Source organism: Sphingomonas zeae, assembly GCF_014197135.1.
GTDB classification, from domain to species: domain Bacteria; phylum Pseudomonadota; class Alphaproteobacteria; order Sphingomonadales; family Sphingomonadaceae; genus Sphingomonas; species Sphingomonas zeae.
Genome location: NZ_JACIFA010000007.1, coordinates 112,325 through 168,506, shown reverse-complemented (window position 1 = coordinate 168,506; position 56,182 = coordinate 112,325). Strand labels below are relative to the sequence as shown.

The following is a 56,182-nucleotide window of genomic DNA, read 5'->3' as shown; positions in this document are numbered from 1 at the left end:
GGGCACCTTGCGGCTCGGGCCGAAGACCGTGCTGGCGGCGTTCGGCATGGTCCACCCCTCCGTGCTGAAGGCGTTCGACCTCGACGGCGCGGTGGCGGCGGTCGAGCTTTATCTCGATGCCATTCCGCCCAAGCGGGCGACGGGCTTCATGCGTCCGGCCTACACGCCGCCCGCACTACAGTCGGTCCGTCGTGACTTTGCCTTCCTGGTGCCCACCGATCTGGCGGCCGACTCCTTGATCCGCGCGGTACGCGGGGCGGACAAGGCCGCGATCACCGCCGCGCGCGTCTTCGACGTGTTCGCCGGGCAGGGTGTGCCCGAGGGGCACAAGTCGGTCGCGGTCGAGGTGCTGCTGCAACCGTCGCAGAAGAGCTTCACCGACGAGGAACTCAAGGCCATCGCCGATCGAATCGTCGCGGCGGCCGCCAAGCAGGGAGCGCAACTCCGTGGCTGATGAGCAGAACTGGGTCCGCATCGGCAACGACCATCTGTTGGCGGCGATCAATCCGTTCGGCGCCGAGCTGTCCTCGCTGAAGGACGCCGAAGGCCGCGAGTTGATGACGAACGCGGACCCGGCCTTCTGGACCGGCCGCGCGCCGCTGCTGTTCCCGGTGATCGGGGTGACCCGCGACGGCATCCGCCTGAACGGCCAGCATTATCCGATGGCCAAGCACGGCTTTGCCCGCCACTCGACCTTCGAGCTGGTGACGCACGACGCCACCCGCGCCGTCTTCTCGCTGGGCGACAGCGAGGCGACGCGCACCTCCTATCCCTTCGCCTTCCGGCTGGAGGCGGAGTTCCGGCTGGAGGGGGCGACGCTGTTGATGGAAGTCCGCGTCCTCAACCGGGGCGAGGTGCCGATGCCCGCCAGCTTCGGCTTCCACCCCGCCTTCGCCTGGCCGCTGCCCTACGGCAAGGCCCGCGCCGAGCATCGTATCGTCTTCGAAAAGGACGAGCCCGCCCGTCTGCGTGAGATCGCCCCCGACGGACTGATCGCCGAGGCGCGCCGCGACAGCCCGCTCGACGGCCGCGTGCTGCATCTGGCGGACGAGCTGTTCACCAACGATGCACTGGTCTGGGATCCGGTCGAAAGCCGCCACGTCACCTATGGCGCGGACGGCGCGCCGCAACTGCGCATCGCCTTTCCCGATACCGACAAGCTCGGCATCTGGACCAAGCCCGGCGCGGCCTATGTCTGTGTCGAACCCTGGCACGGCATCGCCGACCCGGAAGGGTTTGGCGGCGAATTTACCGACAAGCCGGGCGTGTTCGTCGTGCCGGTCGGCGGTGAGAAGGTCATGCAGATGACGGTGACGCTGGCGGGGTGACACCTCTGTAGCCCCTCCCCTTCAGGAGCATCAGGTAAACCGCGTCCCACGCGGTTTAGATCAGGCTGGGAGCCTGATCGACCTGATGCTGGTTTGGGGTGGGGCCTTGCCCCAAACCTCGCGCTTGCGGAAACGCCCCGCCCCCGGCCCCTCCCCTAAAGGGGAGGGGAGATTTGTGGGGGCCTGTCTTGTGCCACAATTTGCTGTAACAGGCGCATCATCTCGGGCGCTCGGACGCGCCATTTCCCTATTCGACAGAGCCGCCCATGACCTCCCCCCGCCGTACCTTCGCGATCATCTCGCACCCTGACGCCGGCAAGACCACGCTGACCGAAAAGCTGCTCTATTTCGGCGGCGCGATTCACTTGGCGGGCGAGGTAAAGGCACGCGGCCAGAACCGGCGCGCGCGGTCGGACTGGATGAAGATCGAGCAGCAGCGCGGCATTTCGGTCACCTCCTCGGTCATGACGTTCGAGAAGGACGGCGTGACCTTCAACCTGCTCGACACGCCGGGGCACGAGGATTTCTCCGAGGATACCTATCGCACCCTGACCGCGGTCGACTCGGCGGTCATGGTCATCGACGCGGCGCGCGGTATCGAGGCGCAGACGCGCAAATTGTTCGAGGTCTGCCGCCTGCGGTCGGTGCCGATCATCACCTTCGTCAACAAGGTCGACCGCGAAGGCCGCCCCGCGTTCGAACTGCTCGATGAGATCGCCGACATCCTGGCGCTCGACGTCGCGCCGATGAGCTGGCCGGTCGGTATGGGCGGGTTGTTCGAGGGGGTGCTGGACCTGACCACGGGCAAGGTCAGCCGCCCCGAGGGCGACAGCCGCGCCTTTCTGGGCAAGGTGGACGATGCGCCGACCCTGCCGCCCGAAGTGGCCGAAGAGGTCGAGCTGGCGCAGGCCGGCTATGCCCAGTTCGATGGCGAGGCCTATCGCAATGGCGATCTGACGCCGGTCTATTTCGGCTCCGCGCTCAAGGATTTCGGGGTCGCCGAACTGATCGACGCGCTCAGCCGCCACGCGCCGCCGCCGCGCCCCCAGCCCGCCGAACCCGCGCCCGTGTCGCCTGAGAACAAGGAAGTCACCGGCTTCGTCTTCAAGGTGCAGGCGAACATGGACCCGCAGCATCGCGACCGGATCGCGTTCATGCGGCTCTGCTCGGGCACCTTCAAGCGCGGCATGAAGCTGACGCCGACGGGCCATGGCAAGCCGATCGCGGTTCACTCGCCGATCCTGTTCTTCGCGCAGAACCGCGAAGTTGCGGACGAGGCGTTTCCGGGCGACATCATCGGCATTCCCAACCACGGCACGTTGCGCGTCGGGGACACGCTGTCGGAGCGGGCGGATGTCCGCTTCACCGGGCTGCCCAATTTCGCGCCCGAGATCCTGCGCCGCGTGGCGTTGAAGGACCCGACCAAGACCAAGCAGTTGCGGAAAGCCTTGGACGACATGGCCGAGGAGGGCGTGACCCAGGTCTTCTACCCTGAGATCGGTTCGAACTGGATCATCGGTGTGGTCGGGCAGTTGCAGCTCGACGTGCTGCTGTCGCGGCTCGATGCGGAATATAAGGTCGCCGCCGGGCTGGAACCCGCGCCGTTCGACACCGCGCGCTGGATCACGGCCGAGGACCCCGCCGACCTCAAGGCGTTCATGGACCTTAACCGGTCCGCCATGGCCAAGGATCGCGATGACAACCCCGTCTTCCTGGCCAAAAGCGCCTGGGAAGTGGGCTATGTTGCCGACCGCTATCCCAAAGTCCGCTTCCTCGCCACGCGCGAGCGTTGATGCGGAACCGAGGGGCCGTTTCGCGGCTTCAACGGCTTATGAACGAACAGGGACCCCTTATGGACCGCAGTGCGATCGAAGCGACCTTCGAGGCCAATGAGAAGCTGATCCGCCGCCGCGCGCTGAAGGCCGGGGCCAAGGCGCTGACCATCGGTACCGAGAGCCTGGCGGACACGATCGATGCGATCGCCGACGCCTATGGCCTGACGGGTTCGCAACGCCGCCAGCTGGAACCGGGCATGGCGATCGAGGCGCAGGAGGCAGTGGGCAAGCTCAAGGGCTTTGTCGGCCCCGCCGCGCTGCTGCGCGACCTGCGTGGCGGGTCGGGCCTGTTGTCGCAGGCCAAGGCCGCAGGGCGTCTGGCCGGAACCGCGCGCAAGATCGGCAAGGGCGGTCTGGCGGCGGGCCGAGTCGCGGCTCGTGGCGGGCGTGCGGCCCGTGGGCTGCCCTGGGTGGCGCTGGGCGTCGCGGCCTGGGGCGTCGGCAATGGCGGCTGGTTCTGGTGGAAGGCGCACGCCTATAACCGGGCGTGTCGGGATTTGCTGTTGGGTGAGCAGGGCGGAGTGGTTCAGCCTGCCTGATTGGGGATTGAGGCGTGGGCTTCGACGCGCCGAAGTCGAAGCCCGTGTCGCCCCTCTACCGCTCGGCCCGGTCGTCCCAGGCCAACCCTTCGGCCAGCGAGTCTCGAATGGCGCGCAGCATCGCCGCAGGATCGTCCTTCCCCCGCGACTCGGCCTCCAAGAGCTGCTGCACACCGCGCATCGTATAGCCCTGCCGGTTGAGCAACTGGTCGATCCGTCGGATCAGCGCTATGTCGTCAGGACGGTAATAGCGCCGATTCCCGGCGCGCTGCACCGGGCGAAGCTGTGGGAAGCGACCTTCCCAATAGCGCAGGACATGCGGTGCCACCCCCGTCTCGCGCGACACTTCCCCGATGGTGCGAAGGGCACCATCGGTTTTGCCGCCATCCGAGGGCCGCTCGGGTCTATCCCGCCGCGACAATGCGATCGCGCATCATCTGGCTGGCGCGGAAGGTCAGCACGCGGCGCGGTGCGATTGGCACCTCGACCCCGGTCTTGGGGTTGCGGCCGACCCGCTCGCCCTTGTCACGCAGCACAAAGGTTCCGAACCCCGAAATCTTGACATTCTCCCCCCGCGACAGGGCGTCGCACATCTCGACGAGAATCTGCTCGACCACGTCGGCCGAGTCGGAGCGGGACAAGCCCACTTCCTGATGAAGTGATTCCGCCAGATCGGCGCGGGTTAACGTTCCGGTGTTCGTCATGGCCATCCCCCAATGGTGTCTGGTGAAACGATTATCACACCGTTTGATGGGACCGAAAGGGATTTATCTCGGTTAATGTCAATCGATTGTTCAGAACCGGATCACTGCCGCGCCCCAGGTGAAGCCACCGCCCATGGCTTCCAGCACGATGATGTCGTTTTCGCGGATGCGGCCGTCGCGAACCGCGGTGTCGAGCGCCAGCGGGACCGATGCCGCCGAGGTGTTGGCATGGCGATCGACGGTGACGACGACCTTTTCGGGCGGCAGGTTCAGTTTGCGCGCGGTTGCGTCGAGAATGCGGGCATTGGCCTGATGCGGCACGACCCAGTCGACATCGGCCGACGTCAGGCCCGCCACGCCCAGCGACTCCTCCATCACCTGCGCCAGGTTGACGACGGCGTGACGGAAGACCTCGCGTCCCTTCATCCGCAGCTTGCCGACGGTGCCGGTGGTGGACGGGCCGCCATCGACATAGAGAAGGCCGTTGTGGCGGCCGTCGGCGTGGAGCCGGGTCGCCAGGATGCCGCGTCCGCCCTCATCGTCGCTCTCGCGCGCTTCCAGCACCATCGCACCCGCGCCGTCGCCGAACAGGACGCAGGTGGTGCGATCCTCCCAGTCGAGAATGCGGCTGAAGGTTTCGGCACCGATCACCAGCGCGCGGCGCTGCACGCCCGAGCGCAGCATCGCATCGGCGACCTGCACGGCATAGAGGAAACCCGAGCACACCGCCGCCACGTCGAACGCGACGCAGTCGTTGATGCCCAGCATCGCCTGAACCTTGGTGGCGGTCGCCGGAAAGGTTTGATCCGGCGTGGCGGTCGCCAGGACGATCAGGTCGATATCCTGCGCCGACAGCCCGGCGGCGGCGATCGCGGCCTTGGCGGCGTCGGCGGCCAATGTCGCGGTCGTCTCCTCCGGCCCTGCGATGTGGCGGAACCGGATGCCGGTACGCTCGACGATCCACTCGTCGGACGTGTCGACCTCCTGCGCCAGTTCTTCGTTCGACACCCGCCGGGTTGGAAGTGCCGAACCCGTACCCGTGACGATCGAACGAATCATGCGGCGTCCTCGAAATTCAGGAGATCCTCGGCAATACGCCGGGTCAGGTCGGCACGCACCATCTTGGCCGCATTGCCGATCGCGGTGGCGACGCCCAGTTCGTTGGCGCTGCCATGGCTCTTCACCACCACGCCGTTCAGGCCCAGAAAGACCGCGCCATTGTGGTTGTTGGGGTCGAGGTGATCGCGCAGCAGCTGCGTCGCCGGGCGCGAGATCAGGAAGCCGATCTTCGACCGGGTCGACGAACGGAAGGCGCGCTTTAACAGGTCGCCGACGAAACGCGCCGTGCCCTCGGCGGTCTTGAGCGCGATATTCCCGGCGAAACCGTCGCACACGATCACGTCAACCTCACCGCGGGCGAGCTGGTTGCCCTCGATAAAGCCGGTGAAGTTGAGCGGCAGGTGATTCTGGCCGCGCAGGACCGCGGCGGCGTCGCGAATCTCGTCGGTGCCCTTCTGATCCTCGGACCCGATGTTGAGCAGCGCGACGCGCGGATTGTCGAGCTCGAGCAGGATGCGGGCATAGGCTGCGCCCATCACCGCAAACTGGACGAGATTGCGCGCATCGCACTCGGTATTGGCGCCCAGGTCGAGCATGACGACATCATTGTCGCCCAGCGTCGGAAGGGGGGCGGCCAATGCCGGCCGGTCGATGCCGGGCAGGGTGCGCAGGCTCAGTTTGGCCATCGCCATCAGCGCGCCGGTATTGCCCGACGAGACGGCGGCGGCGGCGCGGCGCTGCTTCACCAGATCGATGGCGATACCCATCGATGTCGTGCGCGCGCGCCGAATCGCCTGGCTCGGCTTTTCATTCGAGCCGACGATCTCGGGCGCGTGAACGATTTCAGACGCGGCCGACAGATTGGGATGGGTCTTCAGCCCCTCCGCAATCTGCGCCTCGTCGCCGACCAGGAAGAACCGCATGCCCTCGAAACGGCGTCGCGCTCTGGCGACACCGGCGAGCATCACGGCCAGCCCGTCGTCGCCGCCCATCGCATCGACGGCGATCCAGGCGTTATCGGCCATGCGTGTCCTCTAACGGTCGTTCAGGTGAGGGTAGAGGGATCAGCCCTCGACCGACACGACCTCACGGCCGTTATAATGGCCGCAGGCGGTGCACAGATTGTGCGGGCGCTTCAGTTCGCCGCAGTTCGGGCATTCCTGGAATGCCGCGACCGTCAGCGAGTCGTGGCCACGGCGCATGCCGCGCTTGGAGGGCGAAGTCTTTCTCTTGGGGACGGCCATTGCGGCACCTTATCAATTCGAACAATGGGTGGAATACGCCACGATCAGCACCCATTGCGCGCCCGGATCAAGGACCCGGCCGCGTGAGCACCCAGCCGGACGCATCGCGAAGCCCCGCGCCTATAGCGAGTTTTGCCGATGTTGCAAGCATTGGCGCATGATGGCACCGCTCGGACAGGCTACGCAGAGGGGAAAAGAGAGGCTTATGATCCTGCCGGTTACGCTCAGCATCGCGGCGGCGGCCGCCATCGTCAATCTATGGCTCGCCATGCGAATCGTCTTGGGACGATTGCGGGGCAAGGTGATGATGGGCGACGGCGGCGATTCGCGCCTCGCGGCAGGAATGCGGGCGCATGCCAATTTCGTCGAATATGCACCGTTCGTCCTGATCCTGATGGGGCTTATTGAACTGGGCGGGGGCTCGTCCTTCTGGCTATGGGGGCTGGGGGCTGCGTTCATCCTGGTGCGGATCGGCCATGGTTGGGGCATGATGCGCCCTGCACCCAATATCGGTCGGGCGGTTGGCGCGATGGGCACCTGGGCGATCCTGGCGCTGCTGGCCGGATGGGGCATCGGGATCGTCTATACGGGGCGGGCCGTTCCTGCACAGACCACAACCCTTGTGAGGATCGATCGTTGAAGATTCGCTTGCCCCTGATCGGCCTTGCTGCCGTTGCGCTGACCGCTGCCGCGCCCGATCCTATTTCACCACAACGGCTGTCGGCCGATGTGAAGACGCTGGCCTCCGACTCCTTTGAGGGCCGCGCCCCGGGTACGCCCGGCGAGACGAAGACTATCGACTGGCTGGTCGCCCAGTTCCGGGCGATGGGGCTGCAACCCGGCGGACCAGACGGCCAGTGGACCCAAGCCGTGCCGTTGATCCGTACCCAGATCGGGCAGGGGACGATGCGCGCGGGTGCGATGCCGCTGGTCCAGGGGCAGGGCATCTATGTCTCGACCGTGCGTCCCGTCGACCGGGTGGCGATCCGGAACGCGCCGATGGTCTTTGTCGGCTACGGCGTCGATGCACCCGAGCGCGGCTGGGACGATTTCAAGGGCATCGACCTGAAGGGCAAGATCGCCGTCTTCCTGGTCAACGATCCCGATTTCGAGGCGGCCGAAGGTGACGCCGCCAAGGGCAAATTCGGCGACCGGCGCATGACCTATTATGGCCGCTGGACCTACAAGTTCGAGGAAGCCGCACGGCAAGGCGCGGTGGGCGCGCTGATCGTCCATGACACGCCGGGCGCGGGCTATGGCTGGGCGACAGTGACGGCACCGGCGGGCGAGAATTACGACATCGTCCGCAGCGATCCGGCATCGCGTGTCCTGCTCCAGGGCTGGCTATCGGGCGAGTCGGCGACCAAGCTGTTCGCCGCCGCCGGACTGAATCTGGCGGATCAGCGCAAGGCGGCGCGCCGGGCAGATTTCCGGCCGGTGGAATTGAAGGGGCAGCGTTTTTCTGCCGAGCTGCCGGTGACGACGGTGCGCGCCGAAAGCCGCAACGTGCTGGCCAAGCTGCCCGGCAAGACACACCCCGATGAGGTCGTGATGTTCGGCGCGCATTGGGACGCCTATGGCAAGGGGGCACCGGACGCCCAGGGCCGCACGATCCGGCCCGGCGCCAATGACGATGCGCTGGGCGTGGCGGGCGTGCTGGAGCTGGCACGCGCGTTCAAGGCCGCGCCGCAGACCGATCGCAGCCTCGTCTTCGCGCTGTGGACCGGCGAGGAGCGTGGGCTGCTGGGGTCGGAGACCTATGCGGTGAAGCCGGTCTATCCCCTGTCGAAGACGGTCGCGAACCTGACGCTCGACATTCTCCAGACGGCGGGACCGGCGCGGGACGTGATGCTGGTCGGCGACGGGCAGAACGACCTGGAGGACCGGCTAAAGGCCGCCGCCGCCACGCAGGGCCGCACGGTGACGCCCGAGGCGCTGCCCGAGCGTGGGCTGTTCTATCGCGCCGATCATTTCTCGGTCGCGCGGCGCGGCGTGCCGACGCTCTTGCTGATGGCGATCAGCGGCGCGCCCGATCTGGTCGAGGGCGGGCGGCCTGCCGGGCAGACGTGGCTGGACGATTATATGCGCTGCTACCACCAGAGCTGTGACGCGTGGGACGCGAGATGGGACTTGCGCGGCGCGGCGGCGGATGTCGGATTGTTCTACCGAATCGGGCACGATCTGGCCGATGGGCGGGATTGGCCCGAGTGGCGCAGCGGGTCCGAGTTCAAGGCGATTCGCAACGAGAGTGCTGCGGAACGGCGCTGATTCCCTTGGCCTTCGACTGCGCTCAGGCTGAACGGACGGGTGGAATGGGGCTTACCCTCAAACCCCGTTCAGGCTGAGCGCAGTCGAAGCCCCCGCGCAACCCTCACCCCAATCCCAAGACCCGGTCCGCGACAAACGCATTGCTCTGCCGCTCATGCCCGAAGGTGCTGGGCTGGCCATGCCCCGGGATGAAGGCGGTCTCGTTCCCCAGCGGCCACAGCTTCTCGACGATCGAGCGGATCAGCGTGTCATGATCCCCGCCCGGCAGGTCCGAGCGCCCGACCGATCCCTGGAACAGCACGTCGCCGACCAGCGCGAATTTCGAGGGCGCGTGGTGGAAGATGACATGCCCGCGCGTATGCCCCGGCGTCTCATAGACATCGAGGGTCAGGTCGCCGATCGTTACCGTATCGCCCTCGGACAGCCAGCGGGTCGGCTCCAGCACCTGCGCGGGAATGCCATAGGCCTGGCCATCCTCGTCCAGCCGCGCGAGCCAGAAGCGATCCTCTTCCTGCGGTCCTTCGACGGGGACGGACAGCGCGTCGGACAGCGCCTTGGCCCCGCCCGCATGGTCGATATGGCCATGGGTCAGCAGAATCTTCTCCACCGTCACGCCGGTCTTGGCGATGGCGTCGTGGATACGCGGCAGGTCGCCGCCGGGATCGACCACCGCCGCCTTCATCGTCGCGGTGCACCACAGGATCGAGCAATTCTGCTGCAGCGGGGTGACGGGAATGATCGCGGCCCGCAGGGGCGGGTTCTGAGCAGCGTTAGTCATGATGCGGGGATAAGAGCTTGAACAGCTTAGGCCAATCGATACTTGCAACTGCCCCCAAGGGCTGTGCATGGATCGTCACTCATGCTGCGCCCCATCCCTCCTTTCGTCCTGCTAGACGATGCCCGTGACGGGGGAGCGGCGGCGCGTCTTTATACGCAGCCGGTCGAGATCATCACCGCGCACCGGATCGAGCAGGTTCCGGCGGCGCTGGACGCCTTGCGCGAGGCAAAGGCGCGCGGGCTCGATGCGGTGGGGTATCTGGCCTATGAGGCCGGGGCGGCGTTCGAGGCCGGCGTGCCGCCCCGCGCGATCGATGGCCCGCTTTTATGGTTCGGCCTGTTCGAGGGATATGAAACCGTCGAGCCGGAGGCCATGCTCCCCGATCCAGCGGGCGGCTGGATCGGCGAGATGGTGCCCGAACTGGACGCCACCCGTCATGCCGAGCAATTCGCCGCCGTCCAGGCGCTGATCGAGGCGGGCGACCTGTATCAGGTCAACCAGACGTTTCGCGCGACCGCGCCGGTGCTCGGCGATCCGCTGGCGCTTTACGCCGGGCTGCGCGCACGGTCGCGGGCGGGTTGGGGCGCGGTGGTCGCCACCGGCGAGGCGGTGATCCTGTCGCTGTCGCCCGAATTGTTCTTCGCATTTGAAGGCGGACGGCTGACCGCCCGACCGATGAAGGGCACCGCGCGGCGCGAGGATGATCCGGCGGCCGATGCGCGGGCGGCCCGCGCCTTGCGCGACGATCCCAAGCAATGCGCCGAGAATCTGATGATCGTCGACCTGATGCGCAACGACCTGTCACGGGTCGCGCGGGCGGGTAGCGTCGCGGTGCCCGAACTCTTTGCGGTCGAACCCTATCCGACGGTGCATCAGATGGTGTCGACCGTCACTGCCGATCTGGCCGAGGGGCGCGACGCGCTTGACGTGCTGGCGGCGCTTTTCCCCTGCGGCTCGATCACCGGCGCACCCAAGATCCGGGCGATGCAGGCGATCGCCGAGATCGAGGATTCGCCGCGCGGTCTCTATACCGGCGCGATCGGGCGGCTGGATGCGAATGGCGATGCGATGTTCAACGTCGCGATCCGCACCCTGACCTGGCCCGAGGGACACACCCATGCGACGCTGGGCATCGGATCGGGGGTGGTGGCCGACTCGGTCGCGGCGGACGAATGGGAAGAATGCCTGGCCAAGGCGGCGTTCCTGGCCGGGGGGCGTCCCGGTCTGGACCTGATCGAAACCATGGCCTTCGATCCTGTCGAGGGTATCCAGCATCTGGAAGCGCATCTGGCCCGGATGAAGGCTAGCGCGGGCGCACTGGGCTTCACCTTCGACCGGCATGATGCGCGTAATGAATTGCAGGCGGCGACCTTCCGCCTGCGCGACGCACGGCGAATCCGGTTGCTGCTAGCGCGCAGCGGGACTCTGGTGGTCGAGATCGGCCCCGCGCCGGCCCCATTTGACGGGGTGGTGCCGGTGCGGGTCGTGCCGTTGCCCGTCTCGCCGTTCGACCTGCGCTTGCGCCACAAGACCAGTGCGCGCGGCTTTTACGATGCGGCCCGTCAGGCGGCGGGGACGGCGGAGGTGGTGTTCGAGACGCCCGAGGGCCTGCTGACCGAGGGCAGCTATACCTCGTTGTTCGTGCCCCGCGGCGACCTTCTGGTTACGCCGCCGCTGGAGCAGGGCCTGCTGCCCGGCGTGCTGCGCGGCCATCTCCTCGAAACGGGCCGCGCGGTCGAAGGGGCGCTCACGCGTGCCGACCTGTGCGACGGATTCTTGCTTGGCAATGCGCTTCGCGGATTGTTTCGTGCGGAGGTGGTTGCAGATTGAGGGGCGAGGCGTCTAAAGCGCCCCCGCATTTCCTGTCGTAAAGGTTCCGTTCCATGCAGCCCTCCGCCGCGCTCGGCCGTATCAGCCCGTCCCCCACGCTCGCCATCACCAGCCGCGTGATGGAATTGAAGCGCGCCGGTGTCGACGTGATCGGGCTGGGCGCGGGCGAACCCGATTTCGACACGCCCGATTTCGTCAAAGAGGCTGCGATCCAGGCGATCCGCGACGGCAAGACCAAATATACGAACGTCGACGGCACGCCCGAACTGAAGGCGGCGATCGCGCAGAAGTTCGCGCGCGACAACGGCCTGACCTACAAGGCCGACCAGATCAGCGTGAATGTCGGCGGCAAGCACACCCTGTTCAACGCGATGGTCGCGACGATCGACGCGGGCGACGAGGTGGTGATTCCCGCGCCCTACTGGGTCAGCTACCCCGACGTCGTCCAGTTCGCGGGCGGCGTGCCGGTGATCGTGAAGGCGGGACCGGAACAGGGCTATAAGCTGACCCCCGAAGCGCTCGATGCCGCGATCACGCCCAAGACCAAGTGGGTCATCCTCAACTCCCCCTCCAACCCGACCGGTGCGGGCTATACCGCCGACGAGCTGAAGGCGCTGGGCGAGGTGATCCTTCGCCACCCGCATGTCTGGGTGTTCGCCGACGATATGTACGAGCATATCGTCTATGATGGCTTTCGCTTCGCCACCATCGCGCAGGTCTGCCCCGAACTGTACGAGCGCACGCTGACGGTGAACGGCTGTTCCAAGGCCTATGCGATGACCGGCTGGCGCATCGGCTATGCGGGCGGCGCGCCCTGGCTGATCAAGGCGATCGCCAAGCTGCAGTCGCAGTCGACCTCCAACCCCTGTTCGGTGGCACAGGCGGCGGCGACCGCCGCGCTGACCGGCGACCAGAGCTTCCTCGCCGAGCGGAACCAGGCGTTCCAGGCGCGGCGCGACATGGTGGTGGCGATGCTGAACGCAATCGACGGCATGACCTGCCCGACGCCCGAGGGCGCCTTCTATGTCTATCCGTCCTTCGCGCCGCTGATCGGCAAGTCGACGCCCTCGGGCCGGTTGATCGACAGCGACGAGGCGTTTGTCGGCTATCTGCTCGATGATGCGAAGGTCGCGGCGGTGCAGGGTGCGGCGTTCGGCCTCTCGCCCGCGATGCGAATCAGCTATGCGACCTCGGACGCACTGCTTCGCGAGGCCTGCACCCGCATCCAGACGGCCTGCGCCGCCCTGAAATAATTCCCGCTGCTGCGCTGCGAAAGCCAGTCGGTCCGGCCAAGACGCCGGATTGGCTGGCTTTTTCATGAGCCTATATGCGCTGCGGCAATGTGGCTTAACTGTGGCATGAACGACACGATCACGTGCCGTTAATGCTGTGTTTCTATAAACGCCATTGTCGGAACGGCGTCGATCGACCAGATGGCCCCGTAACGATCGCCGGCCCATCCGGGCGGTGACCCGCAACGACAGGTGAAGACAAATGCGTGCCCTCTTCAAGTCCAGCTTCGTGTGGCAGTTCGCCGGCGGATTTGCGCTTGGCGCCTTGGGTCTCGTGGTCCTGCACCCTGGGGAAGCGCCCAGCCGCTACAATTCGGCTCCGGTCGCGGCGGTTCGCTAAGGGTCGGCCTTCGACTTCGCTGAGGCGGAACGGGGGTGGGGAAATAGTCCCGTGAACGAACCACCGTTCAGGCTGAGCCCCTTGGCTGGCTGGCAAGCCAGTCGCTCAGGATAAATTCGGCGCATAGCGACGAAGCCCACGCGACCTCAGCCACTAGCCGAACCCCGAAAACGCCCCATATCCCAGCGATGCGCAATACCCTCTGCATCGCCATGGCCGCGACCGCATTCGGAGCGGTCGCCCTGTCCTCCCTCCCCGCCAGCGCCGAGCGCGCCGTGCCGCTGCCCAAGGCGGTGGTCGATGTGCCCGCGTCGCCGCGTCCGCAGGTGGCGGTCCTCGCGGGCGGCTGTTTCTGGGGCATGGAGGCGGTGTTTGAGCGGGTGAAGGGCGTGCGCTCGGTGACGGCGGGCTATGCGGGCGGACGCCGCGAGGATGCGAATTATTCCGCCGTCTCGACCGAGCGGACCGGCCATGCCGAGGCGATTCGCATCACCTATGACCCGGCGAAGGTGTCCTATGCGACGCTTCTACGCGTCTATTTCGCGATCGCGCATGATCCGACCCAGGTCGGCGGCCAGGGCCCCGATCGCGGCCCCAGCTATCGCTCGGCGATCTTTCCACAATCAGCCGAACAGGCGAAGGTGGCGCGCGACTATATCGCGCAGCTGACCCGCGCCCATGCCTTCCCCAAGCCGATCACGACCCGGATCGAGCAGGGCAATTTCTTCCCGGCCGAGGCCGAGCATCAGAATTTCTACGACCGCAATCCGACCTATCCGTACATCGTCCGCTGGGACAAACCCAAGGTCGCGGGCTTCAGGGCGGGTTTTCCGGAACTTGCGCGGGCGGGGTGAGCCTCAAATTCCTCCCCGGCACGGGGAGGGGGACCATCCGCAGGATGGTGGAGGGGGATCGCCTCAAGGGGTGTCCGTTGTGGAGGCCCCCCTCCGTCAGCGCTTCGCGCTGCCACCTCCCCGTACCGGGGAGGAGTAATCCTCAGACGCCCACACTCCGCGTCAGCGACAGAAACACGTCTTCCAGATCGGCTTCCTTGGTCGAGACATCGACGATCCCGTAGCCGTCCGCCTGCACCGCCGCGAGCACCTGTCCGGCATTCACCTTGTCCTTGGCATAGGTGATTTCCAGCGTGCGGCTGCCCTTGAGGACGATCTTGCCGAAGCTGGCATGGTCCGGCACCGCCGCGACGTCGCGGTCGACCGTTACCGCGACGATCTTTTCCTGCGCCTTGCCGACCAGCTCGCGGGTCGGCTCGTTGGCGACCAGGCGGCCATGGTTGATGATCGCGATCCGGTCGCACAGCTCCTCGGCTTCCTCGAGGTAATGGGTGGTCAGCACCACCGTCACGCCTTGCTCGTTCAACTGCCGGACATAGGCCCAGAGCTGCTGGCGGAGTTCGATGTCGACGCCCGCTGTCGGCTCGTCGAGCACCAGCACGGGCGGCGAGTGGACCATCGCCTTGGCGACCATCAGGCGGCGCTTCATGCCGCCCGACAAGGTGCGCGAATAGGCGTTCGCCTTGTCCTCCAGATGCACCGCGCGCAGCAATTCCATCGAGCGGCGCTGCGCCTTGGGCACGCCATAGAGGCCGCCTTGAATCTCCAGCGTCTCCAGCGGCGTGAAGAAGGGGTCGAACAGGATTTCCTGGTTGACGATGCCGATCGACGCCTTGGCGTTGCGCGGATGCTGGTCGATGTCGAAGCCCCAGATCGACGCCGAGCCTTCGGTCTTCATGACCAGGCCCGCCAGGATGTTGATGAGCGTCGACTTGCCCGCGCCGTTCGGTCCGAGCAGCCCGAAAATCTGCCCCCTCGGCACGTCGAAGCTGACCCCATCGAGCGCGCGCTTGCCGCCCCGATAGGTCTTGGCGATGCCCTGGATCGAGATGGCGGCTTCTGTGGAGGCGGTCATGCCGCCAGCGATAGGCGCGTGCGGCGGACAGGCCAAGCCGGTTTTGCCCTGTTTTGGGCAATTGCACGCGCGCGCGCGCCTTGCTATCGCGCGAGCCTATGTTGCCGCCGCCCGAAACCACCCGCGTCACCCAGACCCGCGTCGCTTGCGACGGTGCCACCGATATTCCGGGCGGCGCTGCGCTCGGCCATCCGCGCGTGTGGTTGCAGATTGACGAGACCGGCTATGTCGATTGCGGGTACTGCGACCGCCGCTTCGTGCTGATCGGCGGCGCGGCCGATGGTGCGGACCAGGCGAGCCTGCCGGATCACGGCGACGGCGCCGGGCGCTAATTGAGACTCACGCCTCTCCCGTAGACGGGAGGGGATGGGGGAGGGAAAGCCACGGGCGACAGGCTCGGTGAGACTCCATGCCCTCCCCCGACCCCTCCCGCCTGCGGGAGGGGGGAAGAAGGAAATGCCGTCGGGCGATTTCAAACCTCGGCCGGGCATCCTATATCCCGAGAATGACCGCCACCGATCCCCGCTCGTTCCTGTACCGCGACACGCTGGACCCGGACGCCGCGCTGCGCCTCACCGCCAATGCCCTGTCGCGCGCGGACGATGGCGAGCTGTATCTGCAATATAAGCGGTCGGAGGCGTTCGGCTTCGACGATGGGCGGCTGAAGACGGCCAGTTACGACACGCATTCCGGTTTCGGCCTGCGCGCTGTGTCGGGCGAGATGACCGCCTTCGCCCACGCCAACGAGCTCTCCGAAGCCGCGATCCAGCGCGCCGCGCAGACCATGGCGCTGATCGACCCGGCCAAGGGGGCCGCCGCAGCCCCGCCGCAGGGGACGAACCGGCATCTCTATACCGCCACCGATCCGCTCGACCTGATCCCATTCGCCGAGAAGGTGTCGCTGTGCCAGACGATCGACGCCGCCGCCCGTGCGCGCGACCCCCGCGTCGTGCAGGTGTCGGTCGGCCTGTCGGGCAGCTGGAGCGTGGTCGAGATCGTCCGCGCCGATGGCTTCGTCGCCACCGATGTCCGGCCGCTGGTGCGGCTCAACATCTCGGTCGTGGTCGAGCAGAATGGGCGGCGCGAAACGGGCAGCTTCGGGATCGGCGGACGTTATCTTTACGACCGGCTGGTCGCGCGCGAAACCTGGGAGCGCGGCATCGACGTCGCGTTGGCGCAGGCGCTGGTCAATCTGGACTCGGTTGCCGCTCCCGCGGGCGAGATGACGGTGCTGCTCGGGCCAGGCTGGCCCGGCGTGCTGCTGCACGAGGCGATCGGGCACGGACTGGAGGGCGACTTCAACCGCAAGGGCACCTCGGCCTTTTCGGGCCGCATCGGCGAGCGGGTTGCGGCCCCCGGCGTCACCGTGGTGGATGACGGCAGCCTCGCCGACCGGCGCGGCTCGCTGTCGATCGATGACGAGGGCACGCCGACGCGCGAGGTCGTGCTGATCGAGGACGGCATCCTGAAGGGCTATATGCAGGACCGGCTCAACGCGCGGCTGATGGGCGTCGCGCCCACCGGCAACGGCCGGCGCGAGAGCTTTGCCCATGCGCCCATGCCACGCATGACCAACACCTTCATGAAGGGTGGCCAGGACGATCCCGCCGAGTTGCTGTCGCGGGTCAAGAACGGCATTTTCGCCAAGTCCTTCGGCGGTGGGCAGGTCGATATCGTGTCGGGCAAGTTCGTCTTCTCCTGCACCGAGGCCTACCGCATCGAGAACGGCCGCTTGGGCGCGCCGATCAAGGGCGCAACGCTGATCGGCGACGGGCCGAGCGTGCTGACGAAGGTCAAGGGCATCGGCAACGACTTCGCGCTGGATGAAGGCGTGGGCGTGTGCGGCAAGGGTGGGCAAAGCGTGCCTGCGGGCGTGGGTCAGCCGACCTTGCTGGTCGAAGGGCTGACCGTCGGCGGCACCGCGCTGGCAGCGTAACCGAGATTCCCCCCCCCTGCGAGGGGAGGGGAACCATGCGAAGCATGGTGGAGGGGTGTCCCCGCTGGCCGTGATACCCCTCCGTCAGCACTGCGTACTGCCACCTCCCCTTGCAGGGGAGGAATGAGAATTGCCCAAAAATCGGGCAGCTCGGGGCGAATGCCTAAAAACTGATGCGGGTCCGTGCGCAGTTTCTGCCGCGCCCGACTTTGCTACCCCAGTAAAAGTCACAGAAACGTAAACTGGCACACCCCTTGCGTAGCTCGTCTACGGGTAACGCAAAGGGGGCGCGGGTGAAGCTGATCATCGCTATCATCAAGCCGTTCAAGCTCGACGAGGTGCGCGAGGCACTGACCACCTTGGGCGTGGCGGGCATGACGGTGACCGAAGTGAAGGGGTTCGGGCGGCAGAAGGGCCAGACCGAAATCTATCGCGGGGCCGAATACAGCACCAACATGGTGCCCAAGATCAAGGTCGAAGTCGTCTGCGCGTCCGAGATCGCCGACCGCGTCGTCGAATCGATCCAGTCCGCCGCGAACACCGGCGCGATCGGCGACGGCAAGATCTTCATGCTCGATGTCGGCCAGGCCGTGCGCATCCGCACCGGCGAAACCGATGAATCGGCACTCTGAGCAAGGGGGGATTTCGATGAAGCATGTCACCAAATTGGCGACCGGCGCAGCGGGCCTTGGCCTGACGCTGTTCGTCGCGTTGCCCGCCTGGGCGCAGGATGCCGCCGCGCTCCAGTCGCCCGCCAGCGCCGCTCCGGCGGCGACGGTGAACAAGGGCGACACCGCCTGGATGCTCACCTCGACCGTGCTGGTCATGATGATGATCCTGCCCGGCCTGGCGCTGTTCTATGGCGGCCTGACCCGCGCCAAGAACATGCTGTCCACCATGACCCAGATCGGCGCGGCCGCATGTCTCGCGATGCTGATCTGGGTGATGTACGGCTATAGCCTGGCTTTCGGGCCGGACGTGTCGGGGGGCGCGTCCAACTTCATCTCCGGGCTCGGCAAGGCGTTCCTGAGGGGCGTCACGCCCGCCAGCAAGTCGGCGACCTTCACAGCCGGCGTCGAGATCCCCGAATATGTCTTCATCTGTTTCCAGATGACCTTCGCCGCGATCACCGCCGCGCTGGTGCTGGGCTCGGTGGTCGAGCGGATGAAGTTCTCGGCGGTCATGGCGTTCGTCGCGGTGTGGCTGACCATCGTGTATTTCCCCATCGCACATATGGTCTGGGCGTCGTCGGGCCTGTTCTTCAAGGCGGGCGCGCTCGACTTTGCGGGCGGCACCGTGGTCCACATCAACGCCGGTGTCTCGGCACTGGTCGCCTCGCTGATCCTGGGCAAGCGCATCGGCTATCCGACCACGCCGATGCCCCCGCACTCGCTGACGCTGACCGGCGTGGGTACGGGTTTGCTCTGGGTGGGCTGGTTCGGGTTCAATGCCGGCTCGGCGCTGGAGGCCAATGGCTCGGCGGGTCTGGCGATGATCAACACCTTCGTCGCGACCGCCAGCGGCGGCCTGTTCTGGATGCTCGCCGAGCGTCTGGCGGGGCATAAGGGCTCGGCGCTGGGCTTCTGCTCGGGAATCGTGGCCGGTCTGGTCGCGGTCACTCCGGCGGCGGGCAATTCGGGTCCGTTCGGCGCGATCGTGCTGGGCGCCATCGCCAGCGTCGTCTGCTTCTACGCGGTGTCGGTCCTGAAGCCCAAGCTGGGCTATGACGACGCACTCGACGCCTTCGGGGTGCACGGCATCGGCGGCATGATCGGCGCGATCGGTACCGCCGTGGTCTATGCGCCCTCGCTCGGCGGTCCGGGTGCGGCCGACTATGTCATGAGCTCGAAGCTGCTGGTCCAGCTCGGCGCGGTCGCCACCACGATCGTCTGGGCCACCATCGGCACCGTCATCGCCATGTATGTCGCCAAGGCTCTGACCGGCCTGCGTGTCTCGAAGGAAGTCGAGCAGGAAGGCCTCGACCTCGGCGAGCACGGCGAGCGCGCCTACAACTGATCGGGAGCGGGGGCGACAAGAACCCCCGCACCCCACGACGTTCCTCCTGCGGACGACCTAAGCCCGGTGCGGCAACGCACCGGGCCTTTTTTGTGTGTGGGGAGAGGAAGGCCCAACCTCCGTTCGAACTGAGCGAAGTCGAAGTGCACGGGACGCGGTTGCCGAGAGGGCAGGGAGTGGCCTTCTTCGCTCAGGCTGAACGGAGTTGGGGGACAGGCTAAGGGGGTAGTGCCGTCCCTTACCGACCCTTCGGCCCCGCCTGTTGCGCCTGTGCCGCCCTGGCCGCTTCATACTCGTCGAACGTACGCGACAGCAGTGCCTGGGCTTCGGCTTCGGTCACCTTTCCGTCCTTGTTGGCATCGGCCTTGCCGAACCACAGGTCGGTCAGCCGCTGGGCATGGACGGCATCGATCTGCTTCTTGCCGTTGCCCATCTTCATGATCGCGGCCTTCACCTCGGCCTTGGTCAGCACGCCGTCATGATTGGTGTCGCGCGCCTTGAACTCGCGCGAGAATTTGGCGGCGGCGGACGCGCGGGTGTCCTGCGCCATGGCGGGCGCGGTCAGCGTGGCGGCGATCAGGCCGGCGACGAGGAAACGGGTCATCAACGAGACTCCTGAACGGGACATCATGGCCGCTCCTGACGGCCTTTGGCTGTCGGCGCAATGAACGAGAGGGGGAACGAGGCTAAGCTAAGGTTGCGTGGAGGGGCCGCAGCGCATAGGGCGCGGGGCAAATCCATCCCCATCCTGAAGGACTTTGCCGTGAGCGAAGATATCAAGCGCGTCGTCCTCGCCTATTCGGGCGGCCTCGACACCAGCGTCATCCTCAAGTGGCTGCAGCAGCATTATGGCTGTGAGGTCGTGACCTTCACCGCCGATCTGGGCCAGGGCGAAGAGCTGGAGCCCGCGCGCAAGAAGGCGGAGATGGCGGGCGTGAAGCCCGAACATATCTTCATCGACGATCTGCGCGAGGAGTTCGTCAAGGATTACGTCTTCCCGATGATGCGCGCCAATGCGCTGTACGAGGGGCTGTACCTGCTCGGCACCTCGATCGCGCGGCCACTGATCGCCAAGCGCCAGATCGAGATCGCCAAGATGGTGGGCGCCGACGCGGTGAGCCACGGCGCGACCGGCAAGGGCAACGACCAGGTCCGCTTCGAGCTGGGCTATTACGCGCTCAACCCTGACATCAAGGTCATCGCACCGTGGCGCGAATGGGACCTGACCAGCCGCACCAAGCTGATCGAGTTCGCCGAGGCGCACCAGATCCCGGTGTCGAAGGACAAGCGTGGCGAAGCACCCTTCTCGACCGACGCCAACCTGCTGCACACATCGTCCGAGGGCAAGGTGCTGGAGGATCCGTGGGATGAGGTCCCCGATTATGTCTATTCGCGCACCGTCAACCCGGAAGACGCGCCCGACGTGCCCGAGGTCATCACCATCGATTTCGAGCGGGGCGACGGCGTCGCGCTGAACGGCGAGGCTTGCTCGCCCGCCACGCTGCTGACCAAGCTGAACGAGCTGGGCCGTCGCCACGGCATCGGCCGCCTCGATCTGGTCGAGAACCGCTTCGTCGGCATGAAGAGCCGCGGCATGTACGAGACGCCGGGCGGCACCATCTATGCGCTGGCGCATCGCGGCATCGAGCAGATCACGCTCGACCGGGGCGCCGCGCATTTGAAGGACGAACTGGCGCCGCGCTATGCCGAGCTGGTCTATAACGGCTTCTGGTTCAGCCCCGAGCGCGAGATGCTGCAGGCCGCCGTCAACTACAGCCAGGAAAAGGTGACCGGCACCGTTCGCCTGAAGCTGTACAAGGGCAGCTGCAACGTCACGGGCCGTAAGTCGCCCTACAGCCTCTATTCGGAAAAGGTCGTCACCTTCGAGGACGATCAGGGCGCCTATGACCAGCGCGACGCGGCGGGCTTCATCAAGCTGAACGCGCTGCGCCTGCGCCTGCTCGGCCGCCGCGACCGCGACTGATCCGATCCTTCGTCCCGCTGGGAGCCATCGTCATGGATTGCGAACGGGACGGAACGACTAGCCAGGGGGCGGGGCTGTGGTGGCAGTCCCGCCCCTTCTTGTTGCTGTGCGTGCTAGCCTCGGCGATCCCGCTGGTCTGGCCCGTAGTGCCGCCACTGGGCGATATGGGCGACCATCTCGCGAGCTATCGCATCCTTGCCGAGGCGGGGCAGGGGCCATTGGCCCGCTATTACGCGGTGCATTGGGCAGCGGTGGGCAATCTTGGCGTCGAGGCGATCGTGCTCGCGCTGCACCACGCCTTCGCCATGGGCGTGGAGCCAGCCGGCAAGCTCGTAGTCACGGCCATTCCACCGCTGACCGTGGCGGGCGTGATCGCGCTGGCGCGTGCCGCCCATGGCCGGATGCCCGCCAGTACGATCCTGGCCTTTCCGCTGGCCTATGGCCCGGCCTTCCAAATGGGCTTCGTCAACTTCTGTCTGGCGCAGGGATTGCTGTTCCTGGCCATGGCGCTGTGGTTGCGGATGGCGCGCACCGACGGCGCAGCGGGGCGGCTCATCCTGTTCGCGCTGCTGGCGCCGCTTTTGTGGCTGGTCCATGCGCTCGGTTGGGCGCTGCTGGTCGCCTATGTCTTCGGCATGGAGGCCGGGCGGCTGGTCGAACAGGGGCGGCGCTGGCCCGCTGCCGTCCTGCGTGCCGGGGCAGCGGTCGCACCGATGGCGCTGCCCGCCTTGTGGATGATCCGGTCGGGCGGGGATCAGGTCGCGGGAGAAACCGGGCGCTGGTTCCTGTGGTACAAGCTGCGTTGGATCATGACGCTGTTCCAGGAGCGCTGGATGGCGTGGGATCTGGCGGCGGTGATAGGCTTGTCGTTCTTCGCCTATGTCGTGGTCCGGTCGCGCGCCCTATCGATCCGGCCGGTGCTGGGTGTGCCCGCCGCGGTCGGTTTTCTCGTCTTCTTCGTCCTGCCCTATCTGTTCCGCGGCGGGGCGTATCTCGACATGCGGATGTTGGCCCCCGCGGTGATGCTGGCGCTGCTCTCGGTCCAGGTGAGTACGGAACGGATGGGGCGCGGACTGGCGATCGTCGCGACCATCTTTTTCGTCGCAAGGCTGGCGGGCACGACCATCGCCTTTGCGGAACTGGCGCAGGGGCAGGATCGCGAATGGCGGGCCATCGCGGCGTTGCCGCCGGGCGGCACGGTGCTGGTCCTGACCAATGTAAGCGCCGAGTCGCGCTGGGATGCGCCCCGGCTGACCCATATCGGGGGTGTCGCGGTCGTGCGTATGGGCGTGTTCACCAACGGCCAGTGGACGGTGCCCGGCCAGCATCTGATCCAGCCCCGTCTGCCCGGTGCCGGGCGGTTCGACCGCGATCCGTCCTCGCTGGTCTTTCCTCCCGACAGCGGCGGAGGACCGACCGACTTCGAGGATGCGATCCGCGACTTCGACCGATGCACCTTCGACGCCGTTTGGACGATTGGTTTTCCCGATGGGCGTGCCCGGTCGCCCGATCTGACCCCGGTGTGGGCGCAGGGCAAATCCGCCGTCTATCGCGTTCGTCGCGGCCGATGCTTGTCGGACGCCCCTTCGATCCGCTAGGCGACCGGCATGAATGGGGGAAAGCTCAACTGGTGGCAGACGCGGTGGTTCGTGGCGGCGATGGCGCTGCTCGCCGCCGTGCCGCTCATCTGGCCCACCGTGCCGCCGCTGGTCGACCTGCCGGGGCATATGGGGCGCTACCGCGTCCAGCTGGAATATGCGCATCAGCCCTGGCTGGCGCACTGGTACCGCTTCGAATGGCAGATGATCGGCAATCTGGGCATCGACCTGCTGATCGAGCCGCTGGCGCCGATCTTCGGCCTGGAACTCGCGGTCAAGCTGATCGTGATCGCCATTCCGGTGCTGACCGTGACCGGCCTGTTGTGGATCGCGCGCGAGGTGCAGGGGCGCATCCCGGCGACCGCGCTGTTCGCGCTGCCGCTGGCCTATAGCTATCCCGTCCAGTTCGGTTTCGTGAACTTCGCGCTGGCGATGGCGCTGGCGCTGAACCTGTTCGCGCTGTGGCTGCGCATGGGGCGGCTGGGCGCCGTAAAGCTGCGGGCGCTCCTCTTCGTGCCGTTGTCGTGCATCCTGTGGGTCGCGCATACCTTTGGCTGGGGCGTGCTGGGCGTGCTGGCCTTTTCGGCCGAGCTGATCCGCCAGCATGACATCCGCCGTGCCAAGGGTGCGCAGGGACTCAAGGGCTGGGCCGAGTCGGCCTTCCATGCCGGGCTGGGCTGTATCCCGCTGGCACTGCCCATGGTGCTGATGGTGCTGTGGCGTTCGGGTGCGGATGTGACCGGCAAGACTGGCGACTGGTTCAACTGGCGCTGGAAGATCAACTGGATCACGATGGTGCTGCGCGATCGCTGGATGGCGTTCGACCTCGCCTCGGTGACGGTGCTGTTCCTCGTTCTGCTCAAGGGCGTGCGCGACGAGCGGGTCGAATATTCGCGCAATCTGGTGCTGTCGGCGGCGTTCCTGTTCGTCGTCTATCTGCTGCTGCCGCGCGTCGTCTTCGGCTCGGCCTATGCCGATATGCGCCTCGCCCCCTATGTCCTGGCCATCGCGTTGATCGCGCTGCGTCCCCGGCGTGGGTTGTCGTTGCGCGGCGCGTCGACGCTGGCGGTCGTGGGTCTGGCGTTCTTCGGGGTGCGGATCGCGGCGACCACGGTCAGCTATGTGATGTACAGCAACGACTATGACCGGGTGCTCACCGCGCTCGATCATGTACCGCCGCGTGCGCGGTTGCTGACCTTTGTCGGCCGCCAATATTGCGCCGATGTCTGGCCGTCGAGCCGGCTGGAGCATGTCGCGGGTCTCGCGCTGGAGCGCAAGCTGGCCTATGCCAATGACCAATGGTCGATGGCGGGCGGACAGCTGCTGACGGTGCGCTACGCCCCCGCCAAGCGGTTCGCGCATGACCCGTCCGAAATCGTCACCCAGCGGCGTTGTCGCGGGCAATGGTGGCGGCCGGTCGATACCGCGCTGAAGCTGCTGCCGCGCGATGCGTTCGACTATGTCTGGCTAGTCCATGCGCCGCGCTATGACGAGGCGCTGACGCGTGGGCTGACGCCGATCTGGCGGTCGGGGCGCGACGTGCTTTACAGGATCGACGATCGCCGTCCGATCATCGACCCGGCGGCCTATGAACTGCTCAGCCGCCCGCTGCCCGAGGAAGAAAAGCGAGCGCCCGCCCGGCGCAAGGCCACGGCAGACCAGGACGACAATTAAGGCAGGGTGATCTGAGATAAACCCACCCCCCCCCTTCAGGGGAGGGGCCGGGGGGTGGGGCGTACCCGCATGCGCGGCCTTTGTGGAAAGGCCCCACCCCAACCCCTCCCCTGAAGGGGAGGGGCTCGTATTACTCCAAGGCGATCTGATCCCGCTCTGCGCCTCAGCCCCGGCGGAATGGGGTCAGCTCGCCCAGATACTCGCTCTCTGCCTCGATCGCCTGACGCTCGCGGGTCACGAACTCGGCGACGGCGCGGCGGAAGGCGGGGTGGGGGATATAATGCGCCGACCAGGTTGGCACGGGCACATAGCCGCGCGCCAGCTTGTGCTCGCCCTGCGCGCCCGCCTCGACGGTCGCCAGCCCGCGCGCAATGGCGGCGTCGATCGCCTGATAATAGCAGAGCTCGAAATGGAGGAAGGGCACCTCCTCGACCGCGCCCCAATAGCGGCCATAGAGCGTGTCTTCCCCGATCAGGTTGAGCGCGCCCGCGATCGGTATCCCGTCGCGCTCGGCCAGGATCAGCAGCACCTTGTCGCCCAGCCGCTCGCCGATCCGGTCGAAGGCGGCACGGGTCAGATAGGGCTGGCCCCATTTGCGGCTGCCCGTGTCCTGATAGAAGACCCAGAAGGCGTCCCAATGCTCGGGGCGGATTTGGTCACCCGACAGATGGCGGATGGTTAGTCCCTCGACGGCGGCGGCGCGTTCCTTGCGGATCGCCTTGCGCTTGCGGCTGGCGAGCGCGTCCAGGAAGTCGTCGAAGTTGCGATAGCCGTCATTGCGCCAGTGGAACTGCACCCCCTCGCGGATCAGCCAGTCCGCCGCCTCGAAATGCGGCAGCTGGTCGGGGGCGACGAACGTCACATGCGCCGAGGACAGCTCGCTCTGGTCGGTCACCGCCTCGATCGCCGCGATCAGCGCGGGCGCGAAGGCGGGATCGCGCATCAGCAGTCGGGGGCCGGGCACCGGCGAGAAAGGCGCGGCGATCTGGAGCTTGGGGTAATAGCGCCCGCCCGCGCGCTCCCAGGCGTCGGCCCAGCCATGGTCGAAGACATATTCGCCCTGGCTATGCGCCTTCAGATAGGCGGGGGCGATGGCGGCGGGGTGTCCGTCGGGGCCGTCGATCACGATGGGAGCAGGCGTCCAGCCGGAGCGGCCGCCGACGCTGTGCGACTCCTCCAAGGCGGTCAGGAAGGCGTGGGAGACGAACGGGTTTGCCGTGCCCGCGCAGGCGTCCCACTGGTCGGGGGACAGGGCGGCGACGCCGGAGAGGATACGCGCGACGGCGGTGGTCATCGCGGGTGGATATGCGGTGTGGGATGGGGTGGAACAAGGGGGCGAGTGGGTGGCTGGTGGCGAAGGCCCTCCCCCATCCCCTCCCGCTTGCGGGAGGGGAGCGGCCAGAGGTTAGCGAGGAATCCCAAAACTGGCCAAACAACGCGCCCCTCCCGCAGGCGGGAGGGGATGGGGGAGGGAAGGCCGCAAGCTACGTACTCACGGACTTTCCCAGTTACGCCAATTCGACGATCGCGTCCACCTCGACCGCCGCCCCCAGCGGCAGCACCGGCACGCCGACCGCCGAGCGGGCATGACGCCCGGCCGCTTCGCCGAACAGCGACACCATCAGTTCGGACGCGCCATTGGCGACCTTGGGCTGGTCGGTGAAGTCACCGGCCGAGTTCACGAACACGCCCAGCTTCACGATCCGCTTCACGCGGCTCAGGTCGCCACCGAGATGCTTCTTGATCTGCGCGACCAGCATCAGGCCGCACGCCTGCGCCGCCTTCTGCCCGTCCTCCAGCGAGACGCCATCGCCCAGTCGTCCGGTGACGAGCTGACCGTCTACAAAGGGCAACTGGCCCGAAATGTGGAGAAGCCCGCCCGCCTCGACGACGGGGACATAGGCGGCGACGGGGGCGGCAGCCTCCGGCAGGGTGAGGCCGAGCTGCTCGAGCGCGCGATCGATATGCGTAGTCATGGGGCGAGACATGGCGCGCTCGCCCCGTTTTCGTCAAGCCGTGGCGGGGCGCCCCTCGGCGAAGCGCGCGGCGATCCAGCCTTCCGCCTTGCGCCAGTCGTCGATCCGCGCATGGGCGTGCGGGGCGGGCGGTACATGCGGGGCCATTTCCGGCTCCGAGACCATGTGCAGCCGGTGGACCTGCGGCGCATGGTCGGCGACCGAGGCGTGATGTTGCGGCAGATCGTCGACGAAGACGGTGACGGGGTTGCCATGCTCGGCGACGAGTCGGGCCACCGGCTCGCCCTTGCCGCCATTGTTGCATTGGACCCGGTGATGGATGCCAAAGCGCGCCAGCTGCTCGATTCGCGGCGTGCGGCATTCCTCGATCAAATTGGTCAGGATGACGATGTCGGCGTGTTGGCCCAGGGCGGCTAGCGCCTCGGCGGCGTGGGGCACCAGCGTCTGGCGGTCCATCTCGCTGGGGAAGAAACCGTGCAGCAGATCCCAGGCCTCGGCCTGGCTCAAGGCGGGGCCGCCGTTCCGCCGCGTCATCGCGCCGAAGAAATCGTGGCGATCGATCGCGAAGTCGATGTCGTGCGACTCGTCCAGCCAGTTGCGGAAGTGGCGCACCATGTGGACGAGCACCTCGTCACAGTCACAGATCAATAAAGGCTTCATGCGGTCTCCAACGTCCGGCGGGCGGCAACCAGCGCCTCGGGGCGAACGTCCAAATCCTCGGCGCAGGCGATCAGGTCCGCCTCATGGCCCTCCAGGAACGACAGGATCGCCGCCAGCACGCCCGGCTCGCCCGCCCCGCCGCGCAGTTCCTCGACCGACAGGCCGGTCAGCGCGAGCAGCCGTTCGGCGCGCGACGGGCTTTGCAGCGTCCATATGAGCGCCCGCAGCGCCAGGGCCATTGCGGGTTCGATTGTATCCGGTCCGGGCATTGCCTATCGTGTCCGTCGTAATGGTGGAGACCGCGTGACAAGAAAGGTGCTCGTTGTCGAGGACAACGAACTCAATCTGAAACTCTTCTGCGACCTGTTGCGCGTGCACGGCTTCATCGCCGAGCCGGTGCGCGACGGGCGCGAAGCGGTGGCGCGCGCGCGCGAGGTGCAGCCCGACCTCATCATCATGGACATCCAGATGCCGCATGTCACCGGCTATGAGCTGATCCTGGAGATGAAGGCCGACGAGGAGTTGCGCCGCATCCCGGTGATGGCGGTGACCGCCTATGCGGGCCGCGACGACGAGGAGCGGATCCGCGCAGCGGGGGCGGATTCCTACGTGTCCAAGCCGATCAGCCTGATGCGGTTCATGGAGGCGGTGAACGGGTTGTTGTGAAGGGTGCTTCCCTCCGTTCGCACAGAGCGAAGTCGAAGTGCACGTCCCGGACCTATGCGGCACGCGTTATCCCGTGGCCTTCGACTGCGCTCAGGCTGAACGGGGGGTGGGAACAGGCGGTCTGCCCGGATGGGAATCTGACAACGCAGCTATCCCAAAGAAGACAAGATCGAGCCAGCCAGCCCCAGCGAGGCATAGACGGAAACGATTATTCTCGTGCTGTTCCCATATCCTCGCCGAGCCAGGAACCACCCGAACACTAACGGCACGGTCAACAGGCCAAGCATTAACGGGCCGCTGATCCGGCGACTTTGGAAGGGACGTTGATCAATATCCGTCTTGATTGGCGCGTCGGGCATCAGGCTTTTGATCATGGAAACGCTGTGTCCGCAATGGCGCGACAGCGGACCCCGCCGCCCCACCCTCAGGCTTCTGAATCATCCTCCACCACCGTCGCCTTGCGCCCCTTGAACCCCTGCGCCACCACGAACCATTCCACCGAACCCTTGCGGCTCGACGGCGGCTTGGCGTGTTTCACGGTGGCGAAGTGGCGCTTCATCTCGGCGACCAGTTGCGAATCGGCGCCGCCCGCAAAGACCTTCGACACGAACACGCCGCCGGGCGACAGCACGTCGCAGGCGAAGGCGAAGGCGGTTTCGACCAGCGCCATGGTGCGCAGCGCATCGGTCTGCGGATGGCCGACGGTGTTGGCCGCCATGTCCGACATCACCAGGTCCGGTGCGCCGCCCAGCGCCTCCATCAGGCGATCGGGCGCGGCGTCGTCCATGAAGTCCATCTCGAAGATGGTGACGCCGTCGATCGGATCGACCGGCAACAGGTCGATGCCGACCACGCTGGCGTTCGGCACCTGCCGCCGTACCACCTGGCTCCAGCCGCCCGGTGCCAGTCCGAGGTCGATGATCCGCTTCTTGCCGCGCAGGAAGCCGAAGCGCTCGTCCAGCTCGATCAGCTTGTACGCGGCGCGGCTGCGATACCCCTCCGCCTTGGCGCGGCGGACATAAGGGTCGTTCAGCTGGCGCTCGAGCCAGCGGGTCGATTGGGCGGTGCGCTTCCGGGCGGTGCGCACGCGCTGGTGCAGCCCTGCATTGCCTCTGCTCACGGTCTGGCGATTCCCATCAAACGGCGCAGGATTCCCTCGCGAATCCCGCGGTCGGCGATCCCTAGCCGCTCGGCGGGCCAGAGGTCCAATATCGTCTCCAGGATGGCGCAGCCCGCCACCACCAGATCGGCGCGTTCAGGACCGATGCACGCCACCTTGCCGCGCGCGGACAGGCTCTTGCGCGACAGATCGGCGCTGATCGCGCGCATCGCGGCCGTGGGCACGATCAGCCCGTCGACGGCGTTGCGGTCATAATGGCTGAGCCCCAGATGGACACTGCCCAAAGTCGTCACCGTGCCGCTGGTGCCGAGCAGCCGGGGGCGCTTGAGGTTCCTCGGCAGGCGCGCGGCGAAGTCGGCGAAGCTGTCCGCGACGATGTCGCGCATCCGGGCATAGGCGGCCAACCGCCCGGCCTCGCCCTCGCCACCGCCCGCGCTTTCGGTCAGCGACACGACGCCCCAGGGCGCCGAATGCCAGTCGAGGATGCGCGGGGCAGGTCCATGCGTGTCGACCAGCACCAGCTCGGTCGAGCCGCCGCCAATGTCGAAGATCAGCGCGGGGTCCTCGCCCGGCTCGATCAGCGCATGACAGCCGAGCACCGCCAGCCGCGCCTCTTCCTCGGCCGAGATGATGTCCAGATGGATCCCCGTCTCGGCCAGCGCGCGCGCGATGAAGGCGGGGCCGTTGGCGGCGCGGCGACACGCTTCGGTCGCGACGGCGCGCGACAAAGTGACGTTGCGGCGCTTCAGCTTGTCGGCGCAGACGCGCAGCGCGGCGATGGTGCGGTCGATCGCGGCGTCGGACAGGCGGCCGGTCGTCGCCAGCCCCTCGCCCAGCCGGACGATCCGCGAAAAGGCGTCGACGACCGCAAAGCCGCCGCCCTGCGGCCGCGCGATCAGCAGCCGGCAATTGTTGGTACCAAGGTCGAGCGCGGCATAGGCCTGCGCATCCGACCACCGGCCACGCTGGGGCCGGGGGGGTGCCGGACGGGCAGGGGGCTTGGCCTGCCGGTACGGCCTTCGGGTGGGAACATCCCCCATCGCCGTATCTCGCTTTATTCTGTTCTATCCGTCACGAACATGAGTGTTCGCCGGTGCTTGAGCATCAAGGTAGCGAGTCGGCACCGCCGCGACAAGACGCGCGACGGGCACCATTGCGGAAATCGGGTTGACACCGTTGATTCGCCCGCCTAGAGGCACGCCCCTGTTCGATGCCCCGTCGTCTAAAGGTAAGACCACGGACTCTGACTCCGTTAATTGAGGTTCGAATCCTCACGGGGCATCCAGATTTTCCTGACATGGCCGGTTTCTTCGCCCCGTCGCCGATCGCGTGACGCGGGTTTCGTTGCTGATTCCGCGCGGAACCGGGCGCGGCGCGGCACAGTTGACCCCGTCATGGTCGTGATCGGATGCCTGTTGCTGTTCATCCTGCCGTTGATCGGTCTGGTGATCGGCGGCTGGCTGGGCGGCCTGACGGTCGGCCTATGGGCGGCATTGGGCGGGTTCGTGCTCGCTATCGCCGCCTGCTCCCTCTCGATCATCGCATTGGTGAAGTCCCGTCCTTCCCGCTAAGCCCCCGCGCTCCTGATCCGATGACGCGGACAGAATGATGAGTCAAAGCGGCGCCTCTCCTTGTCGCCGGGCGTAGGGGGGCCGGCCAACCGGATGACGATCGGCCACGCCGTTGCCGACCTGGGCGAACTCGGCGAGGAGCATAGGAGCGGGCGCTGGCTGAAGGGCCTTGGTCTCGATGCCGCGACGTTATGCCGGATGCGTGAGGTGGTGCGTCAGTGCCGGTCCCCCGATTTGGCCGGGGCTGAAGGCCGATCCCGCAAAGCCGTATCAGGGGGCCGGTGCCGCACCCTCGGTGCGTGCGCTCAACGTCGTTCAGCGCGTGCGGACGTCAGGCCTTCCAGCCATCCACCAGCGTCCAGCGATCGCGCCAGCGCAGCACCGGGGTCTCGCCCTCCCATTCCACCGGCAGCCAGACATAGCGTCCGTCGATCGCAATTTCCGGCCGCCAGCGATCGGCCATGAAGATGAAGCGTGGTTCCGCTCCCGGTCGCTCCGGCGGCAGCGGCAGGACGAAGGTGGACTGCGAATGGAAGGTCGTCTTCCGGTCCTCCTCGCTTCCGCGCACCGGATTTCCCAGCGGGCGCCACGGCCCCGTCACCTTGTCCGCGACATAGACCCGCCCCGGATTGGGCCGCCATCCCGTCAGGCCGGAGGCGAACATGTAATAGCGCCCCTTGGTCTTGAAGAGCGCTGGGGCCTCGTTGCCGCCATCGGGCAACGCGCGGACATAATAGCCGTCATGTCGGGTCCAGTCGGGCGCAAGCCGCGCGATCTGGAGCGTCGCATTCTCCTCCGAGGCATAGATATGCCAGGCGGTGTCGCCATCGACGAAGATCGTCATGTCACGCGCCATCTGCCCGCCCGAAAAGTCGCGGGCCAGGGTGGTGTCCGGCGCCTTGTCCTCGGCCGTCGCATTGGCGGGCCAGATGCCCGGATTGACGCGGCCAGCGTGCAGGAAACGGAACGGCCCCTGCGGTCGATCGGCAACCGCGACGCCCGCCTGCGCCGCGCCGTACCCGCGCCCCTTCAGCTCCAGATGGAACCACATCACGAATTGGCGGGTGCGGCGGTTATAGACGACCTTGGGCCGCTCCAGGATGCAGCCGCGCGTGATCGGGCTTGCCGGATCGTCCGATACGGGCAGCGCGATGCCCTCGTCGCGCCAGTTCACCAGATCGGCCGAGCTATAGGCATGGACGCCGACCAGCGCGGTATTGCCCGCCTCGCCTGCCGTCTTGTGCTCGCCATGCCACCACCAGCGTCCGCCATGACGCAGCAGGCCGCCGCCATGCGCATTGATCGCGACGCCGCTGACATCGTTCCACACCTCGCCGGGGTCAAAGGCGTCGGGCTGGGCAGCGCGCGCCATGCCACCGATCAGCGCCGCCGCGCTTGCCCCCAACAGGATGCTTCGCCGATCGATCGTCACGGAAACCTCGCTCGCTGCCATGGCTCCGACCGTATATCGTCTGACAAATTCGGCAAGGCCCGACGGGCTCGACGCTGTGCTGGCGGGGGGCTAGACCGGCCCCGTTTCCATTTCTGTCAGGCCGTACCATGTCCTATTCCGCCCGCCTCACCGCTCTCCGTGCCGAACTGGCCGCGCAAGGGCTCGACGGTTTCGTCGTGCCGCTGACCGACGAGCATATGAGCGAATATGTCGGCGACTATGCGCAGCGGCTGGGCTGGCTGACCGGGTTTGGCGGGTCGGCGGGGTCGGCGGTGGTGCTTCGCGACAAGGCGGCGATCTTCACCGACGGACGCTATACGCTGCAGGTGCGCGAGCAGGTGTCGGGCGACGACTATGCCTATATCCCCGTGCCGCAGGACAGCGTGGCCGCCTGGCTGGGCCGCGAGACGGCGGCGGGGCAGCGGATCGGCTATGACCCGTGGCTGCACACGCGCCAGCAGGTCGCCGATATGGCGGCCGCGCTGGCCGATCGCGAGGCCGAACTGGTCGCCGTCACGGCCAATCCGATCGACGCGATCTGGACCGACCGTCCCGCCCCCTCGGCCGCCGTGTTGACGGTGCAGGATGAGGCGGTGGCGGGCGAAAGCTCGGCGGCCAAGCGTGCGCGGATCGGCGAATGGCTGACCGAGCAACGTGCCGACGCGGTGGTGCTGTCGGCCCTGGATTCGATCGCCTGGACGCTTAACGTGCGCGGCACCGATGTCGCGCATACGCCGGTCGCGCTGTCCTATGCGATCGTCCATGCGGATGGCGAGACCGACCTGTTCATCGCGCCGGAGAAGATCACGCCGGAGGTCCGCGCGCATCTGGGCAATGCGGTGCGGCTACACGAGCGCGCAGCGTTCGCGGGCTATCTGACCGGCTTTGCGGGCAAGCGGGTGGTCGCGGACCCCGAGCGTGCGGTCGCTGCCATCGCGCTAGGACTGGAGGCGGGCGGGGCCAAGGTGCTGGCGCTTCGCGATCCGGTTGTGCTGACCAAGGCGATCAAGAACCCTGCCGAGGTCGCCGGTCACCGCGCCGCCTCGGTCCGTGACGGCGCGGCGATGGTGCGCTTCCTCCGCTGGGTCGAACTGGAGTGCCCCAAGGGCGGCCAGACCGAGCTGTCCGCCGCCGCGCAATTGCTGGCGTGCCGCGAGGCGACCGGGTTGCTCAAGGATACCAGCTTCTCGACCATTTCGGCCACCGGCGCACATGGCGCCAGCCCGCATTATCACGTCACCGAGGAGTCGAACGCAGCGATCGAATTGGGTCAGCTGTTCCTAATTGATTCCGGCGGGCAGTATCAGGATGGCACCACCGACATCACCCGCGTCATGCCGATCGGTGCGCCGACGGACGAGATGCGCGATCGCTTCACCCGCGTTCTGAAGGGGCATATCGGCCTGGCCACCGCCGTCTTCCCGGACGGGACGCTCGGCGGGCATCTGGATTCGCTGGCACGGCGGCCGCTCTGGGAGGTCGGGCTGGATTACGCGCACGGCACCGGCCACGGCGTCGGCGCGTATCTGTCGGTGCATGAGGGGCCGCAGCGTATAGCCGCGCCCAACTATCCCGGCGGGGCGGCAATGGAGCCGCTGCGCGCAGGGATGATGCTGTCCAACGAGCCGGGTTATTACAAGGCGGGCGAGTACGGCATCCGCATCGAGAATCTGGTACTGGTCGAATCGCGCGAGATCGCGGGCGCGGACCGCGACATGCTGGGCTTCGAGACGCTGACCCTGTGCCCAATCGAGCGGACGCTGATCGTGGCGGACCTGCTGACAGTCGAGGAACGGGACTGGCTGAATGCGTATCATACGCGGGTTGCAGAGGTTCTGGCGTCGGAGCTGGAGGGTGCGGATCGGGACTGGTTGCTGGAGAAGTGTGCGGCGATCTGATTTTTGGTTCACGCGAAGCCGCGAGGACGCGAAGAAGAAGGAAGGGTGGTTCGCGCGGAGGCGCGGAGGCGCGGAGGTGTCTCGCCCGCCGCGCCAGCGGCCCTCTTATCTCGGGCGCTGAGGAATAGAGGGCGCTGCGCGCGGCTTTATAGCAGGACGACATGAGATGAACTCCCCCTCCCCTTCAGGGGAGGGGCCGGGGGTGGGGCGCTTCCGCCAGCGTGCGGCCTGTTGTGAGGCCCCACCCCAACCCCTCCCCTGAAGGGGAGGGGCTTGCGCCGATTCAAGTCAATGTCATCCTGCTCTAAACCTCTCTGCGTCCTCCGCGCCTCTGCGCGAACAATTCTTCTCCGCGCCTCCGCGTCTCCGCGCGAAATCAATCTTCGCGTCATCGCGGCTTCGCGTGAACAAGAAACGCCGCGCGGAAGGAGCCTCCCACGCGGCGTCTCGCGCTTTCAACGAAACAGGAACTGGACCCCGGCCTTCGCCGGGGAACAGAAGAGGGATTGCCCCCTTACCGCCCCAGCAGCACTCGCGCCTGCCCCGCGATCTGGGCCAGCATCGCGGCGTTGGGCTGGGCGGCCAAGCGCGCGCGGTCGATCACCGCCTTGAACTGGCCGACCCGTGCGGCATTGCGCTCCAGCCACGCCTCGACCGCCGCTTCAGGATCGGTCGCGCCTGCCCGGCCGAGGAAGTCGAGCCGCTGCTGCTGGAAATCGCGCGCGAGGCCGGCGATCAGCAGGCGTTCCCACGGATCGCTGGGGTTGATCCGCGCCGCCTGTCCCTGCGCCCAGTCGAGGCCCAGCGCCTGACCCAGACGGGTAAAGGCATGGGTCAGCCGCGTCTCGTCCAGCGACAGCCGCTGGCCCAGATCGGCCAGCCCCACCGCACCGTCGAGTTCGGACACGCGCACCACCTGTGCCGCCAGATCGGCCGGAGCTCCGGCTTCCTCCAGCGTGGCGACGACGCGTGCGCTCTGCGCTTTGGCCTCGTCGCGCAGCAGCGCGGGCGTTTCCGCCGCCAGCCGCTCGATGCCCGGCTGCAACCGCTCCAGCGCTGCGCCCGGGGCCGTGCCCGCCGGCATGGCGCGCAACAGATCGGCGATCTGCGAGCGAGTCGCGCGCGCCACCTCGTCGAACAGCGCGATGCGCGCCGCTTCCGGCATCGCCGCTGTCTCGATCGCGGTCCACAGCGCGGGCAGGTCGAACAGTCGCTCGACCACGACGAACATCGCCGCGATATCGGCCATCGCCGCGCCTTCCTCCTCCGCCAGTTCGAACGGATGGAGGATGCCCATCCGGTTGACGATCCGGTTGGCGAGCTTGGTCGCGACGATCTCGCCGCGCAGGCGATGCTGGTCGATCGCCTCGCCGAATGCTTCTCGCATCGCGGGCGGGAAGGCGGCGTGCAGATCGGGGCGCAATTCGTCGTCCAGCGCCAGCGCGCTGTTCTCGATCGCGTCCTGCAAGGTCAGCTTGGCCGTCGCCAGCAGCACCGCCAGCTCGGGTCGGGTCAGCGCGATGCCGTCCTGCCCGCGCCGCAGCAGCACGTCGTTGCTGCCCAGCCCCTCGACCGCGCGGTCGAGCCGCCCGGCGCTCTCGAAGATTTCGATGACGCGGACATAGCTCGGCATCGCGCCCGCGCCGTCCGCCTCGGCGATCGACAGGCCCAGCGTCTGGAGGCGGTTATCCTCCAGCACGATATGCGCCACGTCATCGGTCATCGAGGCGAGCAGCGTGTTGCGATCGCCCTCCGCCAGACGGCCCTCGATCATCTCGCGGTTGAGCGCGATCTTGATGTTGACCTCGTTATCCGAGCAGTCGACGCCCGCCGAATTGTCGATGAAGTCGGTGTTGATCCGCCCGCCGCGCTCGGCAAAGGCGATGCGCGCGGCTTGGGTCACGCCCAGATTGGCGCCCTCGCCGATGGCGGTGACGCGCAGATCCTCGGCATCGACACGCAGGCGGTCGTTCGCCGGATCACCGACCTGGACGTTATTCTCCGCCGCCGCCTTGATGTAGGTCCCGATACCGCCGAACCAGAGCAGGTCGGCCGGGGCCTTCAGGATCGCCGAGATCAGCGCGGTCGGCTCCAGCGAAGTGGCGGTGATGCCCAGCGCCTCGCGGATTTCGTCCGATAGCGGGATCGTCTTGGCCGAACGCGGGAAGACGCCGCCGCCGGGTGAGATGAGGCTGGTGTCGTAATCCGCCCAGCTCGACCGGGGGAGCGCGAACATGCGCGCGCGCTCATCCCAGCTGGTCGCGGGATCGGGATTGGGGTCCAAGAAGATGTGGCGATGGTCGAACGCCGCGACCAGCTTGATCGCCTTGGACAACAGCATCCCGTTGCCGAACACGTCGCCCGACATGTCGCCACAGCCGACGACGCGGATGGACTGCGTCTGCACGTCCACACCGCGCTCGGCGAAGTGGCGCTGCACCGACACCCAGGCACCCTTGGCGGTGATGCCCATCGCCTTGTGGTCGTAACCCTGGCTGCCCCCGGAGGCGAAGGCGTCGCCCAGCCAGAAGCCGCGCTCCAGCGCCAGCGCATTGGCCACGTCGGAAAAGGTCGCGGTGCCCTTATCGGCGGCGACCACGAAATAGGGGTCCTCGCCGTCCAGCACCCGCACGCCGTCCGGGTGCACCACCGCACCCTCGACGATATTGTCGGTGATCGACAGCAAAGCGCGGATGAACACGCGGTAGCTTTCCTTGCCCTCGGCGGCCCAGCCGTCACGGTCGGTGACGGGCGAGGGCAGCTGCTTCGGGTAGAAACCACCCTTCGCGCCGGTCGGCACGATGACCGCGTTCTTCACCCGCTGCGCCTTCATCAGGCCCAGGATTTCGGTGCGGAAGTCATCGCGACGATCCGACCAGCGCAGACCGCCCCGCGCGACGGGTCCGGCGCGCAGGTGAATACCCTCGACGCGGGGGGAATAGACCCAGACCTCGCGCCACGGCAGCGGTGCGGGGAGCCCCGGAATTTTGTGGCTGTCCAGCTTGAACGCCAGCGCCTCCTTGCCCGCCTCGGCAAAGGCGTTGGTGCGCAGGGTCGCCGCGATCATGTCGCGGAAGCTGCGCAGGATACGGTCGTCGTCGATCGCCGACACGGCATCCAGCCCCGCCGCGATGGCCGCATCGGCGGCGGCGATATCGCCCTTCGCCTTCGGGTCATGCGCGGCGGTGAACCGCTCGATCAGCGCGGTCGCCAGCTTGGGCGCCCGGCGCAGCGCGTCGACCACGGTGGTCAGGCCATAAGGCAGCCCCGCCTGGCGCAGATAGCGGAACCAGGCGCGGAACAGCACCACCGCCTGCGGGCTGAGCCCAACATCGACGATCAGGCGGTTGAACGCGTCATTCTCCGCCGCGCCCTCCAGCACGGCCGCGATCGCGCCCTCCAGCACCGCTGCGCCCTTGGGCTCGGTCGTCGCCTCGGTCTCGACGATGAAGTCGTGGACGAAGGGATCGGCATCGTCGCGCAGCCGCGTCGGCAACTCGCCGATCACGCGAAAGCCGAAATTCTCCAGCACCGGCACCGCATCCGACAAGGGCAACGCGCCGTTCAGCTTGTAGATCTTCAGCTGGCGGTCCTGCCCTGCCTGCACCGGGAACAGGCGGACCGAACGGCTATTCTCGTCCTCCAGCGCGGACAGGCGCAGAATGTCGGCGGCGGCTTCGGCCGCATCGCTGACATTGCGGTAATTGGTCGGGAAGCCATTGGCCCAGCGCAGCGCAAGGCGCGCCGCACGGGGCGCGGGCACCTGCTCGGCCAGCGCCGCCTCGACATCGGGCATCCAGCCGCGCACCATCTTGCGCAGCCGCTCGGACAGCGCCGCCGTATCGGGCAGGCGGCCGTCCTGCCGCAGGTCGATCGTATAGCGGATCAGCGCGACGACGCCGTCCTCCAGCGCGATCGACCAGTTGAGCAGCGAGCCATTAGCGGCCTCGCCCAGCATGTCGCCGATCGCGACGCGACGCGCGGTGGTCAGCTCATCGCGCGGCAGCCAGACAAAGGCGAAGAGATGCCGCTGCAACACCGATCGGATCAGCACCAGCTCGGGGCGCGGACGATCGGCCAGCGACATGGCGGTCAGCGCCAGCTGCTCCAGCGCCTCGGCCGGGAAAGCCGTCACCAGATCATGCGGTAGCGCGGTCAGCGCATGGGTCAGCGCCTTGCCGGTATGGCCGCGCGGATCGAATCCGAACTTGGCCTGCAGCGCGGCGAGCCGCGTGCGCAGCACCGGCACCTCATGCGGCGGGCTGGCGAGCGCGGCGCTGGTCCACAGCCCCGCATGGATCGACAGGCCGACGACGCGGCCCTGCTCGATCACGGGCACCAGCACCAGGTCGAGCGGCACCGAGCGATGGACGGTCGAGATCGCGTTGGACTTGAGCAAGAGCGGCGCGGCACCGCCCTCGACAAAATAGTCGAGCGCGCGCTGGCGCGAGATATCGGCGAGCAGCGGCACCTTGTGCGGCGTGCGCGCAATGCCCAACGCGGGCGCGGCGCGGCCATCCTCGAACCATTTCTCATGGCCGAGCAGCGTCAGCTTGCCGTTCAGGAACCACAAAAGGAGCGCCGCACCCTCGCCATTCTTCTCGCCCAGCGTAGTGGCGTCGGCGGCCAGCGCGTCCTGCAACCCCGACCAGTCGACCACGGCGGCGCGCACATCGGCCAAGACTGCACGCAGATCGTCGATCAGGCCGCGCCGGTCGCGCGCATCGGCGCGTTCCATTTCCAGATAGATGAAGGATTCGGACTTTCCGCTCGCGCCGATCGCCTGAAGCTGTCCCTCGGCATCGCGGGTGACGGGCAGGACGGGGTGGATGACGCGGTCAATCGCGATGCCGTCTGCGCCGACCATTGCCGCGATCGAATCGACCAGGAAGGGCATGTCGTCATTGACGATGGCCAGGCGCATCCGGCGGTGCGTGTCGTCGCCCGACATCGGCTCCAGCGCGATCGACGGCTCGCCCAGCGCGCGCTGCTGGGCCACCCCCGCAACGAAGGCCGCTGCCGCAGCCACCTCCGCGGGGCCGAACCCCTGCAACTCCGCCGGAAGGGCGCCCTGGGTCAGCCGCGCGGCAATCGCGTCGGCCATCGGATGCGACATATTCGGTGCCATAGCGGCAAGTCCTAGGCCGGGCTTTCGCGCCGCTCAACCCTCTGCGGCGCGAGAAAAGATGTTGCGCCGCAGCGCAATTTTCATTGCGAAGTGCGCAATACCCTGTCGGCCAATCGTGCATCGCCGACCACCGATCCGGTGATGGCAACGCTACCATCTTCGGCCACGCGCCCGACCAACACGATCGGCGTACCCGGCCGCGCATGGGTGGGCCAGGCGATGTGAGCGATAGCCTCTGGGGCTGCGTCGCTTTCGAAGTCCGGCTGATTCCACAGGGCAGCGGCGGAGCCGGGCGGCGGCACCTGAGTGGCCACTGCGGCCGAATCGATCAGTTCCGAATCGAGCGACGCCTGTAACAGCGGATCGGCCAGTTCCTTCCAGCTCAGGACACCGTGGATGAAGTCGATCATCAGCCCGTCGGACGAATAGGGCAGCAGGATGCCGCGATACAGCGTCATCCGTCCGCGCGCGTTGACGAACTCCGCCTCGAACCCGGTCGGCACCTGATCGGCCAGCACATGGTCGAAATGCCGAGTCAGCCGCCCCAGCAGCGACGCCTCGGGCAACTCCCCGATCCGCGTCGGCCGCGCCACCGTGCCGCACTCGTCCCGCAGCGCCTGACCAAGATAGGCGATCGCGGGATCGATCCGGTCGCCCCGAAAATCCAACAGCACCGAATTGGCCGCGAAATCCCCGATCGCCTCGGTGTCCAGCGCCCGGATCGAGGGAAACCGCGCCGCCCCCGATAGCGAGACCCAATGGTGATAGGCGCGCGCATGGAGCCGCCGCTCCACCCCGCCCAGCCGCAACAGCGCATCCTCCGCTGCCCCGGGGCGTCCGTGCTCGGCGGATCGCTCACCCGCTGGATGCTCCGGGGGAAGGGGGGGCGGATGCTGGGGTTCGCGGTTCATGACGGTCTTCCTGGCCATGCCCTGTCATGCCCGGACATAGTTAATCACCCGTAAAGATCGCCTGACCCGTTCATAAGCCGCTTGCCAGCCCCCACCCGAACTGTTAAGCGCGCCCACCTGACCGGACACCAGCCGGTTCACGATACGGGCCGCTTTAGCTCAGCTGGTAGAGCATCGCATTCGTAATGCGGGGGTCACAGGTTCGAGTCCTGTAAGCGGCACCATCTCTCTCCATAAAAAATCTGTTTTTATAGAGATTTAGCCCTCCCCGTTGGCGGAGCGCTGCCCTGCCCGTTCCCTCACAGCAATTTCATTAGGTGTTCAGTCCCGGCCTCTGGTGGATCGGATCGATGATGAACCGGTCTGGCTGTGAGTCCAGATCTTGGCGATGTATTCGTAGGGGGTGAGACCGCTGAGGGTCTTGAGCCTGCGGGCGAAGTTGTAGGCGGCCATGAAGTCAGCGAGGTGCGTCCGGAGCTGGTCGTGGCTCTCATAGTGGAAGCGTTTGACGGTCGCTTCCTTGACCGTTGCTGTTCGGGTGCCTCGTAAGGCCAAGCTGCGGGAACGGGACTTCACCCGTGATGAGGCCAACACCATCCTTTCCGCTACCTATGGTATCCCTGCCGTTCGAGCTCATGGTGGCGATGGTTCCCTTCCCAATACCGGTCGTGGCTCAGCTCGCATCATATCGGGCGCGAGCGTGCTGGATATTGAGCTGATTGGCATTTGCCCAAAGGGTGAGCGCCATGACCGGTTCGAGCAATGACCGCCCGACATCCGTCAACTCATACTCTACCCGCGGCGGGATTGTGGGAAACAAGGTCCGGCTCACCAGTCCATTGCGTTCGAGTCCCCGCAGCGTGATCGTCAGCATGCGCTGCGAGATGCCATCGATACGACGACGTAGTTCGTTGAAGCGCACCGGCCCGTCCTTGAGCGACGCGATGATGTAGAGGCTCCACTTGTCCCCGACGAGATCCAGGATCTCCCGCACCATGCGGCAGTCGTGTCCGGGGCCGGGGGTAGGAAAATCCATGTCACCAAGTGTCATGAGAGTGCCTTCTTGCGAGGGGCTGAATGGTCACTTTAATAGCGTCGGTAACAATTAGTTACCGCCTCGTTACCCTTGGAGCAACCATGACCAATATCCTGCTCGTAACCTCGAGCCCCCGCGGCACCGCAAGCTTGTCCAGCCGCTTTGCCAGCGAGACCGCGGAGCGCCTCAAGGCACGTTCTGGTGCAACGCTGATTACTCGCGATCTCGCCGCCAATCCGCCGCCGCATATCACCCGGGCCTATATCGACGGCCGGGTCGCGGCAGCCGAGGCACGCACATCCGATCAAGTCGAGGCAGTCGGCCTGGCCCAGGCGCTGGTTGACGAGGTGAAAGCCGCCGACATCATCGTCCTAGGTTCGGGCATGATCAATTTCGGCCCGCCGTCGCAGCTCAAGGCGTGGTTCGATCATATCACCTGGCCGGGCGTCACTTTCGGCTACGACGAGGCTGGCCCGCGCGGCCTGCTGAGCGGCAAGAAGGTTTATTTGGTTACCGCCGCTGGCGGCGTCTTTTCGCAAGGCGAATGGGCTGCCTTTGATTTCCAGACCGGCTATCTGCGCCACCTGTTGGGCTTCATCGGTCTGAGCGACGTTGAAATCGTCCGGGTGGAGGGCACCGTCTTCGGACCCGAGGCGGCTCAAGCCGCGATCGCCGCCACCGAAGCCTACCTTCACGCCGTGCTGGAAAAGGCCGCCTGAAGTACGGGCAACGAAAGGAGGATGCGAAGAAGATCGCCTGCTTGGACGTACCGGCCCGACCGGGCGCCGCATCATCGAAGAGGCTCTGGGTCGCGGCTAAACCTTGTCGGTTTACACCCGCGACCCCGCAAAGCTCGCGGTCTTTTTCGAGTGGATCGACATCGTCGTCAGCGACCTGAAGAACCGCAACGCGATCAAGGCCTGCATCACGGCCGCCGACGCGGTGATCAGCGCCCTAGAACCCAATGGCCTGATCTCGGCCCAAGACAAAGCCGGAGAATTTGGACGTCCGGCACCGCATCCGCTCGACGGCGGCGCGCGCGGCCGCCGCTCCTCTACCCTAGGCCCAGCACGCCCGGGGCTGAACGGTTCTGAAGGAAATAGCGCAATCCCCACCCCTTTCGGTGGGACGCAAGCCTGGCTACATCCGGGCGATGACCGAACCCGCCGCGCCGACGCCGCCCATTGCCCAAACCCGTGCCCACAGCTTCACGGCCCATGGCATCACCATCGAAGATCCCTATGCCTGGTTGAAGGACCCCGCCTATCCCGAAGTCACCGACAGCCAGGTCCTGGCCTATGTCGAGGCGGAGAATGCGTATTTCGAGGCGGTCATGGCCCCGCGCCAGAAGCTGATCGACCGGCTGTATGAGGAGATGAAGGGCCGGATCAAGGAGGACGAATCCTCCGTGCCCCAAAAGGATGGCGACTGGCTTTACTGGACCGGGTTCGAGACCGGCGGCCAGTATCGCAAATGGTGGCGCAAGCCGGTGACCGGCGGCCCCGACGAGCTGCTGCTCGATGAGCCGGCGCTGGCCGAGGGCAAGGAATATTTCCGGCTGGGCGCGTTTTCGATCAGCAACAATGGCCGCTATCTGGCCTATGCGATCGACGACAATGGCTCGGAACGGTTCGAGGTGCGGGTCAAGGACCTGACGACGGCTGAGCATCTGCCCGAGGTGATTCCCGGCATGTTGTCGGAGATCGTCTGGACGGCGGACGATAGCGGTTTCCTCTACGGCGTGGCCAATGCCCAGTGGCGGACCGACAATGCGCGCTTCCACCGGCTGGGCACGCCCGTCGCCGACGATGTCGAGCTGTTCCACGAGGATGACGAGGGCTACCGCGTCGCCGTCGCCGAGACCTCCGCGCGCAACTGGATCGTCATCGCGACCGGCGATCATGTCACCAGCGAGGTGCGGCTGCTCCCGGCTGACAATGTCTTTGCCGAGCCGATCCTGGTCGCACCCCGCAAGGAGGGGCGCGAGTATGACGTGGACGAGCATGACGGCACGCTGTTCATCCACACCAATGATGTGGACCCGCAGTTCCGCCTGTGCACCGCGTCGATCGACGCGCCGGGCGACTGGCACGAACTGATCGGGCCGGACCCGCATTTCTACATGACCGGGGTGGAGTGTTATAAGGACTTCTTCGTGGTCGAGGGGCGCGAGGACGGCTTGGACCGCATCGCCATCCACCGCTATGACACGCCGACCGTGCCCCAGCGGATCGCGTTTCCCGAGGCCAGCTATACGGCGGGGCTGGGCGACAATCCCGAATATGACGTGTCGGTCTTGCGGCTCGGCTATGAGTCGATGGTCACGCCGGGCACCGTCTATGACTATGACGTGGCGACCGGCGGGTTGACCATGCTGAAGGTGCAGGAAATCCCGTCGGGCTATGACGCGGACAAATACCGGACCGAGCGCCTGAAGATTCCTGCGCGCGACGGGACTATGGTGCCGGTATCGATCGTCTACCCCAAGGATTTTCCGCGCGACGGATCGGGCAAGCTGTTCCTCTACGCCTATGGCGCATACGGTTATGCGATCCCGCCGGGCTTCTCGACGGGCCGGATGAGCCTGCTTGATCGCGGTTTCGCCTATGCCATCGCGCATATTCGCGGCGGCGACGATCTGGGCCAGCAATGGTATCTGGACGGCAAGCTGGAAAAGCGGACCAACACCTTCCACGACTTCGTCGACGTGGCGAAGGGGCTGATCGAGGGCGGCTGGACCAAGGCGGGCCAGATCGCCATCGCGGGCCGTTCGGCGGGTGGCGAGCTGATGGGTGCGGTGGTCAATTCCGATCCCGAGCTGTGGGGTGCGGTGATCGCCGATGTGCCGTTCGTCGACGTGCTCAACACGATGATGGACGCCGAGCTGCCGCTGACGCCGGGCGAATGGCCCGAATGGGGCAATCCGATCGAGGACAAGGCGGCGTTCGAGCTGATCCGCAGCTACAGCCCCTATGACAATGTCCGGGCGCAGCCCTATCCGCCGATGTTCATCTCGGGCGGGCTGAACGATCCGCGCGTCACCTATTGGGAGCCCGCCAAATGGGCCGCCAAGTTGCGCGCGACCAAGACCGATAACAATTTGCTGCTGCTCAAGACCAATATGGGCGCCGGGCATGGCGGCAAGTCGGGCCGGTTCGAGTCCCTGCGTGAGGGTGCGGAGGAGCACGCCTTCATCCTGTGGCAGCTGGGAGTCGAATCCTGAGCATAGAGGCGATCGTCGCGCGCTACGGCGTCGCGGCCATCGCGCTCGGCGCCGGGCTGGAGGGTGAGACGGCGGTCGTCACGGGCGGCATATTGGCGCATCAGGGTCTGGTCGCCTGGCCCGCCGCCTTCATCGCGGCGGCGATCGGGTCGTTCCTGGCGGACCAGATCTTCTTCACCATCGGCCGCCGTGCGCGGGACGGGCGCTGGGTGCGAAGCTTGCGCAAGCGGCGCGTCTTTGCCCGCGTGACCAAGATGATGGAGCGTTATCCGGTCGGCTTCATCTTCGCCTTCCGCTTCCTTTACGGCCTGCGCACGATCAGCCCGGTGGCGCTGGGCACCAGCCATGTGTCGACCCGGCTGTTCGTCGCGGTCAATGCGGCATCCGCCGTGTGCTGGGCAGCGATCTTCACCGGCATCGGTTATCTGTTCGGCGAGGCGTTTCAAGAACTCGCCGCGCGCTATCGGCCCAGCCTGCTGCACATCCTGATGGCGGCCGGGCTGGTCATGGCCGCCGCCGCGATCGGCTGGGGCGTGCGCGCGCTGTGGTTGCGATACAAGGAGCCGGACGAACAGGCATGAGCCGTTTCACCATGAGCTTCACCGCCCAGCCCGAACATATCGACGAGCTGGGCCATGTGAACAACGCCGTCTGGGTCCAGTGGATTCAGGCGATCGCGGGTGCGCATTGGGAGGCCGTCGTGCCCCCCGAACATGCCGCCGCCCATGTGTGGGTCGTGACGCGGCACGAGATCGACTATCGCGGCAATGTCGTGGCGGGGGAGACGGTGACGGCCGAGACCTGGGTGCCCGATCCGCCCAAGGGTGCGCGCTTCGACCGGCATGTCCGCTTTCTGGATGTCGATCGCCGGGTGAAGGTGGAGGCGGTGACGACCTGGGCGCTGATCGACCGTGCCACCGGCCGCCTGCTGCGCGTCACGCCCGAGATCGCCGCGCCCTTCTTTCGGCTTTGAGCGCAAGAAGTGGGACGCAACGCCTGCGTCCTTGCGCTAGGCTCCTCCCCATGTTGAGCGAATGCACCATGGCCTCGCCGGTGGGCGAGCTGACCCTCGTGGCGAGCGAGCAGGGGCTGCGCGCGGTCCTGTGGGCCGAGGAACGGGCCGGGCGGGTGAAACTGCCCGAACGGCGCGACGATCCGGCCCATGCGATACTAGCCGAGGCGGTTCGCCAACTGTCGCAGTATTTCGCGGGGGAGCGCCGCGCGTTCGACCTGCCGCTCGACCCCGTCGGCACCGCGTTTCAGAAGGTCGTGTGGACGGGCCTTAAGGCCATTCCATACGGTGAGACGCGCAGTTATGCGGCGCTCGCCACCGCGATCGGACGGCCGGGTGCGTCGCGGGCGGTGGGAGCGGCGAACGGGCGCAACCCGCTGTCGATCGTGACGCCGTGCCACCGGGTCATCGGTGCCAACGGCACGCTGACCGGCTTTGCGGGCGGGCTGGCGGTCAAGCGATGGCTGCTCGCCCATGAATGCGGCGAGCCGATACTGGCGCTGGCATGAGCTATCCGCCACGCGCTTTCCGCGAGACGCGCGAGGATGTGCTGCTCGACGCGGTGGCGGAGATCGGCCTCGCCTCGCTGGTCGTGGTGCAGGGCGGTGTGCCCGAGGCGGTGTCGCTGCCGATGGTCGCGACGCGCGATGGCGAGGCGCTGGTGCTGGAGGGGCATGTCGCGCTTGCCAACCCGCTGTGGCGGCTCGCCGAAAGCGGCTGCGCGGCGCTGGCCATATTCCAGGGGCCGCACGCCTATGTCCATCCCGGCTGGTATCCGACCAAGCGCGAGCATGGGAAGGTCGTGCCGACCTGGAATTATGTGGTGGTGCAGGTGCATGGAACGCTATCCGTCACGCGTGATCCAGACTGGCTGGCGGTGCATCTGGCGCGACTGACGGACGTGAAGGAAGCGGGACGGCCGGAACCCTGGTCGATGGACGATGCACCTGCGGATTTCATTGCTGGGCTGTTGCGCGGCATCGTCGGCCTGACCCTGCACGTCACGCGGCTGGAGGGCGTGTGGAAGATCGCGCAGCACCATCCCGAGTCCAACCGGCGCGGCGTGATCGCCGGGCTGGCCGTCTCGCCTGATCCGGCCGACCGGGCGATGGCCGCGGTGATGGCGAACGCGGAGCGCGATTGGTCGAACTGATCCACAGGCGGCGCGGCGGCGCTTACCCGCTATTCCTGAGCGCAGTCGCAATGCCATTGATCGACAACAGGATGCCTTCGCCGATACGTGGATCGTCTTCACCGGCGCGGTGGCGTTTCATCAGTTCGATCTGGAGCAGGTTGAGCGGCTCGATATAGGGCAGGCGCAGGCGGATCGACGCCTCCAGCGCCGGGTTGTCGGACAGCAGCCGCGCTTGGCCGGTCACGCCCAGCAGGCCGTCGCGCGCGCGGTGCCAGCCGTCATGGATGCGCCCGAAGATCGAGTCCCGCAGATTCTCGTCCTCGACCAGCCCGGCATAGCGCCGCGCAATGCCGATGTCGGATTTGGCCAGCACCATCTCCATATTCGCCAGCGTGGCGGCAAAGAACGGCCAGTTCTTCGCCATCTCGGCCAGCAGCGCCTTGTCCTCGAACCGCGCGATCGCAGTGCCGACGCCGAACCAGCCGGGCAGCATGACGCGCGCCTGCGCCCAGCTGAACACCCAGGGAATGGCGCGCAGATCCTCGATCGCGTCGGACTTTTTGCGGCTGGCCGGACGGCTGCCGATCTTGAGGCCCGCAATCTCGGCGATCGGCGTCATCTGGCGGAAGAAGGTGCGGAAGCCCTCGGTTCCGTACACAAGGTCGCGATAGGTGGTGAAGGCGGTGGCCGACAATTCCTCCATCGCCGCGGTAAAGCGCGCGGTGTCCGCCGCCGACAGCCGGTCCGGCTCTAGGCTGGCGAGCAGCGTGGCGGAGGCCATGGCTTCCAAATTGGTCAGTGCCGAGTCGCGCGTGCCATATTTGCCCGCGATCACCTCGCCCTGTTCGGTGATGCGGATGCGGCCCTGGACCGTGCCATGCGGCTGGGCGCGGATCGCGGCAAAGGCGCTGCCGCCGCCGCGCCCGACCGCGCCGCCGCGCCCGTGGAACAGCTGCATCCTGACGCCCCGTTCGTCGAACACCGGGCGGAACGCGCTCGATGCCTTGGACAGCGACCAGGTGGAGGTCAGGTAGCCGCCATCCTTGTTCGAGTCCGAATAGCCGATCATCACCTCCTGATGACCGCGCGCCCGGACGATCGCGGCGATCTCCGGCAGCGCGAAATAGGCGCGCATGATCTCCGGCCCGGCCTCCAGATCCTCAATCGTCTCGAACAGCGGCACCGCCATGATCGCGGCGGTGGCGGGCTCGCCGGGGCGATAAAGGCCGAATTCCTTCAGCATCAGGTTGATTTCGAGCAGATCGGACACCGATTTGCCCATCGAGACGATGTAATTGGTGATGCACTTCGGACCATATTGGGCGTGTGCATCGGCGGCGGCCTGAACGATCGCCAGCTCGGAGCGAGTCTCGTCCGAATAATCGGCATAATGGCTGAACAGCGGCCGGGCATTGGCGAGTTCGCGGCGAAGCAGCGCCACGCGCGCCTCCTCGTCCAGCGCGAGATAGTCCGCCTCGACCCCTGCGACCTTCAGCAACTCCGCGACGACGCGCTCATGCACCGCCGAATTCTGGCGCAGGTCGAGCGTGGCGAGGTGGAAGCCAAAGGTTTCGACCGCGCGGATCAGCCGCCCAAGGGCTCCGCCGCTCGCCAGCGCGCCGTCGCCCTGTGCCGCCAGCCCGCGTGCGATGGCGACGAGGTCGGTGCGCAGCGCCTTGGGATCGGGATAGGGTTCGCCGATCAGCTTGCCGGGGCGGGGCGGGGTTTTTCCGGTGAGCTTCTGGTGGGTGGCGGCCAGCCGCGCATAGATGCCCGAGAGCGCGCGGCGATAGGGCTCGTCCGAACGGCTGAGCGCGTCATCACCGCTGGCGTCTGCCAGCGCCAGCACGGCCTCGTCCACCTGCGCATGGCCGGTCGAGATGGACAGTTCGGCACCCAGCGCGTGCACCGCCTCGCAATAATGGGTGAGCACCGCATCGGCGGCTTGGGCGAGCGCGGTGGTCAGCGATTCGGCGGTGACGAAGGGGTTGCCGTCGCGATCGCCGCCGATCCACGAGCCCGGCCGCAGGAAGGCAGGTACGCGCGCGCCGAACGCCTTGTCCCAGCGCTGATAGAGCGCGGGCAGCACCGGGAGGAACACGTCGCGCAGGTATGACAGCGCCGTCTCCACCTCGTCGGTGACATAGAGACGTTCGCGACGCAGCACCCGCGTCTGCCACAACAGCGCGATCTGGCGGCCGATCGCGGCGTCCACATCATCGCCATCGGGCGTCACGTCACGGCCCGCATCGCGCATCGCCAGCAATTCGGCGATGCGGTTGCGATGATCGATCATGCTCTTGCGGCGCACCTCGGTCGGGTGCGCGGTCAGCACCGGCACGACGAGCGACTGCGCCAGCAACTCCATGGCCGCGTCGCGATCGATCCCCTTTTCGGACAGTGTCGTCAGCACATCCGCGATGTCCGCGGCGGGCTCGCGCGCGATACCCTGCCGGTCCTCGGCCAGATTGGCGAGCATCGAAAACAGCATGAAGCCGCGCACGAAATCCAGCGTCTCGTCCAGCGCCAGCTTTTCCAGTTGCAGGTCGACCGACCCGTCTTCCCCCAGCCCACGATAGCGATCGACCGAGGCCCGGCGGATCGCCTCGGTCGCCTCGAACAGCGCGTCGCCGCCATAACGGCGGATCACGTCGCCGAGCTGCGCGCCCAGGAAGCGGATGTCGGCATTGTTGGCGATGGGGGGGAGGCTGGTCATGGGCGCTATTGCTGCAACGCAATAGGAAGCGCGTCAACCGATTGAATGGGGCAATTTTGGTATAATATTTTTGCGACTTGGCTTGTTATATTGCTTAGTCCCAACCGAGTGTTTGCCCGGCCATGGCCGCATCCTTGCGGACGATGCCAGCGCCTCAGTTGGCGTTCCCCGGCATGGTCGTATTTGCCCCCGTCGCGACCGGGTTGCTCGGTGCGGCAGGCCGTTCGGTGCGCGAAGCTTCCCGCTCTTCCGACGTCACGGTGCCGTCGCGGTTCAGGTCCATCCGGTCGAAACGCGCCAGCATCCCCTCGAAGAATTCGCTTTCGGTGATTTCGCCGTCCTTGTTGCGGTCGAGTTCCCACAGGCGCGAATTGGTGGTGGGCATTTCGTCACGGGTGATGATGTCGTTGCCGTCGCGGTCCAGTTCGCGAAAGCGGCGCGCCATCATGCTGCCGAAGTCGACGCGGGAGGTGACGGAGGGCGGTACGAAGCCCGCCTTGGCGGCGGCACGGTCGGCCTCGGCGCGGTTTTCTTCCTTCTTGCCACAGGCGGTGGTGGTGGCGGCCAGCGCCATCAACCCCAGGCTCGTCAGGCTCCTGGCCCATCCACGCATTCGACACTCCCGGCTTCGTTACGCTTCCAGCTCAACGTCCCAATACAGCCAGTCGTGCCATGTTTCATGCAGATAATTGGGCGGGAAGCTGCGGCCATGTTCCTGCAAATGCCAGTTGGTCGGGCGGATCGGCTCGATATGCAGCGGCATCGCCGCCTGGCGCGGCGTGCGCCCGCCCTTTTTCAAGTTGCATGGCGCGCAGGCAGTGACGACATTCTCCCAGGTCGTGCGGCCGCCTTGGGCGCGCGGGATGACATGGTCGAAGGTCAGGTCGCGGTGCGATCCGCAATATTGGCAGGAGAAGCGGTCGCGCAGGAACAGGTTGAAGCGGGTGAAGGCCGGGAATTGCGACGGCTTCACGAACTGCTTGAGCGCGATGACCGAGGGCAGCTTGACCTTGGCGGTCGGGCTGCGCACCTCGCGTTCGTAATGGGCGACGATATCCACCCGGTCGAGGAACACGGCCTTCACGGCGGTCTGCCAAGGCCAGACCGACAGCGGATAATAAGACAGCGGCGTATAATCGGCGTTCAGCACAAGAGCCGGACACGAGTCCGGGTGTCGGATCAAGTCGGGATGAAACACAGCTCCTCCCTTCGTGGTACGCCGACGCTATTCGCGCAAGCGCGTGACATGGCTATGACACTGAGCGCTATGACAGCATGGGATTGGAATCGCGGTCAAGAGGGCGGGCGATGAGTGGTGAGAGCCGGACGGCGCAGCCCGTGACCCGGTTCGCGCCCAGCCCGACCGGGCGGCTGCATCTGGGCCATGCGCTGTCGGCGGTTCGCGCCCATGATCTGGCGCGGGCGGGCGGCGGGCGCTTCCTGCTCAGGATCGAGGATATCGACGGCACGCGCAGTCGGCCCGAGCATGTCGACGCCATCTTGCGCGATCTGGAATGGCTGGGGCTGGAATGGGACGAGCTGTCCTTCCAGTCGGAGCGGCTGGATCTCTATGCGGCGGCGCAAGGACGGCTGGCCGATCTGCTCTACCCGTGTTTCTGCACCCGCGCGGAGATCGCCGCCAGCCTGTCTGCGCCGCATGGGGCCACGCCGCTTTATCCCGGGACGTGCCGTCATTTGTCGCCCGCGACGCGCGCCGCGCGGATGGGGGAGCCGCATGGCTGGCGGCTGGACATGGCGCTGGCGGTCGAGCGAGCCGGGCCGCTGACGTGGCGGGACGAATATGCGGGGGAGGTCGCCGCCGACCCGCTCGCCCAGGGCGACGTGATCCTGGCGCGCAAGGATGCGCCGTCAAGCTATCATCTGGCGGTGACGGTGGACGATGCCGCGCAGGGCGTCACGCATGTGGTGCGCGGGGCCGATCTGTTCGAGGCGACTCATGTCCACCGGCTGCTCCAGGCGCTGCTCGGACTGAAGACGCCGCTCTACCACCATCATCCGCTGATCGTCGGGGCGGATGGGGAGCGACTGGCCAAGCGGCACGGCGCGCCCGCGCTGGCGGTCATGCGCGAGGGCGGTGGAGACGGCCGCGCGCTGGCGGATGCGCTGCGGCGCAATATGCTTCCCGCTGGATTTCGGCTGGGGGAGGCGTAAGCTCCGCCTCATGACCACTTTTCTCGTGATCCTGTTGATCGCGGCGATGCTCGCCACCGTCGTCGCGCTGGTGCGCGGCATCATCACCTTCCTCCAGGAAGCCACGGCCGAGGCGAAGGGCGAGGGGCCGACCGCGTCGCAGCTGAAATCCAACCGGATGATGCAGCAGCGCATCTTCTTCCAGGCGCTGGCGATCACCGTCGTCGTGCTGTTGCTGTTCATGGCGGGGCGGACCTGATCCCTTGGTCAAGCTGACGAAAATCTACACCCGCACCGGCGACGAGGGCATGACCGGGCTGGTCGACGGATCGCGCCGCTCCAAGGCCGAACCCCGCATGGTCGCGATCGGCGAGGTGGACGAGGCGAACAGCGCGATCGGCGTGGCGTTGCTCTCGGTCGAAGGGCCGCTTGCCGGGCGGTTGACCATGATCCAGAACGACCTGTTCGATCTGGGTGCGGACCTGGCGACGCCCGGTGAGATCGAGGGGGCGCTGCGCATCCTGCCCGGACAGGTCGCACGGCTGGAGGCGGAGATCGACGCGATGAACGCCGCGCTGTCGCCGCTCACCAGCTTCATCCTGCCGGGCGGTAGTCCGGCTTCCGCACATCTGCATCTGGCGCGCGCGATCACCCGGCGGGCCGAGCGCGCGACCGTGGCGCTCGGCGATCAGGAAGCGATCAACCCGTCCGCGCTCGCTTACCTCAACCGATTGTCCGATTGGCTCTTTGTTGCCGCCCGCACGATGAACCAAAGCGGCGCATCGGACGTTCTTTGGGTTCCAGGAGGGGCGCGCATGGTACGGTAAAGGGCCGACCGGCCTCCCCATAGTCTGGGGAGCCCCAATGCCGACCCTCGTCCCGTCCTCCGCGACGGCTCCCACGCCTGCCGATGATCTCGCGTCACGTTACCGCGCGGTGCGTGGCCTGACTTTGGCGCTGGCCGAGCCGCTTTCCGATGCCGACGCGACCGTCCAGTCGATGCCGGACGCTTCGCCCGCCAAATGGCACATGGCGCATACGACCTGGTTCTTCGAAACCTTCGTGCTGCGCGACCATGTGCCCGGCTATGCGCTTCACGACCCGCGCTTTCCCTTCCTGTTCAACAGCTATTACGAGGCGGAAGGCAAGCGCCACGCGCGCCACCGTCGCGGGATGATTACCCGGCCGACGCTGGACGAGGTGCGCGCCTATCGCGCCCATGTCGACACCGCGCTGCTGGTGGCGCTGCCCGAGCTTCCGCAGGTCGCGCGCGAGCTGGTGGCGCTGGGGTGCCATCATGAGGAACAGCATCAGGAGCTGTTCGTCACCGACATCCTCCACCTCTTCTCCGAAAACCCGCTCGAACCCGCGCTCTATGTGCCCCAGCCCAAGGCGCCGGTTGCGATGCCCGGCCCGGTCGGCTGGATCGAGGGCAAGGCCGGGATCGTCGAGATCGGCCATGACGGGCAGGGCTTTGCGTTCGACTGCGAGGGGCCGCGTCATCAGGCCCTGCTTCAGCGCCATGCCATCGCCGACCGCACCGTCACCAATGCCGAATGGATGCAGTTCATCGACGATGGCGGTTATCGCGACGCGCGGCTCTGGCTGTCGGACGGTTGGGCCTGGGTGAAGGGCGAGGGGATCGCCGCGCCGCTCTATTGGGAAGAACGCGACGGCGGCTGGACCCGGTTCGGGCTGGACGGGCGGCGCGCGATCGACCCCGCCGCGCCGGTCACGCATGTCAGCTTTTACGAGGCGGACGCCTTCGCCACTTGGGCGGGCGCGCGCCTGCCGACCGAGTTCGAATGGGAGGCGGCGGCCGCGGCACATGACGCGGCGGGCGGCAATCAGCTCGACGGGGCGGGCGCGATCGAGCCGCGCCCCTCATCCGGCGGTCCGGCCTTTTTCGGCGATGTCTGGGAATGGACCGGCAGCGCGTACCGCCCCTATCCCGGCTTCCACGCGATCGAGGGCGCGGTCGGCGAGTATAACGGGAAGTTCATGAACGGGCAGTTCGTGCTGCGCGGCGGAAGCTGCGCGACGCCGCGCGGCCACGCGCGCGCCTCCTATCGCAACTTCTTCTACCCCCATCAGCGCTGGCAATTCACCGGCGTCCGTCTGGCAAAGGACCTGTCATCATGCTGAAGCCCGAGATCGAGGACGGCCAGATGTCGCTCGCCGACCCTGCCTTTCGCGCCGATGTCCTGGCCGGGCTGGAGCGTCGCCCGCGCGCCATCCCCGCGCGCTGGTTCTATGACCGCCGCGGCTCGGAGCTGTTCGAGGCGATTACCGATCTGCCCGAATATTATCCCACCCGCACCGAAACCGCGATCCTGAAGACCCTGTGCCCCGAACTCATCGCGCATGTCGGCCGGGGCCGGGCGGTCGTCGAGTTCGGTTCGGGCTCGTCGACCAAGACGCCCGTGCTGCTGCGCTGCGTCGAACCGTCGGCCTATGTGCCGATCGATATTTCGGGCGACTTCCTGCGCGAATCCGCGCGCGGGCTGCAACAGGCCTTTCCCGACCTGCCCATCCATCCGCTGGAGGGCGATTTCATGCGCCCGCTGACGCTGCCCGCGATGGTGGCGGACGCGCCCAAGCTGGGGTTCTTCCCCGGCTCGACCATCGGCAACATGACGCCCGCCATGGCCACTGACCTGCTGCGCGCGATGCGCGGATCGCTGGGCGAGGGGGCGATGCTGCTGATCGGCATGGACCGGACCAAGCCCAGCGACCTGCTGGTTCCCGCCTATGACGATGCGCAAGGGGTGACGGCGGCGTTCAACCGCAACCTGCTCGACCGGATCAACCGCGAGCTGGATGGCACCATCCCGGTCGATGCCTTTTGCCACCGGGCGATCTGGAACGACGACCGCTCGCGGATCGAGATGCATCTCGCCGCGACCCGCGATGTCGACTTCACGATCGAGGGCCGTCGCTTCAGCATAGCGGCGGGCGAAACCATCCACACCGAGAACAGCCACAAATATGGCCCCCGCGACGCAAAGATCCTGCTGCGCGCAGGCGGCTGGACGCCGATCGCACAGTGGAGCGACCCGGACGATCTTTTCGCCGTGTATCTGGCCGAGGCGCAATCGGTTCGGCTTGCGCCTTGACCAGTTGGGCGCGATTTCAAGATCGGAACGTAATTTTTGTTAAATTCATGGGTCTTTTTGCGGGGTCATCACGTTACCACCCCGGTTTGACCAAGATTTCGCTGTCAGGCGATCTCTCGGTCCGGCCCCGCGAAAAGTAATTCTGATCGTTTCACTATAACAGAATAACTCTTCGTCGGTTCCTGATCGGGAGGAGCATGATGACCGAAAGCGCACAACTGCTCGACGCGTTCGACGCGCGAGTCGAGCGCCGCAACCTGCGGCGCGAATTCTTCAAAACGGCGATGGGGGCGGCTGCGGCGGGCGTGACGGCGTTCAGCCTGGCCAGCAAGGCCGGGGCACAGGCGACGATCACCGACACCGACATTTTGAATTTCGCGTTGAATCTCGAATATCTCGAAGCGCAATTCTATGCCTATGCCGCCAATGGCACGGGGCTGGCCGCCAATCAGTTGACCGGCACGGGTACGCAAGGCGCGGTGACGGGCGGCCAGCAGGTCAATTTCGCCACCGGCATCGCCGACGATGCGATCGTGGGCCAATATGCGCGCGAGATCGCGGCGGACGAAGCGGCGCATGTCGCCTTCCTGCGTACCGCGCTGGGCAGCGCGGCGGTGGCGCAGCCGGCGATCAACATTTCGGGCGATGCCAATGGCCCGTTCACCGCGGCGGCGCTGGCGGCGGGCGTCATCACCAGCGGCACCTTCAATCCCTATAGCTCGCCGACGGCCTTTCTGCTCGGCGCGTATATCTTCGAAGATGTCGGCGTGACCGCCTATAAGGGTGCGTCGCCGCTGATCAGCAACAAGACCTTCCTCCAGGCGGCGGCGGGCATATTGGCGGTCGAGGCCTATCATGCCGCGATCGTGCGCACGACACTCTATGCGCGCGGCTATGCCGCCACGAACCCGCAATCCTCGCTGATTACCGCCGCAGGCCAGATTTCGGATGCGCGCGACAGCCTGGACGGCGCGACGGACCTCGACCAGGGGATCGCGCAGACCAGCGTCAACGGGCAGCCGGTGTCCAACATCGTGCCGCTCGATTCGAACGGCATCGCGTTCAGCCGCTCGCCGGGTCAGGTGCTCAACATCGTGTACCTGAACAAGGCGGCTGCCACGCTCGGCGGGTTCTTCCCGGCCGGCGTCAACGGCACCCTGCGCGCCAGCGTGGCGAACTGATCCCCTTTTTCCTCCTCTGGAGAGGATTTTAATCATGAGCGAAGAACGCTTCATTCTCGACGTCATCGAAGAGGCTTCCGCCAAGCGCCGGTCCGATCGTCGCCGTTTCATGCGCATGGCCGCCGGGGCGGGTGCGGTCGGCGGCCTGGCGATGCTGGGCGCCTGCGGTGACGACGGCGACGATGTCATCGTCGTGCCCACGCCCACCCCGACCACCGTTCCGACCGGTTCGGTCACGGACGCCGACGTGCTGAACTTCGCGCTCCAGCTCGAATATCTGGAAGCGCAATTCTATAGCTATGCCGCGTTCGGTGCAGGCCTGTCCTCGTCGCTGCTCGGCGGCACCGGCACGCAAGGGGCGGTTGCGATCAACGCCAGCGCGACCGATGGCGCCGGGCAGCCCCGCCAGGTCCGGTTCCAGGACCCGATCGTTGCGCAATATGCGCGCGAGATCGCCTATGACGAGATCGCCCATGTCAACTTCCTGCGCACCGCGCTGGGCAGCGCGGCGGTGGCGCAGCCCGCGATCAACCTGTCGGGCGACGCCAGCGGCGCCTTTACCGCGGCGGCGGTCGCGGCGGGTGTCATCACGAGCGGCTCGACCTTCGACCCTTACGCCTCGGACGAGAATTTCCTGCTCGGCGCCTTTCTGTTCGAGGATGTCGGCGTCACCGCCTATATGGGCGGCGTCACCCTGCTGACCAACAAGACCTTCATCGAGGCGGCGGCGGGCATCCACGCGGCCGAGGCCTATCATGCCGGTCTGGTCCGCACGACCTTGTACCGCAAGGGGCTGAGCAACGCGGCGCTCATCACCAATGCGGGCAAGATTTCGGACGCGCGTGACAGCCTCGACGGGTCGACTGATCTCGATC

At 66.7% G+C, this 56,182-nt stretch carries 54 protein-coding genes, 2 tRNA genes and 1 pseudogene (2 of these 57 cut by a window edge); 35 read left to right on the top strand and 22 right to left on the bottom strand.

Going from position 1 to position 56,182, the window contains the following annotated elements; all coding sequences use genetic code 11:
* The 4 genes from pheT to GGR45_RS12035 form a co-directional block, all read left to right on the top strand.
* Positions 1-454: the 3' end of a phenylalanine--tRNA ligase subunit beta gene (pheT, locus tag GGR45_RS12050; RefSeq protein WP_175311883.1), read on the top strand. It extends 1,910 nt beyond the left edge of the window; only the last 454 of its 2,364 coding nucleotides appear in the window; the start codon falls outside the window, past its left edge; its stop codon occupies positions 452-454.
* Entirely contained in the window at positions 447-1,328 is an 882-nt protein-coding gene (locus GGR45_RS12045; protein WP_175311884.1) for an aldose 1-epimerase family protein, read from the top strand. Before pheT ends, GGR45_RS12045 begins: the two co-directional genes overlap by 8 nt.
* Before the next feature lie 266 nt (positions 1,329-1,594).
* Positions 1,595-3,121: a peptide chain release factor 3 gene (locus tag GGR45_RS12040; RefSeq protein ID WP_175311885.1), complete on the top strand. Its 1,527-nt coding sequence runs from the start codon at positions 1,595-1,597 to the stop codon at positions 3,119-3,121.
* A gap of 59 nt (positions 3,122-3,180) precedes the next feature.
* A complete protein-coding gene (locus GGR45_RS12035) occupies positions 3,181-3,702 on the top strand; it encodes a hypothetical protein (protein WP_175311886.1) in 522 nt (173 codons plus the stop codon).
* A 55-nt stretch (positions 3,703-3,757) separates the two neighbouring features.
* On the opposite strand, the gene GGR45_RS12030 is transcribed toward GGR45_RS12035, so the two are convergent.
* The 5 genes from GGR45_RS12030 to rpmF all read right to left on the bottom strand — a co-directional run bounded on the left by GGR45_RS12030 (position 3,758) and on the right by rpmF (position 6,709).
* The gene (locus GGR45_RS12030; protein ID WP_175311887.1) at positions 3,758-4,123 is read right to left on the bottom strand and encodes a MerR family transcriptional regulator; all 366 of its coding nucleotides are present in this window, start codon (positions 4,121-4,123) and stop codon (positions 3,758-3,760) included.
* Positions 4,107-4,406, bottom strand: a complete 300-nt coding sequence (locus tag GGR45_RS12025) for an integration host factor subunit alpha (RefSeq protein ID WP_175311888.1) — start codon at positions 4,404-4,406, stop codon at positions 4,107-4,109. The genes GGR45_RS12030 and GGR45_RS12025 overlap by 17 nt, the downstream gene beginning before the upstream one ends.
* 90 nt (positions 4,407-4,496) lie before the next feature.
* The gene (locus GGR45_RS12020) at positions 4,497-5,465 is read right to left on the bottom strand and encodes a beta-ketoacyl-ACP synthase III (protein WP_175311889.1); all 969 of its coding nucleotides are present in this window, start codon (positions 5,463-5,465) and stop codon (positions 4,497-4,499) included.
* Positions 5,462-6,490 carry a phosphate acyltransferase PlsX gene (plsX, locus tag GGR45_RS12015; protein WP_175311890.1) on the bottom strand — a complete coding sequence of 343 codons (1,029 nt, stop codon included), beginning with the start codon at positions 6,488-6,490 and terminating at the stop codon, positions 5,462-5,464. Before plsX ends, GGR45_RS12020 begins: the two co-directional genes overlap by 4 nt.
* Positions 6,491-6,529: 39 nt before the next feature.
* On the bottom strand, positions 6,530-6,709 hold the full coding sequence (rpmF, locus tag GGR45_RS12010; protein WP_042488281.1) for a 50S ribosomal protein L32: 180 nt from the start codon (positions 6,707-6,709) through the stop codon (positions 6,530-6,532).
* 205 nt (positions 6,710-6,914) lie between these two features.
* On the opposite strand from rpmF, the gene GGR45_RS12005 reads away from it, so the two are divergent.
* Positions 6,915-7,349 (top strand): MAPEG family protein, encoded by a 435-nt coding sequence (locus tag GGR45_RS12005; RefSeq protein WP_175311891.1) that lies wholly within the window; start codon positions 6,915-6,917, stop codon positions 7,347-7,349.
* Positions 7,346-8,977 carry a M28 family metallopeptidase gene (locus GGR45_RS12000; RefSeq protein ID WP_175311892.1) on the top strand — a complete coding sequence of 544 codons (1,632 nt, stop codon included), beginning with the start codon at positions 7,346-7,348 and terminating at the stop codon, positions 8,975-8,977. Before GGR45_RS12005 ends, GGR45_RS12000 begins: the two co-directional genes overlap by 4 nt.
* Before the next feature lie 103 nt (positions 8,978-9,080).
* Here the strand turns inward: GGR45_RS12000 and GGR45_RS11995 are convergent, their stop codons facing one another.
* A complete protein-coding gene (locus GGR45_RS11995; protein ID WP_281394133.1) occupies positions 9,081-9,755 on the bottom strand; it encodes an MBL fold metallo-hydrolase in 675 nt (224 codons plus the stop codon).
* An 81-nt stretch (positions 9,756-9,836) separates the two neighbouring features.
* Here GGR45_RS11995 and pabB point away from each other — a divergent pair, with 81 nt between their 5' ends.
* From pabB to msrA, 4 genes are all read left to right on the top strand, one after another.
* On the top strand, positions 9,837-11,585 hold the full coding sequence (pabB, locus tag GGR45_RS11990; RefSeq protein ID WP_175311893.1) for an aminodeoxychorismate synthase component I: 1,749 nt from the start codon (positions 9,837-9,839) through the stop codon (positions 11,583-11,585).
* 53 nt (positions 11,586-11,638) lie between these two features.
* The gene (locus GGR45_RS11985) at positions 11,639-12,838 is read left to right on the top strand and encodes a pyridoxal phosphate-dependent aminotransferase (RefSeq protein WP_175311894.1); all 1,200 of its coding nucleotides are present in this window, start codon (positions 11,639-11,641) and stop codon (positions 12,836-12,838) included.
* 241 nt (positions 12,839-13,079) lie between these two features.
* Complete coding sequence (locus GGR45_RS11980; RefSeq protein ID WP_175311895.1) at positions 13,080-13,217, top strand: hypothetical protein; 138 nt, start codon at positions 13,080-13,082, stop codon at positions 13,215-13,217.
* A 212-nt stretch (positions 13,218-13,429) separates the two neighbouring features.
* Positions 13,430-14,071 carry a peptide-methionine (S)-S-oxide reductase MsrA gene (msrA, locus tag GGR45_RS11975; protein WP_246358203.1) on the top strand — a complete coding sequence of 214 codons (642 nt, stop codon included), beginning with the start codon at positions 13,430-13,432 and terminating at the stop codon, positions 14,069-14,071.
* 142 nt (positions 14,072-14,213) lie between these two features.
* On the opposite strand, the gene GGR45_RS11970 is transcribed toward msrA, so the two are convergent.
* On the bottom strand, positions 14,214-15,146 hold the full coding sequence (locus GGR45_RS11970) for an ABC transporter ATP-binding protein (RefSeq protein WP_175311897.1): 933 nt from the start codon (positions 15,144-15,146) through the stop codon (positions 14,214-14,216).
* Positions 15,147-15,244: 98 nt separating this feature from the next.
* Between GGR45_RS11970 and GGR45_RS11965 the strand changes: the two genes are divergently transcribed.
* From GGR45_RS11965 to GGR45_RS11950, 4 genes are all read left to right on the top strand, one after another.
* Complete coding sequence (locus tag GGR45_RS11965) at positions 15,245-15,478, top strand: zinc-finger domain-containing protein (protein WP_175311898.1); 234 nt, start codon at positions 15,245-15,247, stop codon at positions 15,476-15,478.
* A 173-nt stretch (positions 15,479-15,651) separates the two neighbouring features.
* Positions 15,652-17,082, top strand: coding sequence for a metalloprotease TldD (gene tldD / locus GGR45_RS11960; protein WP_175311899.1), 1,431 nt, complete (start codon positions 15,652-15,654; stop codon positions 17,080-17,082).
* Between the two features lie 293 nt (positions 17,083-17,375).
* Positions 17,376-17,714, top strand: coding sequence for a P-II family nitrogen regulator (locus GGR45_RS11955; RefSeq protein WP_175311900.1), 339 nt, complete (start codon positions 17,376-17,378; stop codon positions 17,712-17,714).
* Positions 17,715-17,730: 16 nt separating this feature from the next.
* Positions 17,731-19,098 carry an ammonium transporter gene (locus tag GGR45_RS11950; RefSeq protein ID WP_175311901.1) on the top strand — a complete coding sequence of 456 codons (1,368 nt, stop codon included), beginning with the start codon at positions 17,731-17,733 and terminating at the stop codon, positions 19,096-19,098.
* Between the two features lie 238 nt (positions 19,099-19,336).
* Here the strand turns inward: GGR45_RS11950 and GGR45_RS11945 are convergent, their stop codons facing one another.
* Entirely contained in the window at positions 19,337-19,702 is a 366-nt protein-coding gene (locus GGR45_RS11945) for an EF-hand domain-containing protein (protein ID WP_175311902.1), read from the bottom strand.
* A gap of 159 nt (positions 19,703-19,861) precedes the next feature.
* On the opposite strand from GGR45_RS11945, the gene GGR45_RS11940 reads away from it, so the two are divergent.
* The 3 genes from GGR45_RS11940 to GGR45_RS11930 are packed head-to-tail and all read left to right on the top strand — an operon-like array spanning position 19,862 to position 24,354.
* On the top strand, positions 19,862-21,082 hold the full coding sequence (locus tag GGR45_RS11940) for an argininosuccinate synthase (protein WP_175311903.1): 1,221 nt from the start codon (positions 19,862-19,864) through the stop codon (positions 21,080-21,082).
* 32 nt (positions 21,083-21,114) lie between these two features.
* On the top strand, positions 21,115-22,680 hold the full coding sequence (locus GGR45_RS11935; protein WP_175311904.1) for a hypothetical protein: 1,566 nt from the start codon (positions 21,115-21,117) through the stop codon (positions 22,678-22,680).
* Positions 22,681-22,689: 9 nt separating this feature from the next.
* Positions 22,690-24,354, top strand: a complete 1,665-nt coding sequence (locus GGR45_RS11930; RefSeq protein WP_246358192.1) for a hypothetical protein — start codon at positions 22,690-22,692, stop codon at positions 24,352-24,354.
* A 163-nt stretch (positions 24,355-24,517) separates the two neighbouring features.
* Here GGR45_RS11930 and GGR45_RS11925 read toward each other — a convergent pair whose 3' ends face one another.
* The 4 genes from GGR45_RS11925 to GGR45_RS11910 all read right to left on the bottom strand — a co-directional run bounded on the left by GGR45_RS11925 (position 24,518) and on the right by GGR45_RS11910 (position 27,229).
* Entirely contained in the window at positions 24,518-25,648 is a 1,131-nt protein-coding gene (locus GGR45_RS11925; protein WP_175311905.1) for a GNAT family N-acetyltransferase, read from the bottom strand.
* 214 nt (positions 25,649-25,862) lie between these two features.
* On the bottom strand, positions 25,863-26,330 hold the full coding sequence (locus GGR45_RS11920) for a RidA family protein (protein WP_175311906.1): 468 nt from the start codon (positions 26,328-26,330) through the stop codon (positions 25,863-25,865).
* A gap of 33 nt (positions 26,331-26,363) precedes the next feature.
* A complete protein-coding gene (locus tag GGR45_RS11915) occupies positions 26,364-26,990 on the bottom strand; it encodes an HAD family hydrolase (protein ID WP_175311907.1) in 627 nt (208 codons plus the stop codon).
* Complete coding sequence (locus GGR45_RS11910) at positions 26,987-27,229, bottom strand: DUF3572 family protein (protein WP_175311908.1); 243 nt, start codon at positions 27,227-27,229, stop codon at positions 26,987-26,989. Before GGR45_RS11910 ends, GGR45_RS11915 begins: the two co-directional genes overlap by 4 nt.
* A gap of 64 nt (positions 27,230-27,293) precedes the next feature.
* On the opposite strand from GGR45_RS11910, the gene GGR45_RS11905 reads away from it, so the two are divergent.
* Positions 27,294-27,656 (top strand): response regulator, encoded by a 363-nt coding sequence (locus GGR45_RS11905; RefSeq protein WP_175311909.1) that lies wholly within the window; start codon positions 27,294-27,296, stop codon positions 27,654-27,656.
* Positions 27,657-28,080: 424 nt separating this feature from the next.
* Here the strand turns inward: GGR45_RS11905 and GGR45_RS11900 are convergent, their stop codons facing one another.
* Positions 28,081-28,776: an RlmE family RNA methyltransferase gene (locus GGR45_RS11900; protein ID WP_175311910.1), complete on the bottom strand. Its 696-nt coding sequence runs from the start codon at positions 28,774-28,776 to the stop codon at positions 28,081-28,083.
* Entirely contained in the window at positions 28,773-29,816 is a 1,044-nt protein-coding gene (locus GGR45_RS11895; RefSeq protein ID WP_175311911.1) for a Ppx/GppA phosphatase family protein, read from the bottom strand. The genes GGR45_RS11900 and GGR45_RS11895 overlap by 4 nt, the downstream gene beginning before the upstream one ends.
* A gap of 171 nt (positions 29,817-29,987) precedes the next feature.
* On the opposite strand from GGR45_RS11895, the gene GGR45_RS11890 reads away from it, so the two are divergent.
* Both GGR45_RS11890 and GGR45_RS11885 read left to right on the top strand, forming a co-directional pair.
* Positions 29,988-30,061 (top strand) — tRNA-Gln (locus GGR45_RS11890).
* Positions 30,062-30,170: 109 nt separating this feature from the next.
* Complete coding sequence (locus GGR45_RS11885) at positions 30,171-30,347, top strand: hypothetical protein (protein WP_175311912.1); 177 nt, start codon at positions 30,171-30,173, stop codon at positions 30,345-30,347.
* 331 nt (positions 30,348-30,678) lie between these two features.
* Here the strand turns inward: GGR45_RS11885 and GGR45_RS11880 are convergent, their stop codons facing one another.
* Positions 30,679-31,779 (bottom strand): glycoside hydrolase family 43 protein, encoded by a 1,101-nt coding sequence (locus GGR45_RS11880; RefSeq protein ID WP_217497992.1) that lies wholly within the window; start codon positions 31,777-31,779, stop codon positions 30,679-30,681.
* A 128-nt stretch (positions 31,780-31,907) separates the two neighbouring features.
* Between GGR45_RS11880 and GGR45_RS11875 the strand changes: the two genes are divergently transcribed.
* The gene (locus GGR45_RS11875) at positions 31,908-33,698 is read left to right on the top strand and encodes an aminopeptidase P family protein (RefSeq protein ID WP_175311914.1); all 1,791 of its coding nucleotides are present in this window, start codon (positions 31,908-31,910) and stop codon (positions 33,696-33,698) included.
* Between the two features lie 514 nt (positions 33,699-34,212).
* Here the strand turns inward: GGR45_RS11875 and GGR45_RS11870 are convergent.
* Together GGR45_RS11870 and GGR45_RS11865 are read right to left on the bottom strand one after the other, a co-directional pair.
* Positions 34,213-38,814, bottom strand: a complete 4,602-nt coding sequence (locus GGR45_RS11870; protein WP_175311915.1) for an NAD-glutamate dehydrogenase — start codon at positions 38,812-38,814, stop codon at positions 34,213-34,215.
* Positions 38,815-38,906: 92 nt separating this feature from the next.
* Positions 38,907-39,737: a hypothetical protein gene (locus tag GGR45_RS11865; RefSeq protein ID WP_175311916.1), complete on the bottom strand. Its 831-nt coding sequence runs from the start codon at positions 39,735-39,737 to the stop codon at positions 38,907-38,909.
* A gap of 148 nt (positions 39,738-39,885) precedes the next feature.
* On the opposite strand from GGR45_RS11865, the gene GGR45_RS11860 reads away from it, so the two are divergent.
* Positions 39,886-39,961, top strand: a tRNA-Thr gene (locus GGR45_RS11860).
* 89 nt (positions 39,962-40,050) lie between these two features.
* Here GGR45_RS11860 and GGR45_RS11855 read toward each other — a convergent pair.
* Both GGR45_RS11855 and GGR45_RS11850 read right to left on the bottom strand, forming a co-directional pair.
* Positions 40,051-40,265: pseudogene (locus GGR45_RS11855) on the bottom strand (IS3 family transposase); the annotation flags it as partial.
* Positions 40,266-40,410: 145 nt separating this feature from the next.
* Entirely contained in the window at positions 40,411-40,788 is a 378-nt protein-coding gene (locus GGR45_RS11850) for a winged helix-turn-helix transcriptional regulator (protein WP_175311917.1), read from the bottom strand.
* 86 nt (positions 40,789-40,874) lie between these two features.
* On the opposite strand from GGR45_RS11850, the gene GGR45_RS11845 reads away from it, so the two are divergent.
* The 6 genes from GGR45_RS11845 to GGR45_RS11820 all read left to right on the top strand — a co-directional run bounded on the left by GGR45_RS11845 (position 40,875) and on the right by GGR45_RS11820 (position 46,161).
* On the top strand, positions 40,875-41,492 hold the full coding sequence (locus GGR45_RS11845; protein ID WP_175311918.1) for an FMN-dependent NADH-azoreductase: 618 nt from the start codon (positions 40,875-40,877) through the stop codon (positions 41,490-41,492).
* Between the two features lie 434 nt (positions 41,493-41,926).
* A complete protein-coding gene (locus GGR45_RS11840) occupies positions 41,927-43,996 on the top strand; it encodes a S9 family peptidase (RefSeq protein ID WP_175311919.1) in 2,070 nt (689 codons plus the stop codon).
* Positions 43,972-44,577, top strand: a complete 606-nt coding sequence (locus GGR45_RS11835; RefSeq protein ID WP_285138848.1) for a DedA family protein — start codon at positions 43,972-43,974, stop codon at positions 44,575-44,577. Before GGR45_RS11840 ends, GGR45_RS11835 begins: the two co-directional genes overlap by 25 nt.
* Positions 44,574-44,969: an acyl-CoA thioesterase gene (locus tag GGR45_RS11830; RefSeq protein WP_175311920.1), complete on the top strand. Its 396-nt coding sequence runs from the start codon at positions 44,574-44,576 to the stop codon at positions 44,967-44,969. The genes GGR45_RS11835 and GGR45_RS11830 overlap by 4 nt, the downstream gene beginning before the upstream one ends.
* Positions 44,970-45,037: 68 nt before the next feature.
* On the top strand, positions 45,038-45,517 hold the full coding sequence (locus tag GGR45_RS11825) for a methylated-DNA--[protein]-cysteine S-methyltransferase (RefSeq protein ID WP_281394132.1): 480 nt from the start codon (positions 45,038-45,040) through the stop codon (positions 45,515-45,517).
* Positions 45,514-46,161 (top strand): FMN-binding negative transcriptional regulator, encoded by a 648-nt coding sequence (locus tag GGR45_RS11820; protein ID WP_175311922.1) that lies wholly within the window; start codon positions 45,514-45,516, stop codon positions 46,159-46,161. The genes GGR45_RS11825 and GGR45_RS11820 overlap by 4 nt, the downstream gene beginning before the upstream one ends.
* 22 nt (positions 46,162-46,183) lie before the next feature.
* Here the strand turns inward: GGR45_RS11820 and ppc are convergent, their stop codons facing one another.
* From ppc to GGR45_RS11805, 3 genes are all read right to left on the bottom strand, one after another.
* Positions 46,184-48,859 carry a phosphoenolpyruvate carboxylase gene (ppc, locus tag GGR45_RS11815; RefSeq protein WP_175311923.1) on the bottom strand — a complete coding sequence of 892 codons (2,676 nt, stop codon included), beginning with the start codon at positions 48,857-48,859 and terminating at the stop codon, positions 46,184-46,186.
* A 154-nt stretch (positions 48,860-49,013) separates the two neighbouring features.
* Positions 49,014-49,472, bottom strand: coding sequence for an EF-hand domain-containing protein (locus tag GGR45_RS11810; RefSeq protein ID WP_175311924.1), 459 nt, complete (start codon positions 49,470-49,472; stop codon positions 49,014-49,016).
* Between the two features lie 18 nt (positions 49,473-49,490).
* Positions 49,491-50,057 carry an HNH endonuclease gene (locus tag GGR45_RS11805; RefSeq protein WP_042485172.1) on the bottom strand — a complete coding sequence of 189 codons (567 nt, stop codon included), beginning with the start codon at positions 50,055-50,057 and terminating at the stop codon, positions 49,491-49,493.
* A 110-nt stretch (positions 50,058-50,167) separates the two neighbouring features.
* On the opposite strand from GGR45_RS11805, the gene gluQRS reads away from it, so the two are divergent.
* The 7 genes from gluQRS to GGR45_RS11770 all read left to right on the top strand — a co-directional run.
* Complete coding sequence (gluQRS, locus tag GGR45_RS11800) at positions 50,168-51,031, top strand: tRNA glutamyl-Q(34) synthetase GluQRS (RefSeq protein ID WP_175311925.1); 864 nt, start codon at positions 50,168-50,170, stop codon at positions 51,029-51,031.
* Between the two features lie 10 nt (positions 51,032-51,041).
* Complete coding sequence (locus tag GGR45_RS11795) at positions 51,042-51,269, top strand: twin transmembrane helix small protein (protein WP_042485175.1); 228 nt, start codon at positions 51,042-51,044, stop codon at positions 51,267-51,269.
* 4 nt (positions 51,270-51,273) lie between these two features.
* Positions 51,274-51,837, top strand: coding sequence for a cob(I)yrinic acid a,c-diamide adenosyltransferase (locus GGR45_RS11790; protein WP_175311926.1), 564 nt, complete (start codon positions 51,274-51,276; stop codon positions 51,835-51,837).
* A 37-nt stretch (positions 51,838-51,874) separates the two neighbouring features.
* Positions 51,875-53,155, top strand: coding sequence for an ergothioneine biosynthesis protein EgtB (egtB, locus tag GGR45_RS11785; RefSeq protein WP_175311927.1), 1,281 nt, complete (start codon positions 51,875-51,877; stop codon positions 53,153-53,155).
* On the top strand, positions 53,149-54,126 hold the full coding sequence (egtD, locus tag GGR45_RS11780) for an L-histidine N(alpha)-methyltransferase (protein ID WP_175311928.1): 978 nt from the start codon (positions 53,149-53,151) through the stop codon (positions 54,124-54,126). The genes egtB and egtD overlap by 7 nt, the downstream gene beginning before the upstream one ends.
* A 200-nt stretch (positions 54,127-54,326) precedes the next feature.
* The gene (locus tag GGR45_RS11775; protein ID WP_175312034.1) at positions 54,327-55,307 is read left to right on the top strand and encodes a ferritin-like domain-containing protein; all 981 of its coding nucleotides are present in this window, start codon (positions 54,327-54,329) and stop codon (positions 55,305-55,307) included.
* 34 nt (positions 55,308-55,341) lie between these two features.
* A protein-coding gene (locus tag GGR45_RS11770) for a ferritin-like domain-containing protein (RefSeq protein ID WP_175311929.1) crosses the window boundary here: on the top strand, positions 55,342-56,182 show its 5' portion. The gene runs 194 nt beyond the window's last position; 841 of the gene's 1,035 nt are visible here — the first part of the coding sequence; it begins with the start codon at positions 55,342-55,344; its stop codon lies beyond the right edge, outside the window.

Excerpts from the sequence above, each read along its gene's own strand:
- GGR45_RS11950 (WP_175311901.1), top strand. The coding sequence starts at position 17,731 with ATGAAGCATGTCACCAAATTGGCGACCGGCGCAGCGGGCCTTGGCCTG.
- ppc (WP_175311923.1), bottom strand. The coding sequence starts at position 48,859 with ATGACCAGCCTCCCCCCCATCGCCAACAATGCCGACATCCGCTTCCTG.
- egtD (WP_175311928.1), top strand. The coding sequence starts at position 53,149 with ATGCTGAAGCCCGAGATCGAGGACGGCCAGATGTCGCTCGCCGACCCT.
- gluQRS (WP_175311925.1), top strand. The coding sequence starts at position 50,168 with ATGAGTGGTGAGAGCCGGACGGCGCAGCCCGTGACCCGGTTCGCGCCC.
- GGR45_RS11895 (WP_175311911.1), bottom strand. The coding sequence starts at position 29,816 with ATGGGGGATGTTCCCACCCGAAGGCCGTACCGGCAGGCCAAGCCCCCT.
- GGR45_RS11980 (WP_175311895.1), top strand. The coding sequence starts at position 13,080 with ATGCGTGCCCTCTTCAAGTCCAGCTTCGTGTGGCAGTTCGCCGGCGGA.
- GGR45_RS11810 (WP_175311924.1), bottom strand. The coding sequence starts at position 49,472 with ATGCGTGGATGGGCCAGGAGCCTGACGAGCCTGGGGTTGATGGCGCTG.
- GGR45_RS12035 (WP_175311886.1), top strand. The coding sequence starts at position 3,181 with ATGGACCGCAGTGCGATCGAAGCGACCTTCGAGGCCAATGAGAAGCTG.
- GGR45_RS11775 (WP_175312034.1), top strand. The coding sequence starts at position 54,327 with ATGACCGAAAGCGCACAACTGCTCGACGCGTTCGACGCGCGAGTCGAG.
- egtB (WP_175311927.1), top strand. The coding sequence starts at position 51,875 with ATGCCGACCCTCGTCCCGTCCTCCGCGACGGCTCCCACGCCTGCCGAT.
- GGR45_RS11985 (WP_175311894.1), top strand. The coding sequence starts at position 11,639 with ATGCAGCCCTCCGCCGCGCTCGGCCGTATCAGCCCGTCCCCCACGCTC.
- rpmF (WP_042488281.1), bottom strand. The coding sequence starts at position 6,709 with ATGGCCGTCCCCAAGAGAAAGACTTCGCCCTCCAAGCGCGGCATGCGC.
- GGR45_RS11830 (WP_175311920.1), top strand. The coding sequence starts at position 44,574 with ATGAGCCGTTTCACCATGAGCTTCACCGCCCAGCCCGAACATATCGAC.
- plsX (WP_175311890.1), bottom strand. The coding sequence starts at position 6,490 with ATGGCCGATAACGCCTGGATCGCCGTCGATGCGATGGGCGGCGACGAC.
- GGR45_RS11825 (WP_281394132.1), top strand. The coding sequence starts at position 45,038 with ATGGCCTCGCCGGTGGGCGAGCTGACCCTCGTGGCGAGCGAGCAGGGG.
- GGR45_RS11870 (WP_175311915.1), bottom strand. The coding sequence starts at position 38,814 with ATGTCGCATCCGATGGCCGACGCGATTGCCGCGCGGCTGACCCAGGGC.
- GGR45_RS11885 (WP_175311912.1), top strand. The coding sequence starts at position 30,171 with ATGGTCGTGATCGGATGCCTGTTGCTGTTCATCCTGCCGTTGATCGGT.
- GGR45_RS11845 (WP_175311918.1), top strand. The coding sequence starts at position 40,875 with ATGACCAATATCCTGCTCGTAACCTCGAGCCCCCGCGGCACCGCAAGC.
- GGR45_RS11795 (WP_042485175.1), top strand. The coding sequence starts at position 51,042 with ATGACCACTTTTCTCGTGATCCTGTTGATCGCGGCGATGCTCGCCACC.
- GGR45_RS11820 (WP_175311922.1), top strand. The coding sequence starts at position 45,514 with ATGAGCTATCCGCCACGCGCTTTCCGCGAGACGCGCGAGGATGTGCTG.
- GGR45_RS11875 (WP_175311914.1), top strand. The coding sequence starts at position 31,908 with ATGTCCTATTCCGCCCGCCTCACCGCTCTCCGTGCCGAACTGGCCGCG.
- GGR45_RS11925 (WP_175311905.1), bottom strand. The coding sequence starts at position 25,648 with ATGACCACCGCCGTCGCGCGTATCCTCTCCGGCGTCGCCGCCCTGTCC.
- GGR45_RS11930 (WP_246358192.1), top strand. The coding sequence starts at position 22,690 with ATGAATGGGGGAAAGCTCAACTGGTGGCAGACGCGGTGGTTCGTGGCG.
- GGR45_RS11920 (WP_175311906.1), bottom strand. The coding sequence starts at position 26,330 with ATGACTACGCATATCGATCGCGCGCTCGAGCAGCTCGGCCTCACCCTG.
- GGR45_RS12005 (WP_175311891.1), top strand. The coding sequence starts at position 6,915 with ATGATCCTGCCGGTTACGCTCAGCATCGCGGCGGCGGCCGCCATCGTC.
- GGR45_RS12025 (WP_175311888.1), bottom strand. The coding sequence starts at position 4,406 with ATGACGAACACCGGAACGTTAACCCGCGCCGATCTGGCGGAATCACTT.
- GGR45_RS12020 (WP_175311889.1), bottom strand. The coding sequence starts at position 5,465 with ATGATTCGTTCGATCGTCACGGGTACGGGTTCGGCACTTCCAACCCGG.
- msrA (WP_246358203.1), top strand. The coding sequence starts at position 13,430 with ATGGCCGCGACCGCATTCGGAGCGGTCGCCCTGTCCTCCCTCCCCGCC.
- GGR45_RS12040 (WP_175311885.1), top strand. The coding sequence starts at position 1,595 with ATGACCTCCCCCCGCCGTACCTTCGCGATCATCTCGCACCCTGACGCC.
- GGR45_RS11995 (WP_281394133.1), bottom strand. The coding sequence starts at position 9,755 with ATGACTAACGCTGCTCAGAACCCGCCCCTGCGGGCCGCGATCATTCCC.
- GGR45_RS11850 (WP_175311917.1), bottom strand. The coding sequence starts at position 40,788 with ATGACACTTGGTGACATGGATTTTCCTACCCCCGGCCCCGGACACGAC.
- tldD (WP_175311899.1), top strand. The coding sequence starts at position 15,652 with ATGACCGCCACCGATCCCCGCTCGTTCCTGTACCGCGACACGCTGGAC.
- GGR45_RS11865 (WP_175311916.1), bottom strand. The coding sequence starts at position 39,737 with ATGAACCGCGAACCCCAGCATCCGCCCCCCCTTCCCCCGGAGCATCCA.
- GGR45_RS11970 (WP_175311897.1), bottom strand. The coding sequence starts at position 15,146 with ATGACCGCCTCCACAGAAGCCGCCATCTCGATCCAGGGCATCGCCAAG.
- GGR45_RS11915 (WP_175311907.1), bottom strand. The coding sequence starts at position 26,990 with ATGAAGCCTTTATTGATCTGTGACTGTGACGAGGTGCTCGTCCACATG.
- GGR45_RS11945 (WP_175311902.1), bottom strand. The coding sequence starts at position 19,702 with ATGACCCGTTTCCTCGTCGCCGGCCTGATCGCCGCCACGCTGACCGCG.
- pabB (WP_175311893.1), top strand. The coding sequence starts at position 9,837 with ATGCTGCGCCCCATCCCTCCTTTCGTCCTGCTAGACGATGCCCGTGAC.
- GGR45_RS11910 (WP_175311908.1), bottom strand. The coding sequence starts at position 27,229 with ATGGCCCTGGCGCTGCGGGCGCTCATATGGACGCTGCAAAGCCCGTCG.
- GGR45_RS11935 (WP_175311904.1), top strand. The coding sequence starts at position 21,115 with ATGGATTGCGAACGGGACGGAACGACTAGCCAGGGGGCGGGGCTGTGG.
- GGR45_RS11840 (WP_175311919.1), top strand. The coding sequence starts at position 41,927 with ATGACCGAACCCGCCGCGCCGACGCCGCCCATTGCCCAAACCCGTGCC.
- GGR45_RS11965 (WP_175311898.1), top strand. The coding sequence starts at position 15,245 with ATGTTGCCGCCGCCCGAAACCACCCGCGTCACCCAGACCCGCGTCGCT.